General features: G+C 71.3%; 49 protein-coding genes and 2 pseudogenes (1 of these 51 running past the window's edge). 21 read left to right on the top strand and 30 right to left on the bottom strand.

Annotated features, from left to right (window positions below):
- Positions 1-1125, top strand: partial view of an alpha-amylase family protein gene (locus tag ACFV9T_RS10535; RefSeq protein ID WP_385438303.1) — the 3' portion only. It extends 273 nt beyond the left edge of the window; 1125 of the gene's 1398 nt are visible here — the last part of the coding sequence; its start codon lies off the left edge, out of view; its stop codon occupies positions 1123-1125.
- A gap of 7 nt (positions 1126-1132) precedes the next feature.
- Here ACFV9T_RS10535 and ACFV9T_RS10530 read toward each other — a convergent pair whose 3' ends face one another.
- The 4 genes from ACFV9T_RS10530 to ACFV9T_RS10515 form a co-directional block, all read right to left on the bottom strand.
- Entirely contained in the window at positions 1133-3100 is a 1968-nt protein-coding gene (locus tag ACFV9T_RS10530) for a hypothetical protein (protein WP_385438301.1), read from the bottom strand.
- Between the two features lie 113 nt (positions 3101-3213).
- The gene (locus ACFV9T_RS10525; protein WP_385438299.1) at positions 3214-6357 is read right to left on the bottom strand and encodes an alpha-N-acetylglucosaminidase TIM-barrel domain-containing protein; all 3144 of its coding nucleotides are present in this window, start codon (positions 6355-6357) and stop codon (positions 3214-3216) included.
- A 149-nt stretch (positions 6358-6506) separates the two neighbouring features.
- Complete coding sequence (locus ACFV9T_RS10520; RefSeq protein ID WP_385438296.1) at positions 6507-7175, bottom strand: LuxR C-terminal-related transcriptional regulator; 669 nt, start codon at positions 7173-7175, stop codon at positions 6507-6509.
- 85 nt (positions 7176-7260) lie between these two features.
- On the bottom strand, positions 7261-8535 hold the full coding sequence (locus ACFV9T_RS10515; RefSeq protein WP_385438294.1) for a sensor histidine kinase: 1275 nt from the start codon (positions 8533-8535) through the stop codon (positions 7261-7263).
- A gap of 241 nt (positions 8536-8776) precedes the next feature.
- On the opposite strand from ACFV9T_RS10515, the gene ACFV9T_RS10510 reads away from it, so the two are divergent.
- A complete protein-coding gene (locus ACFV9T_RS10510) occupies positions 8777-10975 on the top strand; it encodes an MMPL family transporter (protein ID WP_385438293.1) in 2199 nt (732 codons plus the stop codon).
- A gap of 67 nt (positions 10976-11042) precedes the next feature.
- Here ACFV9T_RS10510 and ACFV9T_RS10505 read toward each other — a convergent pair whose 3' ends face one another.
- A complete protein-coding gene (locus ACFV9T_RS10505; RefSeq protein ID WP_385438292.1) occupies positions 11043-11663 on the bottom strand; it encodes a winged helix-turn-helix domain-containing protein in 621 nt (206 codons plus the stop codon).
- A 364-nt stretch (positions 11664-12027) separates the two neighbouring features.
- Here ACFV9T_RS10505 and ACFV9T_RS10500 point away from each other — a divergent pair, with 364 nt between their 5' ends.
- Both ACFV9T_RS10500 and ACFV9T_RS10495 read left to right on the top strand, forming a co-directional pair.
- Positions 12028-12402 carry a 5-carboxymethyl-2-hydroxymuconate Delta-isomerase gene (locus ACFV9T_RS10500; RefSeq protein WP_385438290.1) on the top strand — a complete coding sequence of 125 codons (375 nt, stop codon included), beginning with the start codon at positions 12028-12030 and terminating at the stop codon, positions 12400-12402.
- Between the two features lie 141 nt (positions 12403-12543).
- Positions 12544-12987 carry an SPW repeat protein gene (locus tag ACFV9T_RS10495; RefSeq protein ID WP_385438288.1) on the top strand — a complete coding sequence of 148 codons (444 nt, stop codon included), beginning with the start codon at positions 12544-12546 and terminating at the stop codon, positions 12985-12987.
- Positions 12988-13077: 90 nt separating this feature from the next.
- On the opposite strand, the gene ACFV9T_RS10490 is transcribed toward ACFV9T_RS10495, so the two are convergent.
- A complete protein-coding gene (locus ACFV9T_RS10490) occupies positions 13078-13791 on the bottom strand; it encodes a DUF2848 domain-containing protein (protein ID WP_385438285.1) in 714 nt (237 codons plus the stop codon).
- A 182-nt stretch (positions 13792-13973) separates the two neighbouring features.
- Between ACFV9T_RS10490 and ACFV9T_RS10485 the strand changes: the two genes are divergently transcribed.
- The 3 genes from ACFV9T_RS10485 to ACFV9T_RS10475 all read left to right on the top strand — a co-directional run bounded on the left by ACFV9T_RS10485 (position 13974) and on the right by ACFV9T_RS10475 (position 16604).
- Complete coding sequence (locus ACFV9T_RS10485) at positions 13974-15329, top strand: MFS transporter (RefSeq protein WP_385438284.1); 1356 nt, start codon at positions 13974-13976, stop codon at positions 15327-15329.
- A gap of 94 nt (positions 15330-15423) precedes the next feature.
- Complete coding sequence (locus ACFV9T_RS10480) at positions 15424-16230, top strand: carbon-nitrogen hydrolase family protein (RefSeq protein ID WP_385438281.1); 807 nt, start codon at positions 15424-15426, stop codon at positions 16228-16230.
- On the top strand, positions 16227-16604 hold the full coding sequence (locus ACFV9T_RS10475; protein ID WP_385438278.1) for a cupin domain-containing protein: 378 nt from the start codon (positions 16227-16229) through the stop codon (positions 16602-16604). The genes ACFV9T_RS10480 and ACFV9T_RS10475 overlap by 4 nt, the downstream gene beginning before the upstream one ends.
- Before the next feature lie 46 nt (positions 16605-16650).
- On the opposite strand, the gene ACFV9T_RS10470 is transcribed toward ACFV9T_RS10475, so the two are convergent.
- Both ACFV9T_RS10470 and ACFV9T_RS10465 read right to left on the bottom strand, forming a co-directional pair.
- Entirely contained in the window at positions 16651-17277 is a 627-nt protein-coding gene (locus ACFV9T_RS10470; protein WP_385438564.1) for a GntR family transcriptional regulator, read from the bottom strand.
- A 72-nt stretch (positions 17278-17349) separates the two neighbouring features.
- The gene (locus ACFV9T_RS10465) at positions 17350-18399 is read right to left on the bottom strand and encodes a medium chain dehydrogenase/reductase family protein (protein WP_385438277.1); all 1050 of its coding nucleotides are present in this window, start codon (positions 18397-18399) and stop codon (positions 17350-17352) included.
- A 162-nt stretch (positions 18400-18561) separates the two neighbouring features.
- On the opposite strand from ACFV9T_RS10465, the gene ACFV9T_RS10460 reads away from it, so the two are divergent.
- Together ACFV9T_RS10460 and ACFV9T_RS10455 are read left to right on the top strand one after the other, a co-directional pair.
- A complete protein-coding gene (locus tag ACFV9T_RS10460; RefSeq protein ID WP_385438275.1) occupies positions 18562-19221 on the top strand; it encodes a TetR/AcrR family transcriptional regulator in 660 nt (219 codons plus the stop codon).
- 53 nt (positions 19222-19274) lie between these two features.
- Entirely contained in the window at positions 19275-19763 is a 489-nt protein-coding gene (locus ACFV9T_RS10455) for an inorganic diphosphatase (protein WP_385438272.1), read from the top strand.
- 19 nt (positions 19764-19782) lie between these two features.
- Here ACFV9T_RS10455 and ACFV9T_RS10450 read toward each other — a convergent pair whose 3' ends face one another.
- Positions 19783-21732 (bottom strand): ABC transporter ATP-binding protein, encoded by a 1950-nt coding sequence (locus ACFV9T_RS10450; RefSeq protein WP_385438270.1) that lies wholly within the window; start codon positions 21730-21732, stop codon positions 19783-19785.
- Between the two features lie 253 nt (positions 21733-21985).
- On the opposite strand from ACFV9T_RS10450, the pseudogene ACFV9T_RS10445 reads away from it, so the two are divergent.
- Positions 21986-22639, top strand: a pseudogene (locus ACFV9T_RS10445) (phosphatase PAP2 family protein); the annotation flags it as partial.
- 45 nt (positions 22640-22684) lie between these two features.
- On the opposite strand, the gene ACFV9T_RS10440 reads toward ACFV9T_RS10445, so the two are convergent.
- On the bottom strand, positions 22685-23410 hold the full coding sequence (locus tag ACFV9T_RS10440) for a response regulator (RefSeq protein ID WP_385438269.1): 726 nt from the start codon (positions 23408-23410) through the stop codon (positions 22685-22687).
- Positions 23394-24776, bottom strand: coding sequence for a sensor histidine kinase (locus ACFV9T_RS10435; protein WP_385438268.1), 1383 nt, complete (start codon positions 24774-24776; stop codon positions 23394-23396). The genes ACFV9T_RS10440 and ACFV9T_RS10435 overlap by 17 nt, the downstream gene beginning before the upstream one ends.
- 420 nt (positions 24777-25196) lie before the next feature.
- Here ACFV9T_RS10435 and ACFV9T_RS10430 point away from each other — a divergent pair, with 420 nt between their 5' ends.
- Positions 25197-25778 carry an Ig-like domain-containing protein gene (locus tag ACFV9T_RS10430; RefSeq protein ID WP_385438266.1) on the top strand — a complete coding sequence of 194 codons (582 nt, stop codon included), beginning with the start codon at positions 25197-25199 and terminating at the stop codon, positions 25776-25778.
- Between the two features lie 75 nt (positions 25779-25853).
- Here the strand turns inward: ACFV9T_RS10430 and ACFV9T_RS10425 are convergent, their stop codons facing one another.
- From ACFV9T_RS10425 to ACFV9T_RS10405, 5 genes are read right to left on the bottom strand one after another with little or no spacing between them, the layout of a single operon-like run.
- Positions 25854-26384 (bottom strand): AAA family ATPase, encoded by a 531-nt coding sequence (locus ACFV9T_RS10425; protein ID WP_385438264.1) that lies wholly within the window; start codon positions 26382-26384, stop codon positions 25854-25856.
- Positions 26385-26422: 38 nt separating this feature from the next.
- A complete protein-coding gene (locus ACFV9T_RS10420; protein WP_385438262.1) occupies positions 26423-27289 on the bottom strand; it encodes a glycosyltransferase family 2 protein in 867 nt (288 codons plus the stop codon).
- Between the two features lie 9 nt (positions 27290-27298).
- The gene (locus ACFV9T_RS10415) at positions 27299-28528 is read right to left on the bottom strand and encodes a hypothetical protein (RefSeq protein WP_385438260.1); all 1230 of its coding nucleotides are present in this window, start codon (positions 28526-28528) and stop codon (positions 27299-27301) included.
- Positions 28525-29229 carry a hypothetical protein gene (locus ACFV9T_RS10410; protein WP_385438259.1) on the bottom strand — a complete coding sequence of 235 codons (705 nt, stop codon included), beginning with the start codon at positions 29227-29229 and terminating at the stop codon, positions 28525-28527. The genes ACFV9T_RS10415 and ACFV9T_RS10410 overlap by 4 nt, the downstream gene beginning before the upstream one ends.
- Positions 29226-30383, bottom strand: coding sequence for a glycosyltransferase family 1 protein (locus ACFV9T_RS10405; protein WP_385438257.1), 1158 nt, complete (start codon positions 30381-30383; stop codon positions 29226-29228). The genes ACFV9T_RS10410 and ACFV9T_RS10405 overlap by 4 nt, the downstream gene beginning before the upstream one ends.
- Positions 30384-30511: 128 nt before the next feature.
- Here ACFV9T_RS10405 and ACFV9T_RS10400 point away from each other — a divergent pair, with 128 nt between their 5' ends.
- The 5 genes and pseudogenes from ACFV9T_RS10400 (at position 30512) to ACFV9T_RS10380 (ending at position 34250) form a co-directional block, all read left to right on the top strand.
- A complete protein-coding gene (locus tag ACFV9T_RS10400; RefSeq protein WP_385438255.1) occupies positions 30512-31498 on the top strand; it encodes a multiprotein-bridging factor 1 family protein in 987 nt (328 codons plus the stop codon).
- A complete protein-coding gene (locus tag ACFV9T_RS10395; protein ID WP_385438253.1) occupies positions 31498-32079 on the top strand; it encodes a peptide deformylase in 582 nt (193 codons plus the stop codon). Before ACFV9T_RS10400 ends, ACFV9T_RS10395 begins: the two co-directional genes overlap by 1 nt.
- Positions 32080-32421: 342 nt before the next feature.
- Positions 32422-33393 (top strand): hypothetical protein, encoded by a 972-nt coding sequence (locus ACFV9T_RS10390; RefSeq protein WP_385438252.1) that lies wholly within the window; start codon positions 32422-32424, stop codon positions 33391-33393.
- Positions 33372-33653 (top strand): annotated as a pseudogene (locus ACFV9T_RS10385) (TIR domain-containing protein); the annotation flags it as partial. The gene ACFV9T_RS10390 and the pseudogene ACFV9T_RS10385, both read left to right, overlap by 22 nt.
- Before the next feature lie 9 nt (positions 33654-33662).
- A complete protein-coding gene (locus ACFV9T_RS10380) occupies positions 33663-34250 on the top strand; it encodes a hypothetical protein (protein WP_385438250.1) in 588 nt (195 codons plus the stop codon).
- A gap of 14 nt (positions 34251-34264) precedes the next feature.
- Here the strand turns inward: ACFV9T_RS10380 and ACFV9T_RS10375 are convergent, their stop codons facing one another.
- Positions 34265-35137: a hypothetical protein gene (locus ACFV9T_RS10375; protein WP_385438247.1), complete on the bottom strand. Its 873-nt coding sequence runs from the start codon at positions 35135-35137 to the stop codon at positions 34265-34267.
- 546 nt (positions 35138-35683) lie between these two features.
- Here ACFV9T_RS10375 and ACFV9T_RS10370 point away from each other — a divergent pair.
- Complete coding sequence (locus ACFV9T_RS10370; protein ID WP_385438245.1) at positions 35684-36103, top strand: hypothetical protein; 420 nt, start codon at positions 35684-35686, stop codon at positions 36101-36103.
- A 729-nt stretch (positions 36104-36832) separates the two neighbouring features.
- Here ACFV9T_RS10370 and glnA read toward each other — a convergent pair.
- On the bottom strand, positions 36833-38242 hold the full coding sequence (glnA, locus tag ACFV9T_RS10365) for a type I glutamate--ammonia ligase (protein WP_385438243.1): 1410 nt from the start codon (positions 38240-38242) through the stop codon (positions 36833-36835).
- A gap of 188 nt (positions 38243-38430) precedes the next feature.
- Between glnA and ACFV9T_RS10360 the strand changes: the two genes are divergently transcribed.
- Entirely contained in the window at positions 38431-38898 is a 468-nt protein-coding gene (locus tag ACFV9T_RS10360) for an RDD family protein (RefSeq protein WP_385438241.1), read from the top strand.
- Between the two features lie 132 nt (positions 38899-39030).
- Here the strand turns inward: ACFV9T_RS10360 and ACFV9T_RS10355 are convergent, their stop codons facing one another.
- The 4 genes from ACFV9T_RS10355 to lipB all read right to left on the bottom strand — a co-directional run bounded on the left by ACFV9T_RS10355 (position 39031) and on the right by lipB (position 42168).
- Complete coding sequence (locus tag ACFV9T_RS10355; RefSeq protein WP_385438239.1) at positions 39031-39711, bottom strand: DUF4191 domain-containing protein; 681 nt, start codon at positions 39709-39711, stop codon at positions 39031-39033.
- Between the two features lie 10 nt (positions 39712-39721).
- Positions 39722-39919 (bottom strand): hypothetical protein, encoded by a 198-nt coding sequence (locus ACFV9T_RS10350; RefSeq protein ID WP_039939240.1) that lies wholly within the window; start codon positions 39917-39919, stop codon positions 39722-39724.
- Between the two features lie 291 nt (positions 39920-40210).
- Positions 40211-41155: a lipoyl synthase gene (lipA, locus tag ACFV9T_RS10345; protein ID WP_385438236.1), complete on the bottom strand. Its 945-nt coding sequence runs from the start codon at positions 41153-41155 to the stop codon at positions 40211-40213.
- Between the two features lie 194 nt (positions 41156-41349).
- A complete protein-coding gene (gene lipB, locus ACFV9T_RS10340; RefSeq protein ID WP_385438234.1) occupies positions 41350-42168 on the bottom strand; it encodes a lipoyl(octanoyl) transferase LipB in 819 nt (272 codons plus the stop codon).
- Between the two features lie 218 nt (positions 42169-42386).
- On the opposite strand from lipB, the gene ACFV9T_RS10335 reads away from it, so the two are divergent.
- Positions 42387-43916 (top strand): regulator, encoded by a 1530-nt coding sequence (locus tag ACFV9T_RS10335; RefSeq protein ID WP_385438232.1) that lies wholly within the window; start codon positions 42387-42389, stop codon positions 43914-43916.
- 323 nt (positions 43917-44239) lie between these two features.
- On the opposite strand, the gene ACFV9T_RS10330 is transcribed toward ACFV9T_RS10335, so the two are convergent.
- From ACFV9T_RS10330 to ACFV9T_RS10315, 4 genes are all read right to left on the bottom strand, one after another.
- Complete coding sequence (locus ACFV9T_RS10330; protein WP_385438230.1) at positions 44240-45004, bottom strand: ArsR/SmtB family transcription factor; 765 nt, start codon at positions 45002-45004, stop codon at positions 44240-44242.
- Positions 45005-45066: 62 nt separating this feature from the next.
- Positions 45067-45816 (bottom strand): nucleotidyltransferase domain-containing protein, encoded by a 750-nt coding sequence (locus ACFV9T_RS10325; RefSeq protein ID WP_385438228.1) that lies wholly within the window; start codon positions 45814-45816, stop codon positions 45067-45069.
- Positions 45817-46109: 293 nt separating this feature from the next.
- Entirely contained in the window at positions 46110-47453 is a 1344-nt protein-coding gene (locus ACFV9T_RS10320) for an FAD-dependent oxidoreductase (RefSeq protein ID WP_385438227.1), read from the bottom strand.
- 173 nt (positions 47454-47626) lie between these two features.
- On the bottom strand, positions 47627-48526 hold the full coding sequence (locus ACFV9T_RS10315) for a TIGR01777 family oxidoreductase (protein WP_385438225.1): 900 nt from the start codon (positions 48524-48526) through the stop codon (positions 47627-47629).
- A gap of 111 nt (positions 48527-48637) precedes the next feature.
- Here ACFV9T_RS10315 and ACFV9T_RS10310 point away from each other — a divergent pair, with 111 nt between their 5' ends.
- Positions 48638-49168 carry a GNAT family N-acetyltransferase gene (locus ACFV9T_RS10310; RefSeq protein WP_385438222.1) on the top strand — a complete coding sequence of 177 codons (531 nt, stop codon included), beginning with the start codon at positions 48638-48640 and terminating at the stop codon, positions 49166-49168.
- A gap of 4 nt (positions 49169-49172) precedes the next feature.
- Here ACFV9T_RS10310 and ACFV9T_RS10305 read toward each other — a convergent pair whose 3' ends face one another.
- A complete protein-coding gene (locus tag ACFV9T_RS10305) occupies positions 49173-49691 on the bottom strand; it encodes a DUF4240 domain-containing protein (RefSeq protein WP_385438221.1) in 519 nt (172 codons plus the stop codon).
- A gap of 317 nt (positions 49692-50008) precedes the next feature.
- Between ACFV9T_RS10305 and ACFV9T_RS10300 the strand changes: the two genes are divergently transcribed.
- Positions 50009-50938 (top strand): SDR family oxidoreductase, encoded by a 930-nt coding sequence (locus ACFV9T_RS10300; RefSeq protein ID WP_385438219.1) that lies wholly within the window; start codon positions 50009-50011, stop codon positions 50936-50938.
- Here ACFV9T_RS10300 and ACFV9T_RS10295 read toward each other — a convergent pair whose 3' ends face one another.
- The 3 genes from ACFV9T_RS10295 to ACFV9T_RS10285 all read right to left on the bottom strand — a co-directional run bounded on the left by ACFV9T_RS10295 (position 50939) and on the right by ACFV9T_RS10285 (position 55874).
- Entirely contained in the window at positions 50939-51919 is a 981-nt protein-coding gene (locus ACFV9T_RS10295; protein WP_385438217.1) for a helix-turn-helix transcriptional regulator, read from the bottom strand.
- 562 nt (positions 51920-52481) lie between these two features.
- Positions 52482-55157 carry a pyruvate dehydrogenase (acetyl-transferring), homodimeric type gene (gene aceE / locus ACFV9T_RS10290; RefSeq protein ID WP_385438216.1) on the bottom strand — a complete coding sequence of 892 codons (2676 nt, stop codon included), beginning with the start codon at positions 55155-55157 and terminating at the stop codon, positions 52482-52484.
- Between the two features lie 93 nt (positions 55158-55250).
- Positions 55251-55874, bottom strand: coding sequence for a GntR family transcriptional regulator (locus tag ACFV9T_RS10285; RefSeq protein WP_385438214.1), 624 nt, complete (start codon positions 55872-55874; stop codon positions 55251-55253).
- Positions 55875-56102 lie beyond the last annotated feature (228 nt).

Genomic DNA, 56102 nt, shown 5'->3' with positions numbered 1-56102 from the left:
CGGCTCGGTGACCGCGCCGCCTTCAAGAACATGATCGACACCTGTCACGCCGCGGGCGTCAAGGTCGTCGCCGACGCCGTCATCAACCACATGTCCGCCGGATCCGGAACCGGTACCGGCGGCTCCTCGTACACCAAGTACACCTACCCCGGGATCTACCAGTCCCAGGACATGGACGACTGCACCGCGCAGATCAGCGACTACCGGGACCGCTGGAACGTGCAGCACTGCGAGCTGGTGGGTCTCGCGGACCTGGACACCGGTGAGCCGTACGTCCGGACCCGGCTCGCGCGGTACCTGAACGACCTGCTCTCGCTCGGTGTCGACGGCTTCCGTATCGACGGCGCCAAGCACATACCGGCGGACGACCTGGCCGCCGTCAAGAGCCAGTTGAGCGACCCCGGCGTCTACTGGAAGCAGGAGGTCATCCACGGCGAGGGCGAGGCGGTCTCCCCGGCGGAATATCCGCGCAACGGCGATGTGCAGGAGTTCCGCTACGGCCGTGACCTCAAGCGGGTGTTCCGGGACGAGAAGCTGGCGTATCTGAAGAACTTCGGCGAGGGCTGGGGCCATATGGCGAGCGGCCAGTCCGGTGTCTTCGTCGACAACTGGGACACCGAGCGCAACGGCTCCACCCTCAGCTACAAGGACGGCGCCGACTACACCCTGGCGAACGTCTTCATGCTGGCCTGGCCCTATGGCTCCCCGGACGTCCACTCCGGCTACGAGTTCAGCGACAACGACGCCGGTCCGCCAAGCGGGGGCACGGTGGGCGCCTGCTACCAGGACGGCTGGAAGTGCCAGCACGCCTGGCCCGAGATCAAGAACATGGTCGCCCTCCGCAACACGGCCCGGGGCACGTCGGTGACCAACTGGTGGGACAACGGCGACGACACCATCGCCTTCGGACGGGGCGACAAGGCGTACGTGGCCATCAACCACGAAAGCGCCTCCCTGACCCGGACCTTCCAGACCTCCCTCCCGGCGGGCGGCTACTGCGACGTACAGAGCGGCAGGTCCGTCACGGTCGACTCCTCGGGCCGATTCACCGCCACGCTGGGCGCGGACACGGCGGTGGCGCTGCACGTGGGCGCCCGTGACTGCGGACCGGCCGAGGAGTCGTGAAGGTGAGCTAACGCAGGCCGTTCAGGTGGCCGCCGCCCGTCAGGCGGGCCTTGAGGGTGGCGCGGGCGCCGGGCTTGGCGGGGGTGGTCAGGGCGCGGCCGGCAGACCGGCCCCGGACGCCGCCGCTCGCCGCGATGGCGGTCACCTGGCGGCTGCCGGCGGCCAGCAGGAACCAGCGCCCGGACCGCGCCTTCCACAGCACGCCCGCCAGGACGCGCGGTGCGCGCTGCCCGCAGGCGGGGGAGGAGTCCGACGTGGCGGCGACCGCGCCCGCCGCGCCCCGGCGGGTGGTCCAGGGCTGGAACTGGGCCAGCACCCGGCTGCCCGGGCCCCGCCAGGTCTCGGCCCGGGTGCACAGCCACGCAGCACGGCCGCCCGCCTCGGGCAGCCGCTGGACGCCGAACCGCCAGATGTTCACCGAGCGCACCCCGCGCCCGGTCATCAGCGGCAGTCGGCACGCCGTCCGCGCCCAGCTCAGCAGGGCCGCCCGGCCCGCCACATCGCGCGGGGCGCCGCGCCCGGTGGTCCCGGGGTCGCCGTACGTCAGCCGGGCCGGGGCCAGCTCGCCGAGGTCCGCCACCAGGTGCGAGCCGAACCGCAGCGCGGGCCAGCCCCGGCACGGGCGCATCCGGGGCACGGTGCGCACCGGGTCGGTCACCCCGTCGGTGGTCAGCCGCACCGGGCGCGGCCGCCCGTCGGGCCGCAGCAGGTCCCGTACGGAGGCGCGGCGCACCCAGGGGGCGGTCAGATAGCGGACGTTGCCGTCGGTACGGCCCAGCGTGAGGGCGGTCGAGGCGGCCGCGTCCGCCGCGTCGAGACGGGCGAGGTCCAGCGCCACCGGGCCGCCTCCGTCGCCATTCCCCTCCGCGTACCGGGCGATCCGCAGCCCGTCGTACAGCAGCACCACCGCCGCCTGGTCCACCTCGCCCGCGTACAGCAGCTGCGGCGGCCCGGACGGCGGCCCCGACTGGGTGCCCGCCGTCGCCGACACCCGTACCGCGTCCCCCGGGCGGGCCCAGACGGCCAGCGCGCGGCGCAGCAGCGCGGAGTCGCCGAGCCGGTCGCCACGGGCGGGCCAGGACGAGAAGTCGGCGCGGGTCGCGGTGCGCCACGCGAAGGGCTCGGCGCGCGTCAACCGGTCCGGGTCCAGGGCTCGTTCGGAGGACGGGTTACGGGCGTACGAGGGCGCCGCCGCACCGGCGCGCCCCCAGCCCTCGCCCGGCATCCCCAGCAGCGACCCGCACACCACCAGCGCCACCACGGCCACCAGCAGCGCGCGCAGATGCTGGCGGCGGCGCATCAGATCGGTGGGGCGCGCCTGGAGCGAGCACGGATCGAACTCGGCCGACTCCAGCAGCGAGCCGTCGTCCCGGCTGCCCGCGGGCTCCGGGACCTCGTCCGCCTCGTCGAGCGCGTCCAGCGCGTCGTCCGAGTCCACGCCCGCGGCCTGCAGCAGGGCCTTGACCTCGCGGTCGTCCAGCCGCTCCAGCTCGCGCAGCACATACGCGGCCCGGCCGGGGCCGGACAGCTCGGACAGCGCCTTGTCCAGGGCGAGTTCATCGGCGCCGCCGGACCGGGGGAACAGCCGCAGCCCCCACACCACGGGGAGCGGCACGGCCAGCGCCCACGGGCGGCGCGGCCGCGCCGCCCGCAGCGCGGAGCGCAGCACGCGCAGCCGCACATAGGCGTACCCCGCGTCGCCCGCCGCGCCCTTGGTGCCGCGCTGCCACGGCAGCTCGACCTCCGGGGTGTCGGGCCTGCCCTGGTTGCGCGGCAGCGCCCGCTGCGCCAGCGCGTGCGCGGCCAGCACCCGCCGGGTGCGGCCCATGCCGGGCGGCAGGATGAGGTACGCGAGCCGCACCAGCCGCGGATAGTGCTCGACGATGGCGGCCTCGGCCTGCTCGACGTCGATGGGACCCGCGGTGTCGGCATCGGTGTCGTCGTCGGAATGGGCTGTCGCCTGCTGCTGCTCCACGTGGCGTAAACGAGCGGTGGTAGGAGGAGGTCACAAAGCGGGCGGCTCCGCCACCGGAGCGTGGGGTCCGGGGCGGAGCCGATGTTTCCGCGAAGGTCTTCAGGCCGCGGTCCTCAACGGACGCGCCAGTCGCTGAACTCGACCGTGCCGCGCGCCCCGCTGCCGCCGTTCGCCGCGCTCATGAACAGCCCGGCGTCCTGCGCGGCCGCCGCGCCCGGCACGGTCACCGTCGCGACCTTGCGCCAGTTCGCGCCGTCGTCGGTGGACAGCTCGCCGGTGTACGAGGTGGCGGACGCGCGGGTCAGCCGCAGCAGCACCGGCGCCTTGACGCCCGTGACCCGCTGGTAGGTGTCCAGGGTGCCGTCGCCATTGGAGTCGTACGACAGCACGACGCCGTTGGCGGGCGTGACGGACAGGTTGAGGAACCCGGGCGAGCCCGCCGTCCCCAGCGCGTTGCGGACGATGATCCCGGCGCGGGCCCAGGGCCCGGTGACGGCCTGCGCGGCCACCTTCACCGTCACCGCCGTACCGGTCCGCAGCGCGCCCTGCCGGTAGGCCGCGCCGAACTCGGCGGTGGCCTTCCACAGGTCCTGGCCCGCCCCGTCGATCGCGAACCGCTCGCCCAACTGCCCGAAGGCCGCGCCGTTGTTGGTGACCGTCTTCCAGCCCTCGGCCAGCGGACCCGCCACCCACAGGGTGCCGGTGCGCACCGCCCGCACCCGGTCCTCGCCGCGCGGTCCGTACCGGACGGCGAGTTCGTACGGATACGGCTTCAGCGGATCGTCCAGCGGGTCGTCGGGCGCGGTGGCCCGCCAGTGGACCTCGCCGCTGCCCGCCGCGGGCACCGACGGCAGCGAGGTGGGGCCCTGCGGGGCGGGGTCGAGGCCGGTCACGGTCAGGTCGAAGTCGACGCGGCCGGTGGCCCGCAGCCCGTTGACGTTGCGCAGGGCCGCGGTGATGACCGCGGCGCCGCCCGGCGGCAGTGTCCCGGGCTCGGTGTCGACGGACAGCGTGCCCTGGTACGGGGCCGTGGCCAGCGCGTCGTGCACCCGGCGCGCGGTGCGCCAGGCGTCGGCCACCGGCCGGACCGGATAGCTCTTCCGCTCCCGGGTCCACGGTTCCTCGATCGCGTACCAGTCGAAGGTGCGCGGCGCGCGGTCCTGGGCGAGGGCGTCCTCCAGCTCGTCCAGGTAGGCCTGCCACTGGGGCAGGTGGAAGTCGCCGATGAGGCCGTTCCAGTCGCGGTTGGCGTAGTTGGCGAGCTTGCCGCCGTCCGAGGCGCCCCGGTCCGCCCAGGTGGTGATGAGGGCGCGGGCGGCGAACTCCAGCTGCGCGGACTCCTCCGCGCCCGACGCCATCCGCTTGGCGTCCTCCAGCCAGGGGCCGAGGAGGAGCCGCTTGTGGGTGCCGGTCACGTCGTCGCTCAGCCGCATCAGCTTCAGCCACAGCCGGGACAGCGCCCGGAAGGTGTCCAGATCCTTGCGGGCGTAGGCGTCCGAGAGCTGCGGGGCGAGCTGCCAGGAGCGGTTGGCGAGCGCCTGCCGCGCGGTGTCGGCGAGGTCGTAGCGGTACGCGTCGCTGTCGCGCAGCCCGGCCCGCACCCCCAGCAGCCCGGCCAGGGCCGCGTCGAAGCGGGCGATGTCGAAGGCGGGGGTGTGGGTGGCGTAGTAGGTGCCGGAGCGCGCGGCGACCGAGGGCCGGGAGGCGAATATCGAGTCGTGGGGGCGGCCGTCCTTGCTGCTGATCTGGTACGCGGTGTCGCGCATCGCCGCGAACGCCTCGCGCGCGTGCCCGTCCCGCGCGCCGTAGCGGACGTCGGCGTAGGTACGGAACCACGCGTCCCGGTCCACCGCCTCGTCCCGCCAGGCCAGCTCGCTGAACAGCTCGAACGCGGCCGGGTCGCGTTCGACCGCCTCCGGCATGTACGCCGTGCCGACCAGCTTGCTGCCCGGCTTGTCCCGCCAGACGGTGAACCGGTCCGCCCAGATGTGGGTCTTGGCGCCGACCGTCGTACGGCCGCCGAAGTTGGGGATGGTGCCGAACGCGTACGGCACCGAACCCCAGTCCTTCTCCCGGTCGGTGATCGTGTCCAGGTCCGACAGACCGTCCACGACCAGCGTGTGGTCGTGGTCCACGGCGTCCAGCAGGTCGCGGCGGGGGTTGGCCTGCCAGCCCAGGATCACCCAGATCGCGCCGGGGCGGGCGGTTTGCAGCGCGGTCTCGACGGCGCGCGCGGCATCCGGGACTGAGACGTCACCGGCGTTGCCTCCCTCGTGCAGCAGGTCCATCTTGAACAGGTCGCACGCACCGAACAGGTCCTGCTGGTGGCGGTAGAAGGCCGCGGCCACCTCGCGGAACGCCTCGGTGCGCGGGTCGAGCCAGTCGGGCCGCCGCAACCCGTTCCAGTCGCCCTGCGGGACGGTGGTCGCCCCCGGGTTGCGGTCGGCGAAGCCGTCGGGGACGGTGCCGAAGTAGCCGGGGAAGACGGGCCGCATGCCCAGCTCCCGCAGCCGGTCGGCGATGCGCCGCCCCAGGTCGGTGCGCTTCTCCATGAGCGCGGTCGACACCGGGCCGCCGTACACGCTCATGTTCTGCATCATCCACCACGGCTGGTGGGCGGGGGTGGGCAGCCAGGCGCGCACCTCCGCCTCCGTATAGCCGAAGTCCTGGAGCAGCCGGTGGTAGACGGCCTCCTGGCCCGCGGTGACCAGCAGCTCGTTGCAGCCGTGCAGGGCCGCGACGTCGATCAGGTGCTCCCAGCGGGCCCAGTCGGCGAAGGGCGCGGTGTAGCCGTCGTGGGTGTCGTTGAACGCGAAGCGGTGCGGCAGCGCGGTCGAGCGCTCGACGGTGCCGTGCGGCGCGGGCAGTTTCTCCGGCAGCCCCAGCTGATCGCCCGCCCAGGTGATCTGGGCGTGGCAGGTGTACTTGAGGTACCAGTGGACGCCGGTGAGCAGCACCGCGGGGCTCGTCCCGGCCACGGTGACACGCCCGGCCGAACCGGTGACCTCGAACCGTTCGGTCTTCCCTTCGGCGCCTTTGGGGAGCGCCACCAGCCGGAACTGATCGGCGTGCCCGGGCAGCAGCCGTCGCAGCGCGGCGCGCGCGGGAGCGGTGGAGAAGGCGGTCACGGCGGTGTCCTGTGGCTGCTGCGGCGGGTGCGGTGTGTCGGCCAGTGCGGGGGAGTGGGCCCCTAACGCGGCCCCGGCCCCGAGTGCTCCGGCGGTTCCGATCAGCGTGCGTCTGCTCAGGTCGCTCATGCGCCCCCCAACGGACAACGGCCAAAGGTTGTGGTGCGCAGCGCACTTAACCAGCGATGCGGGGCGGGAGCAATGGGGCACGCGCGCCGGGGGGCGATGCGGGACGCGCGCCGGGGGCGATGCGGGACGCGCGCCGGGGGAAGCGCCCGTCAGCTCCCGTTCGCCTCCGTACGCCCCCGGTCCAGGTACGCCAGCACGGCCAGCACCCGGCGGTTGTCGTCGTCGGACTGCGGCAGCCCGAGCTTCCCGAAGATGTTCGAGGTGTGCTTGGCGACGGCCCGCTCGGTCACCACCAGCTGCGCCGCGATCGCCGTGTTCGACCGCCCCTGCGCCATCAGCTCCATCACCTCGCGCTCGCGCGGCGTCAGATGGCCCATCGGCTGGTCCTGCGAGCGCCGGGACAGCAGCTGCGAGATCACCTGCGGATCCATCGCCGTACCGCCCTCGGCGACCCGCCGCACCGCGTCGATGAACTGGTCCGCGTCGAAGACCCGGTCCTTGAGCAGATAGCCGATGCCGCCGCTCCCGTCGGCCAGCAGCTCCCGCGCGTACAACTGCTCCACGTGCTGCGACAGCACCAGCACCGGCAGCCCCGGCCGCTCCCGGCGGGCCGCCAGCGCGCACTGCAGGCCTTCGTCGGTGAACGACGGGGGCAGCCGTACGTCCACCACGGCCACGTCCGGCTTCAGCTCCGCCAGCGCCCGGGTCAGCTCGGGGCCGCTCTCGACGGCGGCCGCGATCTCGAAATCGTAGGCCTCCAGCATCCGCGTCAACCCGTCCCTGAGCAGGAACAGATCCTCGGCAACGACTACGCGCACGGCGGGCTCCATGACGTCATCGGGCCCGGTACTGACTGCCGGGCCGAATGCGTCGAATGTACCGTCGCGGGGGCGCTGTTGGTGCTCAGACCGCCGGTCGTGGGGCGGTGGGGGCGCAGGGGATCTCCATCGTCACCATGGTGGGGCCGCCGGGCGGGCTGCTGACGGCGAGGACGCCGTCGAAGGTGCCCAGCCGCCGCTCGATGCCACTGAGCCCGCCGCCGTGGTTGACGCGCGCGCCGCCGCCGCCGTTGTCGGTGACCGCGATGCGCAGCATGCCCGCCTCGTGGTGGATGTCGAGCCACATGCGCTCGGCGCCGGAGTGCTTGGCCGCGTTGGTCAGGATCTCACTGACGGCGAAGTACGCGGCCGACTCGACCGGTTCCTCGAACCGGCCCGGAAGCTCCACCTCCGTCTCCACCGGGAGGGGCATCCGCAGGGCGAGGGCGCGCACCGCGTCACCGAGGCCCCGTTCGGCCAGGACCGGGGGGTGGATGCCCCGGACCAGGTCGCGCAGTTCGGCCAGCGCCTCGGCGGAGTTGGTACGGGCCGCGGCGAGGAGTTCCTTCGCCTTCGCCGGGTCCTTCTCGATCAGCGCCTCGATGGTGCCCAGGCTCATGCCCATGGCCACGAGCCGGGCCTGTGCGCCGTCGTGCAGATCGCGCTCGATGCGGCGCAGCTCGGCGGCCGAGGTGTCCACGGCGTCGTGCCGGGTCGCGGTCAGCCGCTCGACGCGCTCGGCGAGGGCCATCTGCGGGGTGGGGGCGAGGAAGGCGCGGGACAGCAGGAAGTGGGCGCGCAGCAGCGCCGGGGAGACGAACAGCCCGAGGGCGATGAGGCCGAGGCCGGTCAGGGCGGCGAGGTTCGCGGTCCCCTGCGAGGTCACCGGGATGAACGCGTACCAGTAGGTGCCGCCCGCGTCGACGATCGGCTCCCAGACCCCGGCGGCCAGGACGGAACCCTCGACCCCGTACGGCGGGAAGACGAACGCCAGCAGGGCGATCACGTACCCGGCGGTCATGTCCACCTGGAGCCAGAGCAGGTCGCGCCAGGTCGCCGGGTCCTTCAGCAGGAAGGTGCACAGCTCCACCTGGCCGGTCACACCGGAGCGCCGGTCGTGGGGGAGCGGGCGGTACGGCATCCGGATCTGCACGCCGGACCACTGGGCGGCCAGCAACCGGCGCCGATTGGCGTGGGCGCGCACCGCGCTGATCATCACCGGGGTGGTGAAGACTCCCAGGCCCAGCGGGATGAAGGTGATGGACAGGATCGTCAGCACCGACAGGATGATCGACACCAGCGCGAGAACGGATGCGCCGAGCCCCCGTAAACAGGCCAACAGTCTGCTGCGGACCTTCATCCGACGCCCTCCATGGTGTATCTGCCGCTGATCCGATGTCCTCAGTCTGCTGGACGCCGCATGATCGGTCACGGGGGCCGCGCTGCCTTCGGGGGTACACCTAACACCACCCCCGGGTCTCTCCATATGTCCCGGCGATTCGGGGGTTGCCCGGCTGGGGCCGGAACGCGGCTTTTTCTAGCGTTGTGGACGTGACCGATCCGGTCCGTATTCAGTCCGCATCCCCAGTGGGAGAGACGCCATGAGCGCAACGAGGCAGGGCCTCGCCGTGCGGCTCGGTGGGTGGAGCACCCGCCACCGCAAGTCCGCGATCATCGGATGGCTGCTGTTCGTCGTCGTTGTCGCCGTCGTCGGTGGCATGTCCGGGTCGCGGCAGATGACCAATTCCGAGAACGGCGCGGGCGACTCCGCCCGCGCCATGAAGATCCTTGAGGACGCCGGGGTCACCACACCGGCCGGTGAGATGGTGATGCTGCGCAGCGACGGCCCGGACGGCTGGCGGGCCGCGGCCGGTGATCTCACCGCACGCTTGGAGAAGACCGGCGAGACGGCGCGGATCCAGCCGCCGGTGCGCTCGGCCAGCGGCCGGGAGGGGCTGGTCACCTTCGAGCTGAAGGGCGATCCGGACACCGCGGGGGAGCGGGTGAAGCCCGTGCTGGACGCGGTGGCGGCGACCGAGTCCGCGCACCGGGGGATCACCGCCCATGAGTTCGGCGACGCGACCGCGCAGCACGAGCTGGACGGCATGCTGGCGGACGACTTCAAGAAGGCCGAACTCACCGCCGTGCCCCTGGCGCTGGGCATCCTGCTGGTGGTCTTCGGGGCGCTGGTCGCGGCCCTGCTGCCGGTGCTGCTCGGGCTGACCGCCTGCATCGGCACGTTCGGGCTGCTGGCCCTGGTCAGCCACAAGCTGCCGCTGTACGACTCCACCAACTCCGTGATGTTCCTGGTCGGGCTGGCCGTGGGCGTCGACTACTGCCTGTTCTACCTGCGGCGCGAGCGGGACGAGCGGGCCGCGGGCCGGGATCCGCAGACCGCGCTGCGCATCGCGGCGGAGACCAGCGGCCGGGCGGTGCTGATCTCGGGGGTCACGGTCATGCTGGCGATGTCGGGCATGTTCCTGTCCGGGCTGATGCTCTTCCAGGGCTTCGCGGTCGCCACCCTGCTGGTCGTCCTGATGGCCATGCTGGGGTCGGTGACGGTCCTGCCCGCCACGCTGTCCTGGCTCGGCGACCGGATCGACAAGGGCCGGGTGCCGCTGCTGAACCGGCGTCGTCGGAAGGGCGTTCACCAGGCGAGCGGCGGGGTCACCGGCAAGCTCATGAAGCCCGTGCTGGCCAGGCCGAAGCTGTTCGCCGCGATCTCGGGCGCCCTGCTGCTGGTGCTGTGCGCCCCCGCGCTCGGGATGAAGACCGAGAACCTCGGCATGGAGAAGCAGTTCGGCTCGGACGCCCCGCTGACCGTGGCGTACAAGGAGATCACCGGGGCGTTCCCGGGCGGCCCGGCCCCGGCCGAGGTGGTGCTGCGGGCCGACGACGTCTCCTCGCCCCGCTTCGGCGCGGCCGTCACCGACTTCAAGCAGCGGCTGGCCGACTCCGGCCGGTTCGGCAAGGCCGTCGAGGTCGAGCTGCACGCCAAGCAGGGGGTGGCCCGTATCGAGGTGCCGCTGGCGGGGAACGGCGCGAACGCGGAGTCGGAGCGGGCGCTGGACACCCTGCGCGACGACCTGGTGCCGGACATCCTCGGCCCGGTCTCCGACAAGGCCTACGTGGGCGGTGAGCTGGCCAACAACCGCGACTTCACCGACCAGCTGAGCAGCGACATCGCACCGGTCTTCGTCTTCATCGCCGCCGTGACGTTCCTGCTGATGCTGGTGTGCTTCCGCTCGCTGCCGATCGCGATCGTGTCGATCCTGCTCAACCTGCTGTCGGTGGGCGCCGCGTACGGCACCATGACCGCCGTCTTCCAGCACGGCTGGGGCGCGGAACTGCTGGGCATGGAACCGGCCGGGGCGATCGAGTCGTGGATGCCGCTGTTCGTCCTCGTCATCCTCTTCGGACTGTCGATGGACTACCACGTCTTCGTGGTCTCGCGGATCCGTGAGGCGCACGACCGGGGCCTGTCGGCGCGCGAGGCGATCCGCGAGGGCATCCGCTCGACGGCGGGCTCCGTCACCGGCGCGGCCGCCATCATGGTCGCGGTGTTCTCGGTCCTGGCGCTGCTGCGGATGCAGGACATGCAGCAGATGGGCGTCGGGCTCGCGGTCGCGGTGCTGGTGGACGCCACGCTCGTACGGATGCTGCTGCTGCCGTCGCTGATGGCGCTGCTCGGCGAGCGCAACTGGTACCTGCCGCGCGCCCTGCGGTGGCTGCCGAACGTCAGCCATGGCGAGGCTCCGGCCCCCGCGGAGTCCCGCCCGCTGGTGGGCGCCGAACGCTGAGAAGCGGCGCCCGCCGAGGAGCGCCGTACGGGCCGAGTCGCGGTCCGTACGGCGCTTCTCGCCGTGCTTATGCGTTCGGCACGTACTTGTAGCCCACGCGCCGCACGGTCACGATCGACCCGCGGTGCTCCGCGCCCAACTTGCGGCGCAGCCGGGCGACATGGACGTCCACGGTGCGGCCGTCGCCGACGTGTCCGTACCCCCAGACCGTCGTCACCAGCTGGTCGCGGGTGTGCACCCGGTGCGGGTGGGCGACGAGATGGGCCAGCAGCTCGAACTCCAGATAGGTGAGATCGAGCGGACGCCCCCCGACCCGCACGGACCGCTGCTCGGGGTCGATCCGCACCGGGCCGTCGTCGGTGGGGAGGGGCGCGGCGGACGACGGCGGGGCGGTGGGCGTGACAGGCGCGGTGGGTGCGGCGGTGGCGGTGGTGGCCGTCTGGCGCTCCCGCTGGTCGGCCGGGACCAGCACCAGGTAGCCGATCATCGGCGGCTGTCCGGGGAGGGCGGGGACGGTGTGCGGGGGAGCGGGCAGCCAGGTGGCGCCGGGGTGCAGCAAGTCGTCGACGGGGGGCACCTCGTCCCGGGCGACGGCTCGTAGCCGCTGACGGCCGCTGATCGGGCTACGGCCGGGTACGGCGGCGGGCGCGGTGGACGAGGAGGCGGAGAGGGTACGGACGTTCGTCATGGGAGTCAGCTCTTTCGCGCTAAGGGGCGTCGGTGGACGTCAAGCGCGCGGGCTGGGCTGGGGAACCCGGGGCCGGGAGAGGAAAGCCCCCGGAGCCGGGCGGATGGCTGAGCGGCCGGGTGGGGCGGCGTCAGCAGCCGAGCGAGCGGGCCCGCGCAACGGATGCGCGGCAACACTCGCGGTCGAAGTGGTGCGCCTGCCGGGACGGCCAGAACGGCTCGAGGTCGAGACGACCCGTCGCGGCGTTGATGAGGCTGACCATGCCCCCTATTGAAGCAGAAGAACGGGCCGGGGCGCTCGGGTCCCGGGCAGGGTGCGACGATGCCCACTCCACTCTCGCAGAGCTGATGAGGAGTGCCCGCCCATGCCGCACATCGTCGTCGAATACTCCGACACCCTGACCGACGCCTTCGACCGCCAGGGCTTCGGCACCGCCCTGCACCCGGTGGTCGCCAAGACCATCGACACCGGGGTGGCCGGGTGCAAGACCCGGTTCCGCCGGATCGAAGAGGCCGTCATCGCCGACGGGGCACCCCATCTCGCCATGATCCACATCGAGGTGGCGATCCTGTCCGGCCGGGACGCCGAGACCAAGGCGGAGCTGTCCCGCGCGGTGCTGGACGTCGCCCGCGCGTATGTGGCGCCGGTGCCGGGGCTGACCGTGCAGACCACCGTGAACATCAGCGACCTGGACCGCGCCTGGTACGCGAAGCACGAGGAGGCCACCCCGTCCTCTTAGGCCTCGCGGACACCTCGGGCATCTCGGGTAGCGGAGCCAATCCGACATCTACCTATAAAGCTAGGCGAGGCGCACAATGGTGGTGCGGCGGTATTACCGCACTGCGCGGTCAGACTTGCATGAACGAAGGAGGCGAGTCGTATGGCCGACGTCTCACGTACCCGAGGTGATCTCAAGGGCCACCCCGACGTGTCCGAGATGCGTGAGCGCTTCGCTCGCATGATGGACGCGCGGGACGTTGTCTTCCTCGACGGACCGGTGCTGCTTGCCGGTCTGTACTTCGCCATCTCTCCCTGGGTGGTGCACTTTTCGAGCACCAGCCCCGACCTCATGGTCAACAACCTCGTCCTCGGCCTGGCCATCGCCCTGCTGGGCATCGGCCTCACATCGGCGCCGAGGAGGATGTACAGCCTGTGCTGGGCCATGTCCGCGATCGGTATATGGATGATCATTTCTCCCTGGGTCGTTGCCATGGACCCGGATGCCGGGATGATCTGGAACAACGTGCTCATCGGCGCCCTCACCTGCCTGTTCGGACTGATCGCCGCAGGCGTGGTGATGCGGAAGGGACGGGAGACCACCTGACCGAGAGCTGAACGACACGGAATCAGACGCTAACGAGCCACAGCGGACCAGGCCCACCGCCTGGTCCGCTGTGGCTCGCTGTGTGCCGCGTCAGCCGATCGGCTCCGGCATGGGAACCACGTCATACGAGCACTCGATGGTGTCGCCGGTGGCGGGATCGCCCAGCTCCACCCGCCAGCGGTCGGCGAACTGGTCGACGCCCTCCGCCATCGGGATCGTCCCGGAGATCAGCACCGTGCCCGGCACCAGACCGCCGCGCTCGCGCAGCACCTCGACCCAGTACGCGGGCGGCAGCAGCTCGGCCAGGGTGCCGCTCTGCACCTCGGTCTCCTCGCCGCCATGGGTGACCCAGGCCCGCAGGGTCAGCCCGTCCAGCCGCTCGGACACGTCCGCGAGGGGCCAGGCGCGGGCGCCGAGCACATCGGGGCTCGCGTTCTTGCTCCAGGCCACGCCGTGCACCTCCAGCTCCCGGTCGGTGTGGTCGCAGGCGGCGGTGAGCAGCAGCTCCCCGCCGTCGGCGACGATCAGAGCCCACTCCGCCTCGCCCGAGGTGCGGCCGTGCTGCACGCTGACCCGGCCGGTCTGCTGGGCGAGGTACGGGGAGACGGGGTAGAGGGCGGGCGTCACGCTGGGGGCGGGAACGCCCAGCTCGGCGAGTTCGGCGACATGGGCGGCCACGTCCTCCTGGCTGCGCCCGGCGTAGCCCGCGTTGAGCACCTGGACGACCTCCACATGCCGGGTGGAGCCGTCGGGGAGCGTGAAGGTCAGGGCGGGGCGGGGGGACTGCGGGGGCTGCGTCGTCATGGGGCGTGCTCTCCAAATCGCGAGGAACTTCCCTCAAGGGGGTTGCGCATACGCTTGGTATACAACAAGTATGCCGGAAGCCCCGCATCACGCAACCACCCATCAAGCACCCACCCACCGGGCACCCGCTCACTGGGCACCCGCTCACCCAGCACCCACCCCGCACCACCCCGAGGACGGACATGAAGCGCACCTCCCCGAGCGCACCAGAGCCCCGGGCGGACGGACCCGCGGTCCGCCGCGCCTTCGTCGCCAGCCTGACCGGAACCGCCCTGGAGTGGTACGACTTCGCCGTCTACTCCGCCGCCGCGGCGCTGGTCTTCGGCGACCTCTTCTTCCCCTCCAAGGACCCGTTCACCGGCACCCTCCTGGCGTTCTCCACCTACGCCGTCGGCTATGTCTCCCGCCCGCTGGGCGGCTTCGTCTTCGGCCGTCTCGGAGACGTCATCGGCCGGAAGAAAGTGCTCATCGCGACCCTGGTGCTCATCGGCGCCGCGACCTTCCTGATCGGACTGCTGCCCACCTACGCCACCGTCGGCGTCGCGGCCCCCGCCGCCCTGGTGCTGCTGCGCTTCGCCCAGGGCGTCGGCGTGGGCGGCGAGTGGGGCGGCGCGGTGCTGCTGTCCAGCGAGTACGGCGATCCGCGGCGGCGCGGCTTCTTCGCCTCGGCCGCCCAGGTCGGACCGCCCGCGGGCAATCTGCTCGCCAACGGGGTGCTCGCGGCACTGGGCGCCGCGCTGACGGAGGAGCAGTTCCTGTCCTGGGGCTGGCGGGTGGCGTTCCTCCTCTCCGGTGTGCTGGTGGTGTTCGGGCTGTGGATCCGCGCCAAGCTGGAGGAGACCCCGGTCTTCCGGGCCATGGAGGCCGCGCAGGACCGCCCCGAGGCGCCGGTGCGCGAGGTGTTCACCTCCCAGCCCCGGGCGCTGACCGCGGCGATCCTCTGCCGCATCGCCCCCGATGTGCTGTACGCGATGTTCACCGTCTTCGTGCTCACCTACGCGACCGGCGAGCTGGGCATGTCGCGCGGCTCCGCGCTGGCCGCCGTCCTCATCGGCTCCTCCCTCCAGATCTTCCTGATCCCGCTGGCCGGGGCGCTCTCCGACCGCGTCAACCGGCGGTGGCTGTACGGTCTCTCCGCCGTCGCCGCGGGTGTCTGGCCCTTCGTCTTCTTCCCCCTGGTCGCGGGCGGCAGCTGGCCGCTGCTCACCCTGGGTGTGATCGTGGCGCTGGTGATCCATTCGCTGATGTACGGACCGCAGGCGGCCTTCATCGCCGAGCAGTTCTCACCGAGGCTGCGCTACACGGGCTCCTCTCTCGCGTACACCCTGGCCGGAGTCGTCGGCGGGGCGATCGCGCCGCTGCTGTTCACGACGCTGCTCGGTACGTACCGCGCCTGGCAGCCGCTGGCGCTCTACATCGCGCTCACGGCGGTGGTCACGGTCGCCGGGCTGTGGCTGGGCCGGGACGCGGCGCCCGCGGAGGACGAGGAGCCGGACGCCGTGGCCGAACGCCACCACTCGTCCGCCGCGACCGGCTGACGCGCCCCGCGCGATGGGCAGCCCCGCTCCTCCCGGGGCATCATCGCCAGATCACCACTCACCACCGCGCCGATCAGGGAAGGCAACACACCCCATGCGCATCGCACTGAGCCAGATCACCACCGGTCCGGATCCGAAGGCGAACCTCGACACGCTGCGCGAGCAGGCCCAGCGCGCGGCGGCCGAGGGCGCCCGGCTCGTGGTCTTCCCGGAGGCCGCCATGGCGTGCTTCGGCACCCGGCTGGGCCCGCTCGCCGAACCGCTGGACGGCCCCTGGGCCACCGAGGTCCGGCGGATCGCGCAGGACGCCGGGCTGGTGGTCGTGGCGGGCATGTTCACCCCGGCCCCCGACGGGCGGGTCACGAACACCCTGCTGGCCACCGGCCCCGGGGTCGAGGCCGCGTACGACAAGATCCATCTGTATGACGCCTTCGGTTTCGCGGAGTCCAAGACCGTGGCCCCGGGCTCCCAGGTGGTCACCTTCGAGCTGGACGATGTCCGGATCGGCCTCGCCACCTGCTACGACGTGCGGTTCCCGGAGCTGTTCCGGGCGCACGCCGACGCGGGCGCGGTGCTCTCGCTGCTTCCGGCCTCCTGGGGCGCGGGCCCCGGCAAGCGTGAGCAGTGGGAGCTGCTGACCCGGGCGCGGGCGCTGGACGCCACCGTCTGGCTGGCCGCCGTGGGCCAGGCCGACCCGGCGGCGAGCGGCGCCGGGGCCCCCTCGACGAGCGCCCCCACCGGCATCGGCTACAGCGCCCTCGTCGGCCCCGACGGAACCGTGCGCGAGCGGCTGGAGGCGGCGCCCGGACTGCTGGTGGCGGACGTCGACACCGAGGAGGTCACGGCGGTGCGGCGCACGGTGTCCGTCCTGGCCAACCGCAAGCTGGGCACCGACGCATGAGCGGGCGGGCCAAGCCTGAGCTGGAGTTCCACCGTCCTTCGGGCGCCTGGCAGGTGCCCGAGGGGGCGGCCCCGGGGGTCCGGGAGCAGACCCTCGCCGCGGACGGGAGCGGTGCGCGCCGCACGGCGCTCGTCCGGTGGGAGCCGGGCACGGACACCTCGGCGTCCGGAGTCGTCCGCCATGACTTCTGGGAAGAGGTCTACCTGCTGGAGGGCGACATGCACGACCTGACGCTGGGGCGGACCTTCTCGCGGGGGTACTACGCGTGCCGCCCGCCGGGCATGCCCCATGGCCCGTGGACCTCCGAGGACGGGGTGACGATGCTGGTGATCACCTACCCGGGGGCCGATCCCGAGACCCCGGCCGAGGCCTGAGCAGCCCGAGGCGTGCGGTGGCCCGAGGCCTGAGGCGGCCCGCGGCTCACCCCGCGAGCAGCACCTTGAGCGTCGACTCCAGGTGATCGCTGATCGCGGTGCGCGCCGCCTCCGGGTCGCCGGAGGCCACCGCGTCCAGGATCGCCTGGTGCTCGGCGAGCACCGCCTGCTGGCGGCCGGTCCGGTTGTACAGCGCCACCACCCCGGCCCGGATCTGACGGCTGCGCAGCCCGTCGTAGTGCCGGTTGAGGAGCGCGTTGCCCACCGAGGCGACCATGGTCGCGTGGAAGAGGTGGTCCACGGCGATGAATTCCTTGGCGTGCTCGGGCCCGCTGAGCCCGCGCTGCCGCTCCAGCAGCTCCGTCAGCTCCTCGACCGGCACCTTCCGCTGCTCGATGGCCTGCTCCGCGGCATAGCGCTCGACGATCCCGCGCAGCTCCATCAGCTCGGTGATCTCCCGGCCGGACAGCGGCGCGATCTGCGCACCCCGCTTGGGCACCAACTGGACCAGATCCTCGGCCGCGAGCAGCAGCAGCGCCTCGCGGATGGGGGTGCGGGAGATGCCGATACGATCGGCGATCTCCTGCTCGGTGAGGAACCGGCCCTGCATGTCGGGATCGGTCAGCACGGTTTCCTTGAGGAACGCGTACGCCTTTTCTCGTCCGGACTGCACTGGGCCCATGCCTCCTCGCATACCACTCGTATACGAAAATTATCACGGCGAAGAGCGCCAGGAGGGCGGAGTTCATGAGCCCTCACCGGTCACGAGGACGACTTTGCCGGTGACCGTGCCGGACTCCGCCAGCCGCATCGCCCGCGCGGCCTCGGCGAGCGGGATCCGCGCGGCCACCTGGGCGGTGAACTCACCGCTCGCGAGCAGCGCGAAGACCTGGCCCAGATCCTCCCGCACCCGCGCCTGGTAGGCGGCGCGCCGCCGCCTGCCCGCCCACAGGTTGTAGAAGTGCGCCTTCCGGCCGTTGGGCAGCAGATTCCACAGCATGAGCCGGGCGAGCAGCTTGAGGACCGGCGCCCGGGACGAACCGGGCACGTCCCGGGTGGCCGCCGTGCCGTACGAGACGAGGGTGCCGCCGCGGGCCAGCAGCCGGAACGACTCCACGATGCCCTCGCCGCCGACGTGGTCGAAGACCGCGTCCACCCCGCCGGGCGCCAGCTCGCGCACGCGCGCGGCCAGATCGGGGTCGCGGTAGTCGACGGGGGTGGCGCCCAGCGCCCGCACCGCGTCGTGGTGGCGGGGCGACGCGGTGCCGATGACCGCGATTCCGGCCCGGCGGGCGAGCTGGACCAGGGTGGAGCCCACTCCGCCGTTGGCCCCGTGGACCAGCACGGTCATCCCGGCGCGGGCCCCGGTCACCCGGTGCAGCATCTGCCACGCCGTGATCCCGTTGACCACCACCGTCTCGGCCTCGGCCGCGCCCACGCCGTCCGGCACGGCGACCAGATCGCCCACGTCGGCCAGGACATGGCTGGCCCATCCGCCGACCTTCGTCAGCACGGCGAACCGCCCGCCCCGCAGCCCCGGATCAACTCCCGCGCCCGTCGCGGCGACCGTGCCCACCAGGTCGTATCCGGGCACGAAGGGGAACGGCGGCTGGTCGTAGTACTTGCCGCGGCGCATCTGCTGCTCGGCGAAGGAGACCCCGGACGCCTCGACGGCCACCAGGGCCTGGCCGGGGCCGGGTTCGGGCACCGCGCGGGAGCGGAGCCGGAGCCCCTCCGGATCCACCGGGCCGGGCAGGACGACTTCGGTGAGAATGTCGGCGTCGGTCAGCGGCATGGCAGGGCCCCATTTCTTGTGAGGTCGGGGGTTCGTGAGGTTGTAAGGTCTTCTATCGACTGTGAGAACTTCTAACGAAACAATGAACCTGTTACCCTCGATGTGTCAAGCCCCGATTTTCGGGTCGGCACGAGGTCCGTACGAGAAGGGATGGGCGCGCCCATGGCCACAGCACGGCGAGAGCGCTACCGGCAGCAGACGCGGGACGAGGCCAAGGCAGTGGCCCTGACCCAGCTCGCCGAGTCGGGCACGGCGGGAATCTCGGTGAACGCGATCGCGAAGGCGATGGGCATGACCGGCCCCGCGCTCTACCGCTACTTCGCGGGCCGGGACGAGCTGCTGACCGAGCTGATCACCGACGCCTACCGCGATCTGGCCGCGGTGGCCTCCGCCGCCGTCGAGGCCGCCGCCCCCGCCGACCGCTTCCGCGCCCTCGCCCACGCCCTGCGCGACTGGGCCAAGCAGCAGCCCGACCGCTATCTGCTCATCTACGGCACCCCGGTGCCCGGTTACCAGGCGCCCGCCGAGACCACCGAGATCGCGGGCTCCCTGATGCGCACCATCCTCGACGCCTGCGCCACGCTCGACCGCGCCACCGCCCCGACCCCCCTCGAAGCCGAGCTTTCGCGGCAGCTGGAGGGCGTGGGCCCCTGGGCCCCCGGCCCGGAGCCGGACGGTGAGCTGAAGTGCCGCGCCCTGGCCACCTGGACCCGGCTGCACGGGGTGATCAGCCTTGAAGTGCAGGGCCAGTTCAGCGGGATGGGCTTCGATCCGGGGGCGCTCTTCGAGGCCGAGGTGGGCGCCCTCGTACGCGGTGCGTGAGCGGCGCACACGGCGCACACTGGAAGGACGCCCACCGGTGACCGGAGGTCGCGATGGAGTCCGCCGCCGAATTCGACGTCGTCGTGGAGATCCCCGAGGGGTCCCGCAACAAGTACGAGATGGACCACGAGGCCGGGCGCATCCGGCTGGACCGGATGCTGTTCACGGCCACGAAGTACCCGGCCGACTACGGCTATATCGACCACACCCTCGGCCGCGACGGTGACCCGCTGGACGCCCTGGTCACCGTCGGCGAGCCCACCTTCCCCGGCTGCGTCATCCTGTGCCGGGCCATCGGCATGTACTGCATGCGCGACGAGAAGGGGCCGGACGAGAAGATCCTGTGCGTGCCCGCCCACGATCCGCGCTACGTCGACGTCCAGGACATCGAGGACGTGCCCGAGTTCGACCGTATGGAGATCACCCACTTCTTCGACGTCTACAAGGACCTCGAACCCGGCAAGTCCGTCGAGGGATCGCACTGGGAGGGCCGCGACGCGGCGTACGCCGAGATCGCCGCGTCCCGCGCCCGCGTGGCCTGAGGGCGCGTCGTAAGCCGTTTCAGGACGTCCCGCCACGACGCGGGGCGGGCACCCCGCGGTCGTTCTGCAGCTCCCACAACTCCCGGAAGAGGCCCGGCGATCGGGTCAGCTCCTCGAACGTGCCCTGCTGGATCACCCGGCCCCGGTCCAGCACCACGATCCGGTCGGCCACCGCGACGTTCGCCAGCCGGTGCGTGACCAGCACGACCGCGCGGTCCCGCGCCATCCGCCGCAGCCCGGCGAAGATCCGGTGCTCGGCGCGCGCGTCCAGGGCGCTGGTCGGCTCGTCCATCACCAGCAGCCCGGCGGGCCGGTGGAACGCGCGGGCCAGCGCGATCCGCTGCCACTGCCCGCCGGACAGCTCCACCCCGCCCCACCACTGCCGGGCCAGCAGCGTGTCCAGACCGCTGCGCAGCCCGTCGACCACCTCGTGCGCCCCGGAGTGGACCGCCGCCGCCCGGACCGCCTCGTCCCCGCCGTGCGGCTGCCCGAGCGTGATGTTGTCGCGCGCGGTCAGCGGCCAGTGCGCGTAGTCCTGCGGTACGACGGCGGTGTGCCGCCACATCGCCTGCGGCTCCAGCTCCGCGGTGCTCGTACCGTCCCAGGTCACCGCGCCCCCGGTGGGCAGATACAGCCCGGTCAGCAGCTTGCTCAGGGTGGTCTTGCCGGAACCGTTCTCCCCGACCAGCGCCAGCACTTCGCCGCGCCGCACCTCCAGGCTCACCTCGGCGAGCGCCGGAGCGCCGGGCCCCGAGCACTCCGATTCCGAAGGCACCGCCCCCGAGGACTCCGGATAGGCGTACGTCAGCCCCTCGGCGCGGATCACCCGCGGTACGTCCGGCACCCGGCTGCCGCGCCGCATCCGGTGCCCGCCCGCCTCCTCGATGAACTCCGCCCAGTCGTCCAGGTACAGCCCCGTACGGAACAGCCGCGTCCCGTACCCGACCATCCCCTGCAGCGACGCGCCCACCGTCCGCAGCGCGAACACCGCGGTCCCCGCCGAGGCCACCGACATCTGCCCCGAGCCCAGCAGCAGCGCAAGCGACGCCCACACAAGACCCGACGCGAACCCCCCGGCCAGCGCCCCCGCCACCGCGTACCGGGCGCCCCGGTGCACGGCCTTGTCGGTCGCGGTGTCCACCCGCGCGCCGATCGCCCGGTACCGCTCCAGGAGGAACGACGCCATGGTGCCCGAGCGCAGCTGATCGGCGATGTCCTTGTCCACCATGTACCAGCGCAGCAGCCCGAGCGTGCGCCGGTCCGCGCTCATCGCCCGGCTCGTCTCGTACTGCACCCGCGCGCCCTTCATCCCCGCGATCCCCTGCGGCAGCGCGGCCAGCATCAACAGCGGCAGCAGCGCCGGGTGCAGCACGGTCACCACCCCGGCCGCCGCGATCAGCGAGGACAGACACGCCATCAGCTGCTGCGACTCGACGATCAGATCCTGCGCGACCTCGGCACCCCGGTCCGCCGCGTCCCACTTGTCGTTGAACCCGGGGTTGTCGTACGCCGCCAGCTCCGCGTTGATCGCCGCGTCCAGCATCTGGGTCTCGGCCTCCCGCGAGATCCGCGGCGACAGCCTGCTGGAGATGTTCGACACCGCGATACCGAGCAGCGCCCGCAGCCCCGCCGCCCCGGCCAGCACCGCGATCGACGGCAGCGCCTCCCGCAGCCGCTCGCCGATGTGCCCGGACGAGATGAGCGCCGTGATGGTGCCGGTCGTCGCCAGCAGCCCGAACGCCTCGAAGAACCCCGCGAGCGCCTGGCACACCAGCAGCGTCACCACCGCCCTGCGGTCCACCCGCCACGCCAACCCGAGTGCGCGGCGCACCAGTTGCGGAAGGCGGCGGGCCATGGCCCGGGTGGTGATCGTCTCCAGCGCCACCGGCGTGGGCGGCCGGAACCGTAACTCCTCACCGGGCTCTACTGGTTGTCCTGCCGGTTTTCCGGTGCTCTGTGACGCTGCCACGGATCTGGTCCCCCTGACGGTGCGGTGACGATGCGGTCCAGCACGGCGGTGCCGGTCACCTTGCCGTAAAGCGGTGGGCGTCGCAGGGCGTACGACGGAGGTCCACACGATCGTGGAACCGCTCCGGCGCGTGCCGCCCCGCCCCGCCAACCCCGCCCCGTCAACCCCGCCCTGTCAACCCTGACCATCGTCCAGGTCCCGCCCTGCCGTTCGGCCCGGGTTCGCGGACCGCGCCGCTCCTACGTTCGGGGCCATGCGAACCCACTCTCACTCCACCTCCCGCCTCCTGTGGGCCGCGGCGCTGCTCGCCGCGGGCGCGGGGGCGGTCGTCGGGCTTTCCCCGGGCGGCGGGCTCTCCCCGACCGGCGGGCTCTCCCCGGGCGGACTGGGGGACCCCGGCCCCGTCGAGGTCAGATACGGAGCCTCGGCATCCGCGTACCGCGCGCTGACCGGAGCGGTGGCCGACGTCCCGGCGGCGCTCCTGGAGGCGGCGAGCGAGGGCACCGTGGCCGTCCTCGGGCTGCTGCTGGCCGTATGGGGGTGGACCGCGCTGCGCAGCGGGGACGCGCGCGGAATCGCCGGTACCGTTCTGGTCGGCCTCGGCACCGTGGCCGCCTACGCGCTCAGCGAGGCCCTGAAGCTGGTGGTGGACGAGGAACGGCCCTGCCGTGCGGTGCGCGGAGCCGCCGCGCTCGCCCACTGCCCCGAGCCGGGGGACTGGTCGTTCCCCAGCAACCACGCCACCCTGGCCGCCGCCCTCGCGACCGGCATAGCCGTCCTGCGGCCGCGCTGGGCCGCCCTGGCCCTGCCGACGGCAGTGGCGGCGGCGCTGCTGCGTGTCCTGGCCGGGGTGCACTATCCGCACGACGTACTCGCCGGGGCGATCCTGGGCGGATGCGTCGTGGCGGCCGCGCTGCTCGCGCTGGAGCCGTTCGCCGTACGCGTCACATCGCTATGCCTCTCGCTTTGGCTCGGGCGGCGGCGGGGTGACGACACCGGCCTCATGCGCCACGACGGCGGCCGCGGCCCGGTTGTCCACCCCCAGCCGGGCCAGGATGGAGCTGACGTGCGCCTTGACCGTGCCCTCCACCACATGGAGCCGACGCGCGATCTGCCCGTTCGACAGCCCGCCGCCGAGGAACGCCAGCACCTCGCGCTCCCGGGCGGTGAGCGCCGCGACCCGCTCCCGGGCCGCGCCGCGCCGACCGGCGGCGGCACCGGCGCCACCGGCCGCGAGGTGCGCGACCACCCGGGCGGCGACCTTCGGTGACAGATAGGCGGCGCCCTCGGCCACCGCGCGGACCCCCGCGATCAGTTCCTCGGGCTCGCCCGACTTGATCAGGAAACCGGCCGCGCCGCCGCCGAGCGCCCGCAGGATGTAGTCGTCCTCCCCGAACGTCGTCAGCATGACCACCCCGGTCTCCGGCACCGTCCTGCGGATCTCCTCCGCCGCCTCGATCCCGCCCATCACCGGCATCCGGACGTCGAGGACGGCCACCTGCGGGCGGTGCCGCCGCACCAGCTCCACGGCGTCCCGGCCGTCGGCCGCCTCGGCGACGACGTCGATCGCCGGATCGGTGGCCAGTACGGCGCGTACGCCCGCGCGGATCATCGCCTCGTCGTCGGCGACCAGCACCCGGATCACCGGCAGCTCAGCGGGTTCACGGCGCGAGGGCATCGCGCGCCACCAGAACGTCCCCGCGGAAGCACAGCCGGTACGCGTCTCCGGAACGGTCGTCGAGACGATCCGCCGTCATCGCGTAGTACTCGCATGTGATGCCCCGTCCCTCCGGTTCTGCGGCAGAGGGGTGATGGGCCAGCTGACGGTCCGGCAGCACCCGTTCCACCTCGGAGCGATCCTGCCCCACCCGCAGCCGGGCGAAGTCATCCGGGTCCAGCACCGCGCGCGACGCCGTCACCCAGTCCCACCCCAACAGCGCGGCGCTCAGCCCCGCGCCGGTCACCAGCGGCACCATGACCGCCGCGATCAGCACCCGACGTATGCGGTGGCGGGCCTGACGGTGTTCCTGGCGGGCTGCTGGAACGGTCCGTTCCGGGGGCGTATGCGGAAGCCGGGCCTCGACGGCGAAGCGGTTGGCCTGAGGGCCGTACGCGAACGACCCTCCGGCCAGCCGTACGCGCTCGTCGAGCCCCCTGAGCCCATGCCCACCGCCGCGCACCCGCGAACCCGCGCCACCCGCCTCGGCGTCGCTCTCCACCCGGACGACCGTCTCCGCCGCCCCGCACACCACCCGGACGGTCACGGCCGCACCGGGGGCGTGCTTGGCGGCGTTGGTCAGCCCCTCCTGGACGACGTGGTACGCGGCCCGCTCCACCAGCGGCGGCAGCCCCGTATCCGCCCCCTCGGCCCCCTCCGCCCCCTCGCTGCGGAGTTCGACGGCGAGCCCGGCGGCGGCAGCCTCGTCGACCAGCCGCGCGACGGAGGCGGTGGGCGCCTCCTCGCGCAGCACCCCGATCACCTCCCCGAGCCGGTCCACCGCGACCTCCGCCCGCGCCCTGATGTCCCGCGCGGTACGCCGGTGGCCCTCCTCCAGCCCGGGCGCCAGCTTCAGCGCGCCCGCCGACAGCGCGATCAGGCTGAGGTCGTGCCCGAGGACGTCATGCATGTCCCGCGCGATCCGGGCCCGCTCCCGCAGCCTGGCCCGCTCGGCGACCAACCACCGCTCGCGCTCCGCCTGTTCGGCCCGCTCCCAGCCCGCCCGCACCAGCTCCTGGTACTGCCGCCAGAAACGTCCCGCGAACCACGGCACCATCACGCCGCACACCACCACCCCCACGAACCGGCTCCCCAGCCCGAGCAGGCTCGGCACCACCGCCGCCGCGACGACCCCCGCCGAGACCACCCCCGTGAACGCCAGCACCGCGGGCCCCGTCCGCCCGCGCCCCCCGCCCGCCCGGAACGCGGCCGCCGCCGTGGGCACCACCCACCACAGGCTCACCACACTCAACCCGGCCCCCACGGCCGCCCCCGCCACCGGCAGTCGGCCCCGCCCCACGACCCGCGCAATCCTCTTCACCTTCACCCGGCTGACGCTACGGAACCCGAACCCGCCCGGACACTGCCGAAAGTCCACCCTCCGCCCCTCCTGTACGCGCCCCGACGCACCCACTCACCACGCCCCCACAGCGCCCGCGCGGTGCGCACCGGTCAGCGAACCCGCGCATCGACGGTACGCGCGGCGCACCCGGCGCGAGCCGCTGAGCGCTGCGCCATTCAGGGCAATTCACCCCCGTGTACCTGGCGTTCTGCCACCAACCGCGCGCCTACTGGTGCTACAGACCGGTGGGTTCCACATCCGCCGGGGGACGGTGACGCGGGCAGGCCCCGGAGTCGATCGCCGTAAGTGCGCACCCCCTGGTACCCGATGCGCCGCCGCGCCCTGATCAAGGCGTCGGCCCGGCGACCAACGGCCCACCACTCCACCTCACTTGGAGGGCCCATCATGGCTTCCCCCACCATCACCCTGGTGACGGCAACGCCGAACCCGGCGACGTTCGGCCAGTCCGTCACGCTCACCGCCACCGTCATCCCGCTCGGCGCCGGAACCCCCACCGGCACCGTCACCTTCACCATCACCGGTGGCCCCACCCTGACGGGGACGCTGTCGGGCGGCACGACCTCGGTCACCGCCCCCGGGCTGAGCGTCGGCATCCACCCCGTCGTCGCCGTCTACAGCGGCGACACCAACTTCCTCTCCTCCACCGGCACCACCCTCATCGCGGTCATCCAGGCCGCGACGACGACCTCGGTGGTGTCCAGCCCGGACCCGTCGACCCTCGGCCAGTCGGTGACGTTCACGGCCACCGTGACCCCGGTCGCCCCCGGTGCGGGCGCCCCGACCGGGGTGATGACCTTCGTCATCGGCGGCTCGGGCGGCGGCGTCTTCACCCAGCCCGTGACGGCGGGTGTGGCGACCCTGACGCTCACCACCCTGGGCGTCGGCACCCACCCCGTGATCGCCATCTACGGCGGCGACACCAGCTTCCTGCCGTCCTCCGGCACCGACACCCACACCGTGACCTGACCGGCCACCCAGCACTGAGCCCCGCCCCTGCCCCAGAGGCAGCGGCGGGGCTCAGTCACCCGTCGTGGAACGTGTTCAGCCCTTCCGGTCCCTGGCCGTATCCAGGTCTGCCACGAGTACGTCGACTTCTCCGCTGTAGGTGATCACTTCCTCGCCCTCGGCCGGGGGATCAAAGCGGGCGAAGAAGTCATCGAGGGCTTCGGGAGTGACGGTGAGGGCGTTGGCGTCCTGGCGCTGGTTGCGCTCGGCCAGCCGCCGCAGCAGTTCGTCGCGGTCGGTGGGGAGGTAGACCACAAGGGGGTGTGCGCCCGCGTCGCGAGCGGCGCGCTGCCAGTCGTCGCGCTCGGCTCGGCGCCACAGCCCGTGGTCCAGGACGACGTCGTTCCCCGTCCGGAGTTCCTTGACGAGCAGTTCCCGGATCGTCGCTACGACGGGCCGTTGACGCTCGAAGTAGGTGTGCTCGGGGTAGTCCACGCCGTAGCGGCCGTGGAGCCGGTGGACCTCTTCGTCGACGGACAGCCGGGTGAAGCCGTGGCCGGTCAGGGCCTGGGCGACGGTGGTCTTCCCGGAGCCGGTCAGACCGGCCAGGAGAACGGCGAGGGGCACGTGGCCATCCCTTTCACGACGGGCGGGCGTGAGCGTGGTCATTGTCGCGGATCCTGGGCGGTGTGCCGGTACGGCCGCCAGGTGGTGAAGATGCCGCGAGCCTCGGCAGGCCAGTTGAAGGGCATCCGGTCCAGGCTGACTCGGCGGAAGGCCATCCGTGGGTCGCTGATGTTGATCACACCGCTGTGCCGGTCGACGTGGGCCAGCAGGCGGCTGGCCTCGTCGCGGACGGCCGGGGTGCGCTCCTGCCAGGCGCCGGAGGAGAAGCGCTGGACCCTGCGGCGCAGGTCGTCCAGGATGCCCGAGCGCCACTTGAAGTGGTGGACCGCGCAGATGCGGTTCGTATCCGGCCGGTGCGTGGGGGCCCGGTGGTTGCCGGAGGACACGGCCACGTTGTGGCGGGCGAGGACGATCTTGCGGGGGTCGCCGTGCAGGAGCCGGTGGGTGAGGTGGCCGCCGAGGGGATAGGCCAGGTCGAGGCCGTCTTCGGGCCGCCAGCCTGTCAGACGTCCGCTCGCGGCGACGCGGTCGAGCATCAGCCCGCCGACTACACAGTGCCCGGACCTGTCGGCCTGGGCGATCACCTCAGCGAGCGGGGCGGGGTACTGCTGAAACTCGTCGGCGTCGGCGAGCAGGTGCCAGCCGGGTCCCGCCCGGAGCCGCAGAGCGTCTCTGAGCTGGGTGTTGGTGTGCTCGTGCCATGGTCCGGTGCTGGTGCCGGTGGGGATGATGCCCAGCTCTCGGGCGGCGGCTTGGAGCTCGTGTCGTCGCACGTCGGGGACGTGATCGGGGAAGTGGAAGGCGATCAGGAATCGCTCGACACCCAGCGACCGGTAGTGGTGGACCCAGGCAGTCAGCAAGGGAGGCTCGACGGGGCCGACGACGGCGATCAGAGGGGGAGGCATGGTCAGCATTCAGGGCCCCTTTGCGCGCAGACCGGCGTAGGTGTGGGTCAGGAAGTCGGCTTGCGCGGCGGCTGATCGCATCCCCAGTTGGCCGGGGGCGTTGGATCCGGGGTACGAGGGTGGCTGACGGATGACCGCATGCAGGACTTCGGCGAGGGCGACTGGATCACCGGAGGGAAACGTGAGGGACCAGGACTGGCCGCGAAGGCGGGCGCTAAGAGCCGGGTCGTGGTCGGAGACGATCAGGGGGACGCCGAGGCGGGCGGCGTCCATCACCAGCCCGGATTCCTTACTGGTCCCGGGGTGTCGGCTGACGAGGGTGGCGTCGGCGGCGGCATAGACGAGCCGCAGTACGGCTTCGCTTACGGGACCGGGAACGGTGTGCACGCGCAGGCCGGGCAGGGACCGCCACCGCTGGAGGACGGCTTCGTCGAGCGGGGAGCCGGTGATCAGCAGGTGCAGGGGTTCCTTCAGCCGGGCGAGGGCGGCGTCGACGGTGGCGATGTCCTTGTAGGGCCACCAGCCGCCGACCAGGCACACCACGGCCTCGGCAGCGGGAATGTCGAACGCGGCCCTGCCGCCGTCGCGTTCAGCAGCGGTCAAACGGCGGCCGTCGTCGACCGCGAAGGCGCCCACTACCGCGGGCAGGTGGGGGAAGGCAGTGGTGAACTCATCGCCGACAGCCAGTGTCGGATACACCGCGATCACCTGTTGCTCGCCCCGGCAGGCGAGCCGACCGAGCAGCCGCACGATGGCGTCCTCCGTGGTGACCGCCTCGTGGACGAACCGCAGGTGCGGCTGGCCGCCCAAGAGGACTGCGGCCCCGTGCAGGGCCTCGCTCGCAGTGAGGATCACCACCGCGTCGGCGCCGGACTCCAGTCGGCGAGCGGTCCGCAGCGCGGACGCCTCGGTTAGGCAATCGGAGATGAGGGTGATCTGGTGCGGCAACCTGCGCAGGTGGTGGGGCCAGCGGCGCGACCGGAACACGCGCAGTCCAGTGGTGGAGAGCCCGGCCGTCAGTCGGGAGGCAGCCAGCAGGCAGGCGGCCGGGAGCCCGGCCGGTGCCGTCACCAGCCGGGCACCCGCCGCGCGCAGAGCACCTACCGCCTCAGGGGCAATCCCGTGCGGGGCGATGACCAGGCTGCCGGGGCGGGCCTGGGCGAGGGCCACCAGCGTGTGCTGGTGATGCCCGCCCAGCCGGTTCGCGTACGGCTCGATGAGCACGAGCGGGCCGATCATCCTGCCACCGCCTGGTCCCCGTGGGCGGCGGTGAACCTTGCCCGCAGCCAGGCAGGGTCGTTGAGGTGGTCGAACCGCTGCGGGAAACGGGCGGCCTGGCGGGCGAAGGCAACGCCGTCGCGGGACCCGGCGGCAGCATAGGCGGCGAACTCACCGCTGTGGCTGTTCGTCCATGCGTGAACCCTCTGGCGGGCGTCGCCGTCCGCCATGCCGTACTCGCTTCCGCGTTCCAGCATCGCGCACTCGCGGAATCCGGCCTTCCAGGCGTGGAAGGGGCTCTGGTTGAACCGCGTGACCCCGGCGGTTTCACGGGCGAACTCGACGCGGCCGGGCAAGGCCGCGAGCACGTCCACAGCCTGTCCCATCCCGCGCAGTGCGCTGCGGCGGATCAGCTTCAGCCCGCCGTAGCCGTAGGTCAGGCCGTTGACCGGGTTGGTAGCCCGCCACACCCGCATGGACACATCCTCATCGATCGGTTCGACGGCGGCCGGGTCGAAGCTCGTGTCGATGGCGAAGTCGCCGTCGGCGAGGAAGAACTGCTCGCGGTCGACGATCTCGGCGCACAGCCGGTAGGCCCGGCGCATCCCGTGCACCCCGTGCAGGCGCTTCACGGTGCCGCCGAGCGTCCGGTGAAGGCGGGAGTGCAGGGCGTCGGCCATCGGTTCGTCGTACGACAGGAAGACCGCGTCGTATTCGCTCACGACAGGGCCTCCAGGTAGCGGGCGGCGACCAGGGCAGGAGCGAAGTCGGCGGTGGAGGCGTGAGCGCGCTTGGCGTGCACGGCGTGGAACTCGTCGTCCGAGACGAGCCGTTCGGCCAGGGCGACGGCCTCGGCCGGGGTGGTGAAGCACAGCTCGGGGTCGATGTGCTCGGCGAGCCAGCCCAGGCGCGGTGAGATGACCGGCAGGCCCATGCCCTGGCAGTCGATCACGCTCATCGACCAGGGGCAGCCGGGACGGAACGGGGCGATGCCGAAGCGGGCACCGGCCAGCAGGGCCTTGTAGCGAACGCGGTCGCCCCGATCGGAGACGATCTGGACGTGCGGCAGCGCGGCGAGCTTTTCGCGCATCTTCTCGGGGCTGTCGTTCAGGCCCGTGCGCTCGACCCGCCGCTTGCCGAACAGGTCCATCACCCGTAGCCGGACGAGACCGGAGGAGGTCAGGTCGCGGGCCAGGTCCACGAACTGCTCGGTGCCGTAGTGCGCGTACAGCCGGTGGTTGTAGACACCGATCGCCTCCGCGCCGGAGGTGGGTTCGATGGTGGCGGGGTCACGGACCAGGCGCTCGTCCCGTGGAGCGGGTACGACCCGCAGCTTCTCGCCGAGGTCGACCGTCATACGGGCGGCTGCGGCCGAGGCCCAGGAGGCGGCCGTCGAGGAGTGGACCATCACCCGGTCGCATGCGGCCAGCCCGGCGGCGAACGCCAGCAGGACCGGCCGCCCGAGCCCCGCGTCGTTCATGGAGGGGTCGAGGAGTAGCTGGCTGCCGCTGGCGAAGGAGAACGGCAGGTAGTGGCAGTACCCGGCCAGCAGCGCGTCCGATCCCGCCTCCAGCAGAGCCGTGCGGATCGCTGGGGCTTCCTCGATCTGGTTGGCCACCACGACGTCCGGGTTCTCTGCCCGGATCAACGCCACCAGCTCGTCGATGTCCGCCGAGAAACGGGCCCGGTACTTGGTCCCCGGCGCCTTCGTCCGATGAAAGCCGCAGCGGACATCTCCCACCGGGGCTGGGGATGCCACGGTCACTTCCGCCCCGGCGTCCGCCAGTGCCGGGGTGAGCAGGTCCGCGAAAATCCACCCCGAGTCGGCGGACAGCCGGTCCGGGTTGGAGATGTTCAACAGGTACAGCACGCGCATCACGCGTCGCCTCCTCACATCTGCCCCGGACGGGTCGATCCAGGGCGGTAAAGGAAGGAAAACGGCGACGCGCACCGTGACGGGATGATGAACTGGGATCACTCACGGTTCATTCATGTTCACTGACCATGACGCGGGGCTGCCCATCGATGGACGCGCACGGCAAAGAGATCACCGTTGACCAGGCGGCCGAGGACTTCGCGGCCGAGCTGGCGCGCTGGCGCGACGTCCGGGGCATGTCCAAGCGGGCATTGGCCCAGGCCATGGGATTCGACCCGTCCTACGTCAGCCACATGGAGTCCGGCCGCCACAAGCCCAGCGAAGAATTCGCCCGTCTCGCCGACGAGGTCCTGAACGCAGGCAAGTCGATCTGGCGCCGCTGGGGCGACTACGAGCGGGCCCGAACGCGAACCATGCGGCCTCCTGCGGCTCCACATCTGCCAGAACAGCCATACGCGACCGGCTCCGCCCTCGTCGTCGAACATGACGCGGCCCACCTCCGGTACGACGGCCGCGCCTACCGGCTCACCATGCGCAGGCTGCTGCGGAACACCGGCACCGACCCGGTGACCCGCTACCTGATCCGCATCTCCGTCGACCGCTACCCCGGCGACCCCGAGCGGTCCAATGCCCACTACCGGGCCCACCCGCTGACATGGGGCGACCTCGATCTCACCGCCACCTGTCGAGGCGAGGAGATGCGCTGGCAAGCCAAGCACGACCGTGACGCCTTCAAGGAAGTCTGGCTGCTGTTCGACAACGAGCACGGCCGCTTCCCGCTCTACCCGGGCGAGTCCGTATGGATCGAGTACGCCTACACCGTCGGCGACGACAAGTGGGGCGACTGGTTCCAGCGAGCCGTCCGCCTGCCCACCGAGCGACTCGAAGTCCAGCTCACCTTCCCGGCTACCCTCGACCCGGTCATCTGGGGCACCGAGACCTCCATGACCGCCGAAGCCGCCCCGCTGCGCACCCCTCCCGTCCGCAGCGACGACGGCGAGCTTCGGCAATTCACGTGGATCACGACCACCCCAGCCTTGCACGCTCGATACCGTCTGGAATGGCGGTTCCGGGCACGGCCCGAACACGACACAGACCAAGGGGAGTTCCGCTGATGGACGTCCGGCCCAGCCAGCAGATGCGAGACCTCGGCGTCGTCCAACAGGGCGCTGGCATCCTCGCCGAACCGGCCCGCCCCTTCGATCTGCCACCCGAGCGCGATGAGGCCGAGCGCATCGTGGACGAGCTGTTCGCAGCCATGGAGCGCATCGGCCAGGTCCACCCCTTCGCCAAGGGAATGGGCATCGCAGCCCCACAAATCGGCATCGCCCGCGCCGCCGCCGTCGTCCAACCACCCGGCGACACCCCCGCCATCATCCTGCGCAACCCCCGGATCACCTCCCGCTCCGAGGAGACGGACGAGCAGTACGAAGGCTGCCTGAGCTTCTTCGACGTCCGCGGCCTCGTCCCCCGCCCCCTGCAGATCACCGTCGAAGCCACGACCCTGACCGGCGAGACCGCGACAACCACGTACGAACACGGCCTCGCCCGCCTCATCCACCACGAGATCGACCACCTGGACGGCCTGCTGTACACCGCCCGCATGAGGGCGAGGGTCGAACCGATTCCGGTCGAGCAGTACCGTCAGACCGGTCGGGCATGGGCTTACGACAGCAGCGCTCGGCCGGAAGTGTGATGGCAGGCAGGAAGTTGCGTTACCACTCGGTGAAGGGGCACCCCGTGAATTCTCCGGAAGCGAATTCCAGCAGGATTCGCTTCCTGGCCTGTCAGAGCTCATAACACGATCTTGAGATGCGGTGGTGTTCAGCCGTAACTGGTGTGGCGATGGAGCCGTTCACGGGGGTGTGAGAGTGAAGCCGTGGATCGTGGACGACGAGTTGTGGACGGTGGTCAAGCCGGCGCTGCCGTCGTGGCCGGAGCGGTCGCTCGGGCCACGGCTGGGGCCGAACCGTCTGTGCCTGCGGGGAGTGCTGATCGTGCCCCACACCGCGATCGGCTCCGGCCAGACCTGTCGGCGATGCCTGGAGCGTTGGCAGGACGCGGGCGTCGACCGCTGCAAGACCGGCAGCAAGCACCACCTGATCAGCGATGGCAACGGCGTCTTGTTGAAGGCCGTCACCACTGCAGCGAACATCAACGACGCCACCCAGACTATGGCCCTGGTCTCGATGGTTTCCCCTGGGGCGCCGACCGTATTGGCCACCCGCGAAGGCGCTTCGAGGCCCTCCTCGACGATAAGGGCTACGACAGCGAACCGGTCCGCCGCAGGTTGCGGCACCGCGGCATCCTGCCCGTCATCTCCCGACGCGGTGCACTCGGCATCCACGGCTTGGGCAAGCTCCACTACGTCAGCGCCATGGAGATTCCGATGATCGCAGCAATGGTAACGGCCTGTGCTGGCATCCTGATTTCCGTCATGGCCTACTGGCTGAACCATCAAGGAGAGACTCGCAGATCTCTGAGGAAAGCGCGAATCGACTGGGTGAGCAGTCAATTAAAAGACCTATACGGCCCACTTCTCGTTCTCACGGAAACGAACGAGAAGGCGTGGATCGAGTATTGTAGACGCTACATTCTACCCAACAGCGCAGGCGCGGCCGAGATTCCGCTGCCGGAACTGGAGGAGGCGCGGTGGCGCCTGTGGGTAGAAGCGGTGTTCGCCCCGACGGCCCAGAAGATGCGGGACATCATCACCGCCCGGGGTGACCTGATCATCGGGGGAGAAATGCCGCCCGTAGTCCTGGAGTTTTGCGCGCACGCAGCGTCCTATGACGCCCTTCTGGCGAACTGGGACGGAGTGGGTCCAAGCAAATCCACCCTGATTCGCCATCCAGGGAACAGGTTCCTGTCCTATGTACGTGAGTCGTACGGATCGCTGAAGGCGGAACAGGCACTCCTGCTCAATGCCGCGCGTGAGATCGGGCACCCTAATTCGGTCAATCAGCACACTGACCAAAATGGAAGGAGATCGCTATCAAGGTATTTCTGAGCTGGTCTGGAGAACGCTCTAAGGAGACCGCTAAAGCCCTGTGGTCTTGGCTGCCGGACGTCCTCCAATACATCAACCCCTGGTTCTCCAGTCTGGACATTTCTGCAGGGAGGAGAGGGGTTCGAGAGATCACCGACGAGCTTTCCGGAACAAATTTTGGGATCATCTGCATAACTCCGGAGAATCAATCCTCTACTTGGATCAACTTTGAGGCCGGGGCCCTTTCCAAGCAAGTCGAGGGCGGCTATGTCGTCCCGTTTCTGGTCGGAATGAAAACTGCCGACCTCATCAGTCCCCTCAGTCAGTTCCAGGCCATCATCGGGGATAGCAAAGACGACGCGCAGAAGCTTCTTTTTGACATCAATGATGCCTCGGGTGACCTGGCAATCCCGCGCGAAAGATTGGAACGCGCCTTCCAGAGGAGTTGGTCGGATTTCGAGAAAAATATGAGGACTATCAGCGCCATTTCATCGAAGGATAACAACTCGAACGCGGTGCAGCGATCCGAAGCCGACATGACGGAGGAGATTCTCCTCATTGCCCGACATCTCGATCACCGCATTGCGGAGATCGAAAGATGCGAGCTGCGGGCGGACGGGACACCGAGGCGGGCGCCTCGGGGAATTCGCCGGATCAGCGAAGAGAAGTTCATTGCGTCCTCATTTGCAAAGATCGGCTGGGAGGCTGTCCGCTCCTTTTGGGAGGGTGGGAGCGTAGTAATCGTAGCGCAGGGTCCAGGTGGGCCCTCGCGGGCGATTTCGCGGGACTTTGTCGAGCGGCTCGCCAAGTCCCTGAGTCGGGAAGTAGTGGTGCTGGGGGAGGCCGGGAAGGTGATTGTCCGCAGCAGCCTTCCCTGACCCGCAACGCGTTCCTAGCGCTCGAATGTCACCTCGACCGGCTTCGGCATCTTCTCCCCCTTCCTCAAACGCCGAAGGCGCAATTCCCCGGCCTTCTCCGGTACAACCCAGGCGTTCCATGCATTGATGTAGATCGCCACTTGGTCCCGCATGTCCATCCTGCGCCGGGAACCCCGCTTCTGTGTGTCCCTTGGAACTTCTCGCAGAGCGAGCCTCGCATCGCCAGGGTCCAGACTCGCACCCGACTTGAGACCCGAGATCCAATCGTCAATATCAGCGGCAGGCGCCGCCTCAGTGGTCAAGAAGAACCCCACTGCTGCCGCCGTCTGGCTCGCGAACAGGTGTTTGGAAAGCTCACGGCCGATGGTCACCGCCTCCCCGTACTTGTATTTATCACCGTTATATGCGGCCAGAATTCTGTCGTTCGATACGCGAGCCCGGGCACCGCTCCAGGGGGCATTGGGCATCGTATTGAAGAGAATCACGTGGCGGATGGTGGAGGAGAGTAGGTGCAGATATTTTGCGCCGGTCGACGAAAGCGTATCCGCTGCACTTCGACGCTTTCCGGTGTCGAGAACCGGGAAAACGTCTCTTGATAACCCATCGAAAACGAGCATCTGTACGGAAGTGTCAGCCTCGATAATTGCACGGAGACGATGCTGGCCGTCGAGAAGCGCGCCGTCCTTGTCGAAGGCGATTCCCTGATGAGTCAACTTCCATTCGCCACGGAGAATGGCTTGCGACAGGGCTCTCACCTGCCCCATGTCCAGGCGTCTATTGACCGAAGCCCGGGACAGATAAGTTTCGGCAATTTTGGGCGTTACCTTGACGGTTCGCGAGACGAAGTTTTCTTCCGGCTGCTCCGGCTCTGCCGTGGCGATAGTCATTCTCTGATGCTAAGGTCGCCGACACGTGGATTCCCCACTTTTGACCGCAAGTAATCTTTTCTGTTCGATAAGATGCCTTCTGGATACCCCAGATGCCCTGATTTGGCAAAGCAAGGCCTGCTTGGAACCCGTAACACCATTGCGGTGTCTGTCGGTTGAGGCGTCGTCAGTATATGAGTCGCAGTCGGGGGAAGCTGGTGGAGTCGGGCTCTACCAGTATCCGGGGCGCAAGGGGATCGGTGACCGCAAGACGCTGCAGGGTGTGTTGTTCGTGCTCTATACCGAAGCCACGACAGCGACACCCGCTTTTGTCCCTCGGCCGCCTTACATTGGCTCGCCGCGAAGCACCGCACGCGGGGGCGGGAGGTAGCGCCATCGCAATGCCTGCAGTGCCTAGAGACGGTGGACACCGCCACCAAGTGGGTCGCCGGACTTGCCCGGAACCGGTCGGATTTCCTCAACCCTTACCCCGCCCTCTGTCAGCCCGCGCTCGTGCCAAGACTCGATGTGCCAGGATTATTGTGAGAGAGGAAGGGGCACGGCCTGGTGAGTTCTCTGCAGGTAGACGTGCTGGCGTACGAGGCGCCGTGTGAGCGGTGTTTCTTCTCCTTGTGGTGGGTGTTCGGGCTGCTGCCGTCGTACCGGCCGCGCGGCGAGGAGTTCACCACCACGGATTTCCCTGAAGCCGTCGACATGGCGCGCCGCATTTTGGCGGCACCGGACGGTGACACGGCGGACGTCGCGGCACAGCTGCATGACCGGCCCCCATGGCAGCGGGGTCGCAGCTTCAACCCGAACCGATGCGGCGCTTGCGGGCATCACGCCGAATGGTACGTCCTCGATGCGATCCTCACGCGCGTCTACCACTACAAGGGTTGGATCTATGCCGCCGCCGGCCGGGTCCCCGTCCCTGAGTGGCGTGCGATCAGAGGCGGCGGACAAGGAATCCACTGGCCGTACTACTGATCACCGCTGCTCCAGCTTCAATGTTTCCTGCCGTGCTCCTTGAGGACCACCCAAGTCACCGACCCCAGATCGACGGTTCGCTCGCTCTGAACGCCGGACCCTGCGCCGATCATTAGGCGAGCCGGCACCTGAAGAACCCGAGGTCGCGGCAGACACAGCGTCTCCGCCTTCGGCACGGGCAAGCCCTGTCCACCCGTGAGGACGGCCGCCGCGAGCCACTGATGGCTGTCTCCCGGCCCTGGCGAACCGGTCTGCCACCTCGTCGGCCTCGCGGTAGGAGAGCCTATACGCCTGGCCACGGTGCGAACACCGCGTGAGTCGACTCGAATCCCGGGAACCGCACCAGGGAGTCCGCGACGGCCAGCTTGGGGCGACGGCGCACTGCGACCGACATCTGGTGCCGAGCCCCGTTGCTCGCGTGGCCGATAGCCAAGTAATCGTCCACGGCGGTCACGGCGCGGGCCTGAAAGCGGACCTCGACAGATGTCACCTCGTCGCCCAGTCCGGGCACCGGTGTGCGGGTGAGTAGATGTGAGAGCCGCGCGAGTGCTGCTCGCCGCGTCTTTCATGCTGCTTGAGGCGGGTACGAACCCCAACGCCCGAAAGTGTGCGTGCCGTCCCGCTGCACCATTCTGTGAGTGGGGAAGGGGCCGCACGCGAATGAGGGTTGCTATCCCGGTTAGGGGATAGCAACCCTCATTTATGTTGCTGACGGCAGGTCAGTGACCTTTAGACGTCGAAGTACAGCTCGAACTCGTGCGGGTGCGGGCGGAGCTGGAGGGGGGCGATCTCGTTCGTGCGCTTGTAGTCGATCCACGTCTCGATCAGGTCGGAGGTGAAGACACCGCCCTGGAGGAGGAACTCGTGGTCGGCCTCGAGCGCGTCGAGGACGGCCGGGAGGGAGGTCGGGACCTGGGGGACGCCCGCGTGCTCCTCGGGGGCCAGCTCGTAGAGGTCCTTGTCGATCGGCTCGGCCGGCTCGATCTTGTTCTTGATGCCGTCCAGGCCCGCGAGCAGGAGCGCGGCAAAGGCCAGGTACGGGTTGCCGGAGGAGTCCGGGGCGCGGAACTCGACGCGCTTGGCCTTCGGGTTGGAGCCCGTGATCGGGATACGCATCGCGGCCGAGCGGTTACGCTGCGAGTACACCATGTTGACCGGCGCCTCGAAGCCCGGGACCAGGCGGTGGTAGGAGTTCACCGTCGGGTTGGTGAAGGCCAGCAGCGACGGGGCGTGCTTGAGGATGCCGCCGATGTAGTAGCGGGCGGTGTCCGAGAGGCCCGCGTAGCCCTGCTCGTCGTAGAAGAGCGGGACGCCGCCCTGCCACAGCGACGAGTGGACGTGCATGCCCGAGCCGTTGTCGCCGAAGATCGGCTTCGGCATGAAGGTCGCGGTCTTGCCGTTGCGCCAGGCGACGTTCTTCACGATGTACTTGAAGAGCTGGAGGTCGTCGGCGGCGGCGAGCAGCGTGTTGAACTTGTAGTTGATCTCGGCCTGGCCGGCGGTGCCCACCTCGTGGTGCTGGCGCTCGACCTGGAGGCCCGCCTTGTCCAGCTCGAGGCTGATCTCGGCGCGCAGGTCGGCGAAGTGGTCGACCGGCGGGGTCGGGAAGTAGCCGCCCTTGTAGCGGACCTTGTAGCCGCGGTTGCCCTCGATCGCACCGGTGTTCCAGGCGCCGGCCTCGGAGTCGATGTGGTAGAAGGCCTCGTTCGCCTTGGTCTCGAAGCGCACGCTGTCGAAGACGTAGAACTCGGCCTCCGGGCCGAAGTACGCGGTGTCCGCGATGCCGGTGGAGGCGAGGTAGGCCTCGGCCTTCTTGGCGATGTTGCGCGGGTCGCGGCTGTACTGCTCGCCCGTGATCGGGTCGTGGATAAAGAAGTTGATGTTGAGCGTCTTGTCGCGGCGGAAGGGGTCGACACGGGCCGTCGACAGGTCCGCACGCAGCGCCATGTCCGACTCGTGGATCGCCTGGAAGCCGCGGATCGACGAGCCGTCGAAGGCCAGCTCCTCGTTCGGGTCGAACGCCTCCGCCGGTACGGTGAAGTGCTGCATGACGCCGGGAAGGTCACAGAAGCGGACGTCGACGAACTTGACGTCCTCGTCCGAGATGAACTTCCGAGCGTCGTCGGCGTTCTGGAACATCCAACTCCTCCTAGCCCGGCCGCAGGGGGACGGGGATTTGTTCGGTCGCGCGGTCGCACGTGGGTGGCGCGCTGTCGCCGACGATAAGCAGGCGGGATTTCCCGGGCATGACCCATTTGTTTCACCCAGGTTAACCGGGTCAGGGGGCGTTACGGGCGTATGCGGGGGGCCGCAGTAACGTATGGAGCGTGGACAAGAGGCAAGCAATCGGATCCTGGCTTTCCGGCCCCCGCGCGGCCGCCGAGGAGATGGGCGTCGACCTGGGCTACCGCGGCCAGGGGCTGGGGCTGCCCGAGAGCGGACCGGGCGCGATCGCGCCGCTCGGGCGCCGCTTCGGGGCGATTTTCATCGACTGGGGCCTGTGCGTGCTCGTCTCGTACGCGCTGCTGGCCGGGCGCAATGTGCAGGCCGCCGGGAACTGGGCGCTGCTCGTGTTCCTCGTGCTCAGCCTGTTGACCGTGGGCACCGTCGGCACGACCCCCGGCAAGCTGCTGCTCAAGCTGCGGGTGGTCGGCGAGGGCGGGGCGCGGCTCAGCCTGCCGCGGGCCGTGCTGCGCAGCGTGCTGCTGCTGCTCGTCATCCCCGCGGTCGTCTTCGACCGTGACACCCGCGGGCTGCACGACCGGTTGTCGCGGGCCGTGCAGATCCGCGTCTGAGCCGCTGGTCGCATAACGGCAATCGCATACGAACGGCTGATTGCATACGAACGACTGATTGCATACGAAAGGCGGCCCGGGACGGAGAGTCCCGGGCCGCCTTCGTTACGTGGAGTCTCGGCGTACGGCCGCTCAGCGGCCCTTCGGCATGCGCATGCCCTTGGGCATCGGGCCCTTCGGGATCGGCATGTTGCTCATGAGGTCGCCCAGCGCGCGCAGCCGCTCGTTCACGACCGTCACCTGCGCGCCCGGCAGCACCCTCGGCAGCTTCAGCAGCGTGGTGCGGAGCTTCTTGATCTCCACCTGGCCCTCGCCGGAGCCGACGATCACGTCGTGCACCGGGACGTCCGACACGATGCGGCCCATCCGCTTCTTCTCGGCGGCCAGCATGCCCTTGAGCCGGTTCGGGTTGCCCTCGCCGACGAGCACGATGCCCGCCTTGCCGATGGCCCGGTGGATGACGTCCTGGTTGCGGTTCATCGCGACCGCCGGGGTCACCGACCAGCCGCGGCCCACGTTCTCCAGAACGGCGGCGGCCGCGCCCGGCTGGCCCTCCATCTGCCCGAAGGCCGCCCGCTCGGCGCGGCGGCCGAAAATGATCGCCATCGCGAGGAACGCCAGGACGAAGCCCAGGATGCCCAGGAAGATGGGGTGGCCGATGAGGAAGCCGATGGCGAGGAGGACACCGAAGGTGATGATCCCCACGCCGGCGACCACAAGGCCGACCTTCGAGTCGACCCGCTTGGTCATCTTGTAGGTCAGGGCGATCTGCTTCAGTCGCCCGGGGTTCTCGGATGTTTCCTTCCGCGCCATAAGGCGAAGTTTACGTGGCCTGGGAAGCCTCGGTGGACACGGCCTCCAGTACGTGCTGGGCTTCGGTCCGGTCCTTGGCGCGGCGGCGGTCCTCCAGGACCGCGGTCCAGGCGTTGCGCCGGGCTGTGCGCTGCCCGCCGCGCAGCAGCAGTCCCTCCAGGGCGAGCAGCGCGTCGGTCACGGACGGGCGTACGGGCGCAGCCGGCATGGGTACCCCTCGGGAGCGGCGGATTATCACGAAGCACGCGACCATGAGCGGTGCGTGGTTTCATCGTTACCCAATGGTGTTACCAGTGTGTGACCGGTCGGTCAAACACCGATGAAGCCTTGGGGAAGCCGCCGATTACGGCTGTGACCTGCGGTTTTGTCAGGGACGCGGAGAGCGTGGTGTGCCCGTACTCACACAGCGTGTTGCTCACACCGACCGGATATGCCCGCTTGCGAGCCAACGGCGGTGCGAACCCGCCCGGGTTCGTACCGCCGTTGGGCGTTTCGGCTTTCAGACGGCCTGCGCCGCGTTCTCCCGCTGGTCGATGGCCTGCTGGTACAGCCGACCCGCGCGGTACGACGAACGGACGAGGGGGCCGGACATGACACCGGCGTAGCCGATCTCGTCAGCCTCCTCCTTCAGCTCCACGAACTCGTGCGGCTTGACCCAGCGCTCCACGGGGTGGTGCCGGGCGGAGGGGCGCAGGTACTGGGTGATCGTGATCAGCTCGCAGCCCGCGTCGTACAGGTCCTGCAGCGCCTCGCTGACCTCCTCGCGGGTCTCGCCCATGCCCAGGATCAGGTTGGACTTGGTGACCAGCCCCGCCTCGCGGGCCTTGGTGATGACCTCGAGCGAGCGCTCGTAGCGGAAGCCGGGGCGGATGCGCTTGAAGATCCGCGGCACCGTCTCGACGTTGTGCGCGAGCACCTCGGGGCGGGACGAGAAGACCTCGGCGAGCTGGTCGGGGTCCGCGTTGAAGTCCGGGATCAGCAGCTCGACGCCGGTGTCCGGCATGAGCGAGTGGATCTGCCGCACGGTCTCGGCGTAGAGCCAGGCACCGCCGTCGTCCAGGTCGTCGCGGGCGACGCCGGTGATCGTCGCGTACCGCAGCTCCATCGTCCGCACGGATTCGGCCACCCGGCGCGGCTCGTCGCGGTCCAGCGGCTGCGGCTTGCCGGTGTCGATCTGGCAGAAGTCACAGCGCCGGGTGCACTGGTCGCCGCCGATGAGGAACGTGGCCTCGCGGTCCTCCCAGCATTCGAAGATGTTGGGACAGCCCGCCTCCTGGCACACCGTGTGCAGGCCTTCCCGCTTCACCAGGCCGTGCAGCTCGGTGTACTCGGGGCCCATCTTCGCCCGCGTTTTGATCCATTCGGGCTTGCGCTCGATGGGGGTCTGGCTGTTCCGGACCTCCAGACGCAGCATCTTGCGTCCGTCGGGTGCGACTGCGGACACGTCCGGCACTCCTCTTTGCTTGGCGAGTCTGGGTGGCGCGGCTTTCGAATCGTCGGCGGTCACCAGGGTACGCCCGTCATTCGTACGGATTTACGTCCAGGGCAACCGGTGAGGTCGGGGGCCGCATTCCCCAAGGGCCGCCTTCCCCGGGGCCCTGGGCCCATGCCCGGGCCTACAGGGCCGCTGCCCGGGCCCTATACGGCGCGCGGCAGCGGAACGGCGGACTCCACGACCGCCCGCAGATGTTTCTCGACCACCGGGATCACCTCGGCGACCGTCACGTCCCGGCCCAGCTCCGCCGAGAGCGACGTCACTCCGGCGTCCCGGATGCCGCACGGCACGATCCGGTCGTACGAGGTGTTGTCCGGATCGCAGTTGAACGAGAAGCCGTGCATGGTCACGCCCTTGGCGACCCGCACGCCGATCGCGCCGAGCTTGCGGTCCTCGCGGCGCTGTCCGGCGTTGGACGGGGCGTACTCCGGGCCGTTCAGCCGCGGGTCGAACTCCTCGTCCTCCACCCGCGGGTCGAAGTCCAGCGTCAGCCCGCCGAGCGCGGGCCGCTGGTCCACCGGGTCACCCAGCACCCACACCCCGCTGCGGCCCTCCACGCGGGTGGCCGCCACGCCGAAATCGCCGCAGGTCAGCAGCATGGCCTCCTCCAGCCGCCGGACGTGGGCGACGACGTCGACCGGGCGCGGCAGCTTGAGGATCGGATAGCCGACCAGCTGGCCGGGGCCATGCCAGGTGATCTTGCCGCCGCGGTCCACGTCCACCACCGGGGTGCCGTCGAGAGGGCGCTCGTTGTCGGCCGTGCGCCGCCCCGCCGTGTAGACGGCCTGGTGTTCCAGCAGCAGACAGGTGTCCGGGATCTCGTCCGCGAAGCGGGCGGCGTGCACCCGGCGCTGCTCCTGCCACGCCTCCTGGTAGTCGACGGCGTCCGCCCCGAACCCCAGATGGACGTAGCGCAGTCGCGTCTGCGAAGCGGGGGGCGTCTCCGGGGACGTTGCGGTCACGGCAAGCTCCTTTTCGGACCTCGTAACGGTGGGCGGTGCCTCCGCCACTGTACGACCGCTGTACGACAGCGCACTTTCGGACCCCTATCCGGCTCGTTCTCACACGATCGGATGAAAGGAGTCCGACCAGCGCGATCAGCCCGCTACAGGCAGTTAAATTCACGCCGTTCCACAGAGCGAATCGTTCCACAGAGCGAATCAGGGAGACCGGCAGGCTGATGACGGAACGACCCCCCCAGCGCATCCCCAATCGTCAGCTCGCCGCGCTGATTTCCGAGGCAGGGTTCTCCAACGCCGGGCTGGCCCGGCGGGTGGACCAGCTCGGCATCGAGCACGGCCTCGACCTGCGGTACGACAAGACATCGGTCACCCGCTGGCTGCGTGGCCAGCAGCCGCGCGGCACCACCCCCGCGCTGATCGCGGAGGTCTTCACCCGTCGGCTGGGCCGCCGGCTGTCCGCCCAGGATCTGGGTCTGGACGCCTGTGCGCCGGTGTACGCGGGTCTGGAGTTCGCGGCCACCCCGCAGGAGGCGGTGGACATCGTCAGCGGGCTGTGGCGGAAGGACTCGGGCAGCCACGCGGAGCTGCGGAAGATCGCGTTCACCCCGGCCGGGCTGGTGGTCCCCAGTCGCGACTGGCTGATCGGCAGACCCGACGACCGGGTCGCCCGCGGTGAGCCTCCGGCTGCCGGTGGTGCGACCGTTCCGGCCCAGGGCGGCCGGGCGGCGGCCGCGGGCCGGGCGGTTCCGGCAGGCCGTACGACCGCCACTGCCGGGGCCGCCTCCGCCGAACGGGTCCCCGTGCCCCGGCAGCGGCAGGCGGACCGGGTCCAGCGCGGGCCCGGCCACCGGGTGACCCCGGGCGACATCGCGGCGCTGCGCTCGGTCAGCGAGCTGTTCCGGACGCTGGACCAGACGTACGGCGGCGGCCACGCCCGGCAGGCCCTGGTGCGCTATCTGGAGCACGAGGGCGAGCCGATGCTGCGCGGCACCTACGGCGAGACGACGGGGCGGCGGCTGTTCGGCGCCGTCGCCGACCTGACCCGGCTGGCCGGGTGGACGTCGTACGACATCGCCGCGCACGGCCTGGCCCAGCGGTATTTCGTCCAGGCGCTGCGGCTCGCGCAGGCTGCCGGGGACCGGCCGTACGGCAGCTATGTGCTGGTGACGATGAGCCGCCAGGCCGTCTACCTGGGCCACGGCCGGGAGGCCGTCCAGCTCGCCAGGGTGGCCCAGCAGGGCGTGGGCGGCGGCGCCCCGCCGGTGCTCCAGTCCCTGCTGCACGCCGTCGAGGCGCGCGGGCACGCGGTGCTCGGCGAGGTACGGGCCTCCACCGCCTCCCTCGCCCGCGCCGAGCGGGCGCTGGAGACGTCGCGGCCGGGCGACGACGTGCCGTACTGGGCGCGGACCTTCGACGAGGCGCAGCTGGCCGACGAGTTCGGCCACTGCCACCGGGACCTCCAGCAGTACCGGGCCGCGGCCCAGCACGCGGAGCGCTCGCTGCGGCTGCGCGGCGCCGGGTTCGCCCGCAGCCGCCTCTTCAGCCGGGTGGTGCTGGCGACCGCCCGGCTGGGCCTCGGCGAACTGGAGCAGGCCTGCACGCTGGGCGCGGAGGCGGCGCAGCAGGCCTCCGAGATGCGGTCGGCACGGGCGCTGGACTACGTACGCGACTTCGAACGCCGCCTGGAGCCATACCGAGACGCGGCCCCGGTCCGCGGCTACCGGGAGCGGGTCGCGGCGCTGGGGTAGGGGATGCCTCGCCGACCCGGCGGCAGCCGGGGGAACGGGCGGTCGTGAGTCGGGGGGCGCCCCGGCGGGGCGCCTCCCCGGCGGCGGCCGGATCGGGCGGCTCCGGCGACGCGGCGTGCGGCGGCGCCCCCGGCGGTGGCTGGGGAGCCGGTCGTGAGTCGGGGGCGCCCTCTTGGCGGTGGCCGGGGCGGGTGGCCTCGGCGACGTGGCGTGCGGCGGCATCCCGGCGGTTGGTGGGGGAGCGGGCGGTCGTGAGTCGGTGGGCGCCTTCGTGGGGTGCCTTCCGGCGGTGGCCGGGGAGTGGGCCAGGCGTCGCGGGGCCGTTAGCCGGCGCCGATGCCGAAGGTGCGGGCCAGGCCTGCCGCGCCCGTTTCTGTCACGTCGATCACTCGGCGCCGCGTGCCCCGGCGGATCCAGTCCAGTTCGAAGAGCCGGTCGGTGAGGGCGGCGCCGAGGGCGCCTGCCAGGTGGTGGCGCTGTTCGGTCCAGTCCACGCAGTAGCGGATCAGGGGGCGGCGGCGGGCGCGGAGCTGGTCGGTGTCCACGCCGAACGCGGCCAGCTCGGCCCGCCCCCGGTCGGTCAGCCGGTACGGGGTGTCGTTGCCGGGGGCGGACAGCCGGTCGTGTTCGGCCGTCTCGGGGTGGTGGCGTCCGTCGCCGCCGGTCAGTACGGAGCGTTCCAGCAGGGCGGCCATCAGGGCCACGCCCAGGCCGCCCGCGACATGGTCGTAGCAGGTGCGGGCCCGGCGCAGGGCGTGGGCATGGCCAGCGGCGCGCAGCGAGGTGACGGGCAGCGGCGGCGCGATCCTGGCCAGCGCCTCGATGGCCTCGCCGACGGCGGGCCCAGCCAGCCGGTAGTAGCGGTGCCGCCCCTGCTGTTCGACGCGTACGACACCGGCCTCCAGCAGCTTCGCCAGATGACCGCTCACCGTGGACGCGCTCACCCCCGCCTCGGTGGCCAGCACGCTCGCGGGCAGCGCCCGCCCCTCCGCCAGCGCCAGCAGGATCCGGGCGCGGGAGGCGTCGGCGAGGGCGGTGGCGGCGCGGGCGATGTCCGCGTCGCGGGCGGGGGAGACGGGGGAGGCCATGAGGTCAGCGTAGGACGAGGGCGCTTCGGCACCCGGCGAAGTGTGGATGCCGGGAGGGGCGCTCAGCGCGCCGCCCCGAATGCCCGCTCCGCCTCGGCGATCGCCCGGGTCAGGGTCTCGGGTTCCGGCCGCAGCCCGGCGGTGATCGTGTCGAGGTCGCGCAGGCCCGCCCGCCGCAGCAGCCGCTTCTCGTTGGTGACCCACTCGCCGCGCGCCGCCAGCACCGCGTGCGCGGTCTGCATGGCGGCGGTGGCGAGCGCGCCCGCGACCTCCGTGGCCTGGCCGTGCCGGGCGTACGAGCCGCCTGCGTACGCGAGCGTCAGGGCGGCCCGTTCGCGCCAGAACGGGGGAGCCGCCGCGCGCAGCGGCTCCGGGTACGCGGGGCGGGGCAGGGTGCCCCGGAGCACCTGGTTGTCGCCGAGTTCGGCGGCGAGCAGATAGCTGGGGACGCCCGCGAGGTGGAAGAGGAGCGGTTCCACGTGGAAGCGGCCCTGCCGGGCCTCGGCGAGTTCGTGTTCGACGGCGTCGAGGTCGCGGTAGTGGACGTCGACGTGGCGGCCGTCGATGGTCAGCCAGGCGCCGCCGTTGAAGACGCCACCGCCCCAGCCGCCGATCTCGGAGACCTCGCCCTCCCAGCCGACCGCCCGCAGCTCGGCCGGGTCGAAGCCGCCCCGGTAGTAGAGGGCCAGGTCCCAGTCGCTGTCCGGGGTGTGGGTGCGCTGGGCGCGCGAGCCGCCGAGGGCGACAGCGTGCACGGCGGGCAGCGCGGCGAGCCGGTCGGCGACCTGGTCGAGGAAGGTTTCGTCGGTCATGGTGATGTGATGGTGCGCGGTGTCCGCCGGGCGCTCAAGCGGTTTTCGGCCGGCAACCGGATGAGGACGCGGGGCAGTTGGGTCCTGTCCGGTGGATCTTCGTGGATCAGGCCGCGGCGTCTGGTGCGGGGGCACCTCCCGGCGGTAGCTGGGGGAGCATCGCAAGGCGGCGTACTCGGACGACTCCGACAACGCGGCGAGGTGCGGCCCGCCGCGGCAGCGGCTGATGACACAGCGGCGTCGCGGCCCGCGAAGATCGGCCGGACAGGGCCTTGAGCCCCCGGGCGACGCCGTCAGGCGGCCGCCGCCGGGAGCGCGGGGGTGGTGTCGGAGCCGGGGGTGGCGCCGAAGTCCTGGAGGACCGCCCGGGCGGCGCGGCGGCCGGAGACGAGGGCGCCCTGCACATTGCTGGCGTCGCGGTGGTCTCCGCATACGTACAGCCCGGACAGCAGCCGCACCGGGCGCCGCAGGTCGTGCGGCGCGGGCATGGCGGGCACCGCGTGCGGGTCGTGGTGGGCGGCCAGCAGCTCCCAGTCGGCGGTGGAGGTGCCGTAGACCGCGGCGAGCTGGGCCCTGGCCTGCCGGTCGAGTTCGGCGGCCGGAAGGCCCGCGGCGGCGCCCAGCACGGTGGAGGTGATCAGCACCCGGCCGCCCGGCGCGCGCGAGGGGTCGACCTCGCTGGCGACCGTGGTGTGCGCGACCGGGCCCTGGCCGCCCGCGGCGAGGATCAGCGCGGGTTCGCGCAGCGGCGGCTGGTCGGCGGTGTGGTGCAGCACGGTGACCGGGTGGAAGGCGGGCAGCCGCAGCCCGGGGAGGAGTTCGGCGGCGTCGTGCGCCCCGGTGGCCACCAGCACCGCGCGGCAGCCGATCTCGCCGTGCGCGGCGGTGGTCACGGCGGTGGTGGCGGCCGAGGTGGCGCGTACGCCGGTACGGACGGTCCCCGGCGGCAGGGTGGCGGCCAGCAGTTCGGGGACGGTGGCGGCGCCGCCCGCCGGGAGGCACAGCCGCCCGCGGGCGTAGCCGCGCAGCACCAGGTCGGCGCAGCGGCTGGACGTGTTCAGGCCCGGGTCGCTCAGCAGCGAGACGAGAAGCGGGCGCAGCACGCTCTCGACGGTACGAGCGGGTAGGCCCCGCCCCGCCAGGGTCTCGTGGACCGGCCGGTCGGGGCGGGCGAGGAGGCGGTCCGCGGGCAGGGCGGCGAGCCTGCCGAGCGCGGCACCGAGTCGGGCCTGATCGAGTCCGCCGCCCAAGGGCGCGCGGGCGGCGCTTGCGAGAGCGCGCGCGGTGGTGAGTGCGCCCCTTGTGCCCCGGGAGCCGGTCCGGGAGCCGCGGAGCGCGCCGATCCGCTGCGTACGGCCGTCGCTGTGCACCAGCACCCCCTGCGAGAAGGGGCGCAGGGCGAGCGCGTCGAGCCCCGGGGTGTGCCGCAGTTCGGGGAAGGATGTGTTCACCAGCTGCCCGGTGCGGTCCAGCCGGAAGCCGTCGACCGTATCGGTCGTCATGCGGCCGCCGACCCGGGGCGCGGCCTCCAGGACGGTGACCTCCATGCCCGCGCCGGTCAGCAACTGGGCGGCGGCCAGCCCCGCGAGTCCGGCTCCCACGATGACGACGTCCGTGCGGTGCGCGCTGGTGAGCACGTTCCCTCCCCGGGGTCGGGATGGAGCGGATCGGAACGGTCACGACGGTAAGGGCAAAAACGGTCGATGACAGACGCGCATCGACCGAGCACGGGCGCACAACGGTCGCACGCCGATCGAGTACGGCCGTTCAGGAAGCTCGGTTTCGCCACATCCCGTTCCCTCGCGGACCGTCAGCGCCCTCCGCCCACCGCCGCCTTGAGGGCCTCGTCGACATGCGGGTAGGTGAAGGAGAAGCCGGAGTCCAGGAGCTTGCGGGGGAGGGCCCGGACACTGCCGAGGATGTCCGTGGACATCTCGCCCAGCGCGATCCGCAGGGCCGGGGCGGGTACGTGGAGGAGCGTCGGGCGGCGCAGCACCCGGCCCATGGCCTCGGTCATCTCACGGTTGGTCACGGGGGAGGGGCTGGTGAGGTTCACGGGGCCGCTGAGGTCCGCCGTGTCCAGGATGTGGCGCAGCGCGGCGATGTGGTCGTGCAGCGCGATGAAGCTCCAGTACTGCCGACCGCTGCCCATCCGCCCGCCGAGCCCCGCCTTGAACAGCGGGAAGAGACGGCCCCACGCCCCGCCCTCGGGCGCGATCACCAGCCCGCTGCGGACGAACACCGTGCGGATGTCCGCCTCCTGTGCCGCGGCGGTCGCCTCCTCCCAGTCCTGGCACAGATCCGGGAGGAAACCGTGCCCAGGGGGCGCGCTCTCATCCACCGCGCGCTCCCCCGTGTTCCCGTAGAACCCCACCGCGCTTCCACTCACCAGCACCCGGGGCGGGGTATCCAGAGCGGCCACGGCCTCGGCGATGGCGGCCGTGCCCAGCACCCGGCTGTCCCGCAGCTCCTTCTTGTACGCGTCGGTCCAGCGGTGCTCGCCGATGCCCGCGCCCGCGAGGTGGACGACGGCCTCACACCCCGTCAGCCCGGCGGTGTCGACCCACTGCCGGTGCGGATCCCACTCGACCTCCGCCTCCTCGCGGGGAGTTCGCCGCACCAGCCGCACGATCTGGTGGCCGTCCCGGCGCAAGGAGTGGACGAGGGCCGTGCCGATGAGCCCGGTGGAACCGGTGACCGCGATGCGCATGGCCCCATCCTGCCCCTGATCTTCCGGGGGATGTCGGACGTGCTATCGGTGATGTCGGACGTGCTACGGGGGGATGTCGGGCGTGGGGGAGTGCGTGGCAGAGTGACCCGCATGTCCGAGCCCTCCGCCCCGCCCCAGCCGTCCGCCGTACCCGCGCCGTTCATCCGGCGCGCCGTGCTCGACGACGAGCACGCACTGGTCGCGCTGGAGCGCCGCATCTGGTCCACGCTGCACTCCGTACTACCGGCCCCGGAGCCGCCGTACGACGCCTTCTTCACCCACCGCAACCGCCCCGTCCACGTCCAGGTGGCCGAGCTGGACGGGCGCCCCGTCGGCTTCGTACGGCTGGTCCCGTCGACGCAGCTGGCCTGCAACGCGCACGTCCGCCAGATACAGGGGCTCGCCGTGGACCCGGTGGCGCGCGGCCGGGGCGTCGCGCGGGCGCTGCTGAACGCGGCGTACGAGGAGGCGGTGCGGCAGGGCGCGAGCCGGATCACCCTGCGGGTGCTCGGCCACAACCTTCCGGCGCGGCGGCTCTACGAGTCGGAGGGGTTCGTGGTGGAGGGCGTCCTGCCGGGGGAGTTCCTGCTGGACGGCGCGTATGTGGACGATGTGCTGATGGGACGCCCCCTGACCGGCTGACCCGTCAGCTCCGGAAGCGTTCCCAGAGCCGGGGGTACCGCTCCGCCAGCGCCGCGTCGTTCTCCAGGTCGACCGTCGCGCCGACCGGCTCGTCCGGCCGCTCCGGAAGCCCCAGCTCCGGCAGGACCAGGCCGGTGAGCTGCTCGTACGCCTCGTCCGCCGCGAAGCCCAGGTCCTCGCAGTCGCCGTCCACCTGCTCGTCGAAGTCGTCGAGCAGCTCGGCCAGGGCGTCCGGATCGTGCAGCGCGCCCTCGAAGACCTCCCGGCCCTGGCCGATCAGCCAGTAGCGGAACGCCTCGAAGGCGTCGTCGCTGACGCCGCCCAGCAGCACCCAGGCGGCCCCCCACAGATCCCAGCGGTACGCGCGGTTGGCGCGGGCCTCGAAGTGCCGGGCGAAGTCCAGGACGGAGTCGGGGTCGAGCTGTGACAGCTGCTCGACGAGCAGGTCGGACTGGTCCTCGGGGTCGCCCTCGGCGGTCTCCCGGGCGTGGTCGACCAGCCCCCAGAACTCCGTCTCGTCCATCCGCCCTCCTTTGCTGGGGAACCACAGCCGCGATTATCGCTCAGTGCCATGCATGCGCTACATTCCGTATTGCACCTTCTGTGCCGGTCAGGGCTTGCGTCATGAGGTCGCCTCGGCGGCCAAGTGAGAAGCCCCCTCCCCCGGGAGGGGGAGGAGTCACCATCACGGGACCAGCATGAGTCCCCATGTGCCCAGGCGCACGCGGAGCGGCCCCTCGGGGCCGCTCCAAAGCCGCTTCCCAAACACGACAGAAGATGGCGGGTTTCGCTGTCAGGGTCGATGTGTCCAGCCGAAGGACGCATCGAGAGGACACGTACGTGAGCACACAGGACGCACAGGGGCCACTGGCGGGCAAGGTCGCACTCGTCGCGGGCGCGACACGCGGCGCGGGGCGGGCCATGGCCGTCGAGCTGGGCGCGGCGGGCGCCACCGTCTACGCGACGGGGCGCACCACCCGGGACCGGATCAGCGAGGTCGGGCGGGCGACGGAGACCATCGAGGAGACCGCGGAACTGATCACGGCGGCGGGCGGGACGGGCGTCGCGGTGCCCGTCGATCACCTGGAGCCCGAGCAGGTACGGGCCCTCGTCGAGCGCGTCGACCGCGAGCAGGGGCGGCTGGACGTCCTGGTCAACGACGTCTGGGGCGGCGAGCACCTGATCGCCTTCGGCAAGAAGACCTGGGAGAACGACCTGGCCGGGGGGCTGCGGATGCTCCGGCTCGGCGTCGAGACCCACCTGATCACCAGCTACTACGCGCTGCCGCTGCTGATCCGGAACCCGGGCGGCCTGGTGATCGAGGTGACCGACGGGAACGAGGAGTTCAACAAGACCTACCGGGAGAACCTCTTCTTCGACCTCACCAAGAACGCCCCCATCCGCACCGCCTTCGGGCTGGCGGAGGAGCTGAAGGAGTACGACGGCACGGCGGTGTGCATCTCCCCGGGCTTCCTGCGCTCCGAACAGATGCTGGACCACTTCGGGGTGACCGAGGAGAACTGGCGGGACGCGGTCGAGCGGGAGCCGCACTTCGCCATCGCCGAGACGCCGTACTTCGTCGGGCGCGCGGTCGCGGCGCTCGCCGCCGACCCGGAGCGGGCGCGGTGGAGCGGACAGTCCGTCTTCAGCGGGGACCTGGCCAAGGTCTACGGCTTCACCGACCTCGACGGATCGCGGCCGGACGTCTTCGGGTACTTCCGTGACGTCGTCTTCGGCGGCCAGGAGGGTACGGCTGACGACTACCGGTAGCTACGCGTAGAGGTCTGCCATCCGCCGTGCCGCCTCGGCGAACCGTTCCCGCAGCTCCGGCGGGGCCAGTACCTCCGCCTCCGGGCCGAGCGCGAGCAGCTGGCCGTACGCCACCTCGGCCGACTCCACGGCCAGGGTCACGGTGATCCGCCCCTGCTCGTCCGGCTCCCCGGCCGACCGTACGGCCTCCTCGCCCGCCGTGCGGTCCGTGACGTACGGCAGGCTGCGGGCGGCCCCGGGGGTGAGGCGCAGGGTGACCTCCTCGCGGAGGATCGAGCGCGCGAACTGGGCCGCCCGCTCCTCCCAGAAGGCGGGCAGGTCGAACGTCTCGTCGCGCCGGAAGCGGCCCTCGCCGGGCGCGGGATCGACCGCGGCGAGGCGGTCCACCCGGTAGACCCGGAAGTCGCCCTGAGGGCCGTCCGCGCGGGCCGCCAGGTACCAGACGCCCGCCTTGAGGACGAGCCCGTACGGCTCCAGCTCGCGCCCCACCTCGGTGTCCCGGCGGCGGTAGCGCACCGCGAGCCGCCGGTCGTCCCATACGGCGTCGGCGACGTCCGGCAGCAGCGACGGCGTCTGCGGCTCCTGCCACCAGCCCGGGGCGTCGAGGTGGAAGCGCTGGGCGACCGTGTGGGAGGCGTCGCGCAGCTCGGGGAGGAGCGCGGCGGAGACCTTGAGGCGGGCGGCGGAGGCAGCGTCCGCGAGCCCCATCTCGCGCAGCGCGGACGGCACCCCGGAGAGGAACAGCGCCTCGGCCTCGGTGCGGCCGAGGCCGGTCAGCCGGGTGCGGTAGCCGCCGATGAGGCGGTAGCCACCGGCCCGGCCGCGGTCCGCGTAGACCGGGACCCCGGCCTCGGAGAGCGCGGCGGCGTCGCGCGTCACCGTGCGCTCCGAAACCTCCAGCTCACGCGCCAGCTCGGCCCCCGTCATCGAGGGCCGAGCCTGGAGCAGAAGGACCATCTTGATCAGCCGCGCCGCACGCACCGCCCCATCATGCCGTGCCGCACCGTGTCACCGGAGGTTTTGCCCCCACCCCGCCCCTCCCCGAAACCGGGGCAAGCCCCGGACCCCACATCCGGGGCAAGCCCGGGGTCTCGCGGTTGGGGCAAGCCCCGGGGCCCGTGGCCGGGGTGAGCCCTGGGCCTCGCATCCGGGGTGAGCGCTGGGTCTCGCGGTTGGGGCAAGCCCCGGGCCCCGCATCCGGAGTGAGCCCTGGGTCTCGCGGTTGGGGCAGGCTCCGGGGCCCGTGGCCGGGGCTTGCCCCGGACCGCGCATCCGGGGTGAGCCCTGGGTCTCGCGGTTGGGGCAGGCTCCGGGGCCCGTGGCCGGGGCAAGCCCCGGATCTCGCATCCGGGGTGAGCCCTGGGCCCCGCATCCGGGGCAGGCCCCGGGCTCCGCATCCGGGGTGAGCGCTGGGTCTCGCGGTTGAAGCAAGCCCCGGGGCCCGTGGCCGGGGTGAGCGCTGGGCCCCGCATCCGGGGCAGGCCTCGGACGCCAGGAACCCGGCTCCCATGTGGGGAGCCGGGTTCCGGTGGGGGGCTGGGCCTCAGAGGCCGTAGCGTTCGGCGGCTTCCTTGGGGGCCGTGCTCTTGACCGCGCCCTGCTTGGCGAGCCGGGCCAGGGCGGCGACCACGATCGACGGGACGTCCACCCCGAAGTGGCGGCGGGCCGCCTCGCGGGTGTCGGACAGACCGAAGCCGTCGGTGCCGAGCGAGTACCAGTCCTGCTCGACCCACTGGCTGATCTGATCCGGTACCGCACGCATCCAGTCGCTGACCGCGAGGACCGGGCCCGGTGCGCCTGCCAGGGCACGGGTGACGTACGGGACCCGGTCTTCGCCGTTGAGCTGCGCCGCGTCACAGGACAGGGCATCGCGGCGCAGCTCGCTCCAGGAGGTGGCGGACCACACGTCGGCGGCCACGCCCCAGTCGTCGGCGAGCAGTTTCTGGGCCTCCAGCACCCAGTGGATGGCGGTGCCGGAGGCGAGGAGCTGGATACGGGGGGCGTCGGCGGCGGGCGCCTCGGCCTCGTTGAAGCGGTAGAGACCCTTGACGATGCCTTCCTCGATACCGTCGCGCTGCGGCATCGGCGGCTGCACCTTGGTCTCGTTGTAGACCGTCAGGTAGTAGAAGACGTCCTCGGCCTGCGGGCCGTACATCCGCCGCAGCCCGTCCCGCACGATCACGCCGACCTCGTACGCGAACGCCGGGTCGTAGGCGAGCGCCGCCGGGTTGGTGGAGGCGATCAGGTGCGAGTGGCCGTCGGCGTGCTGCAGGCCTTCACCGGTCATGGTGGTGCGGCCCGCGGTGGCGCCGATCAGGAAGCCGCGGCCGAGCTGGTCGGCGAACGCCCACATCTGGTCGGCGGTGCGCTGCCAGCCGAACATCGAGTAGAAGATGTAGAAGGGGATCATCGGCTCGCCGTGCGTCGCGTACGACGTGGCGGCGGCGGTGAAGTCGGCCATCGAACCGGCCTCGGTGATCCCCTCGTTGAGGATCTGACCGTTCTTGGCTTCCTTGTAGTACAGGAGCTGATCGCGGTCGACCGGGTCGTAGGTCTGGCCGAGCGGGGAGTAGATCCCGGCGGTCGGGAAGAGCGACTCCATGCCGAACGTACGGGCCTCGTCGGGCACGATCGGCACCCAGCGGTGGCCGGTCTCCTTGTCCCGCATCAGGTCCTTGACCAGGCGCACGAAGGCCATGGTCGTGGCGATCTCCTGGCTGCCGGAGCCCTTGGCCAGGGCCTCGAAGGGCTTGGCGGCGGGCTCGGGCAGGGCCACCGCGTGGACCTTGCGGGCCGGGGCGGGGCCGCCCAGCTCGGCGCGGCGCTCCTGGAGGTAGCGGACCTCGGGGGAGTCCTCGCCGGGGTGGGCGTACGGGACGAGGCTGTCGTCCAGCTTGCTGTCCGGGATGGGCAGCTCCAGGAGGTCGCGCATGGCGCGGAACTCCTTGCCGGTCAGCTTCTTCATCTGGTGGTTCGCGTTGCGCGACTCGAAGGTCGGGCCGAGCGTGTACCCCTTGACGGTCTGGGCGAGAACGACCGTCGGGGCGCCCTTGTGCTCGATCGCCGCACGGTAGGCCGCGTACACCTTGCGCGGCTCGTGGCCCGCGCGGGAGGTGTGGAAACACTCGGCCAGCTTGGCGTCGGACAGCGTCTTCGCCAGCTCCGCGAGGGCCGGGTCGGCACCGAAGAAGTTCTCGCGGATGTACGCGGCGTCGCGGGTCGCGTACGTCTGGAACTGGCCGTCGGGGACCTCGCGCAGCCGCCGCGCCAGCGCACCGGAGGTGTCCCGGGCGAACAGCTCGTCCCAGGCGGAGCCCCACAGCGACTTGACGACGTTCCACCCGGCGGCGCGGAACTGGGCCTCCAGCTCCTGCACGATCTTGAAGTTGGCGCGCACCGGGCCGTCGAGGCGCTGCAGGTTGCAGTTGATGACGAAGGTGAGGTTGTCCAGGCCCTCGCGCCCGGCCAGCGCCAGTGCGGCGGTCGACTCCGGCTCGTCCATCTCGCCGTCGCCGAGGAAGGCCCATACGTGGGAGTTGGCCGTGTCCTTGATGCCACGGGCGGCCAGGTAGCGGTTGAAGCGGGCCTGGTAGATCGCGGATATCGGGCCGAGGCCCATCGAGACGGTGGGGAACTCCCACAGCCACGGCATCCGGCGCGGGTGCGGATAGGAGGGCAGGCCCTCGCCGCCCGCCTCGCGGCGGAAGTGGTCGAGGTGCTGCTCGGTCAGCCGGCCGTCGAGGAAGGCGCGGGCGTAGATGCCGGGGGAGGCGTGGCCCTGGATGTAGAGCTGGTCGCCGCTGCCGTCGGCCTCTTTGCCGTGGAAGAAGTGCTGGAAGCCCGTCTCGTAGAGCCAGGCGGCGGAGGCGAAGGTGGCGATGTGGCCGCCGAGGCCGTCCGTGCTGCCACGGGTGACCATCGCGGCCGCGTTCCACCGGTTCCAGGCGGTGATCCGGCGCTCCATGGCCTCGTCACCGGGGAACGCGGGCTCCGCGGCGGTGGGGATGGTGTTGACGTAGTCCGACTCCAGCAGCGGCGGCAGCGCCAGTCCAGTGCCCTCGGCGCGCTCCAGGGTGCGGCGCATCAGGTACGAGGCGCGGTGCGGGCCGGCGGCCTGGGTGACGGCAGCGAGCGAGGCGCCCCACTCGGCGGTCTCCTCGGGGTCCCGGTCGGGGAACTGGTCGAGCGCACTCGGCTGCGTGCTTGCGAGATCGGTCATGCGGTCGACTGTAAGTTCTGATCGATGATCGATCAAAGTAGATGAAGGGAAAAACTTGTCCGTACGGCGAAATTGGCATTCCGTGCCTCGAAATCAGGCACGCGGTGCACAGCCGAGCACATGGGCCTTGACCAGTTCGCCGACCCGGGGATCCCGGCGCCGGAACGCGTCCACCACGGCCTCGTGCTCCTCCGCGTACGACTGCTGAACGGTGCCCAGCCAGCGGATCGACAGCGTCGTCCAGATCTCGATGCCCAGCGACTCCCAGGTGTGCAGCAGCACGCTGTTCCCCGATGCCCGCACCAGCTCCCGGTGGAAGGCCACGGTGTGCCGCACCTGCGCCTCGCCGTCGGCCCTGCGGTCGGCCTCGTACAGCGCCCGCACCTCGGGCTCCAGCGCCGAGGTGTCCTCGGCCAGCCGGTCCGCCGCCAGCTCGGCGGCGATCTGCTCCAGACCGGCCCGCACCGGATAGATCTCCTCCAGGTCGGCTGCGGTCAGATTCCGCACCCGGACGCCCTTGTTGGGCGCCGACTCGATCAGCCGCAGCGTCTCCAGCTCGCGCAGCGCCTCCCGTACGGGCGTCTGGCTGACCTCCAGCTCGGTGGCGATGCGCCGCTCCACGATCCGCTCGCCCGGCTTCCACCGCCCGCTGACGATGCCCTCCACGATGTGCTCGCGGATCTGCTCGCGCAGCGAGTGGATGACGGGCGGGATCATAACGAGCGCTCCTTCGGAACCAGCGGTGAACGGAAGTCATTATCCAGGTGGCACGCATACCAGGTGGCACGGAAGCCAGGTGTACGCAAAAGGGCCGCGCCCCCCCCCGAAGCCCCGGCGGGGGGGGGGCCGAAGGCCGTGGTACGGTACACGAACCCCCACCCCCTCGCACACCGCGCGCGCCAGGTACAACAAGAGCGCGGGGACGTAACCGGCCGCGGCGGCGCC

This window comes from Streptomyces sp. NPDC059850 (assembly GCF_042731515.1).
In the GTDB taxonomy this organism is placed as follows: domain Bacteria; phylum Actinomycetota; class Actinomycetes; order Streptomycetales; family Streptomycetaceae; genus Streptomyces.
This window is presented reverse-complemented; position numbering and strand designations above follow the sequence as displayed.

Excerpts from the sequence above, each read along its gene's own strand:
- ACFV9T_RS10525 (WP_385438299.1), bottom strand. The coding sequence starts at position 6,357 with ATGAGCGACCTGAGCAGACGCACGCTGATCGGAACCGCCGGAGCACTC.
- ACFV9T_RS10515 (WP_385438294.1), bottom strand. The coding sequence starts at position 8,535 with ATGAAGGTCCGCAGCAGACTGTTGGCCTGTTTACGGGGGCTCGGCGCA.
- ACFV9T_RS10510 (WP_385438293.1), top strand. The coding sequence starts at position 8,777 with ATGAGCGCAACGAGGCAGGGCCTCGCCGTGCGGCTCGGTGGGTGGAGC.
- ACFV9T_RS10505 (WP_385438292.1), bottom strand. The coding sequence starts at position 11,663 with ATGACGAACGTCCGTACCCTCTCCGCCTCCTCGTCCACCGCGCCCGCC.
- ACFV9T_RS10500 (WP_385438290.1), top strand. The coding sequence starts at position 12,028 with ATGCCGCACATCGTCGTCGAATACTCCGACACCCTGACCGACGCCTTC.
- ACFV9T_RS10495 (WP_385438288.1), top strand. The coding sequence starts at position 12,544 with ATGGCCGACGTCTCACGTACCCGAGGTGATCTCAAGGGCCACCCCGAC.
- ACFV9T_RS10490 (WP_385438285.1), bottom strand. The coding sequence starts at position 13,791 with ATGACGACGCAGCCCCCGCAGTCCCCCCGCCCCGCCCTGACCTTCACG.
- ACFV9T_RS10485 (WP_385438284.1), top strand. The coding sequence starts at position 13,974 with ATGAAGCGCACCTCCCCGAGCGCACCAGAGCCCCGGGCGGACGGACCC.
- ACFV9T_RS10480 (WP_385438281.1), top strand. The coding sequence starts at position 15,424 with ATGCGCATCGCACTGAGCCAGATCACCACCGGTCCGGATCCGAAGGCG.
- ACFV9T_RS10475 (WP_385438278.1), top strand. The coding sequence starts at position 16,227 with ATGAGCGGGCGGGCCAAGCCTGAGCTGGAGTTCCACCGTCCTTCGGGC.
- ACFV9T_RS10465 (WP_385438277.1), bottom strand. The coding sequence starts at position 18,399 with ATGCCGCTGACCGACGCCGACATTCTCACCGAAGTCGTCCTGCCCGGC.
- ACFV9T_RS10460 (WP_385438275.1), top strand. The coding sequence starts at position 18,562 with ATGGCCACAGCACGGCGAGAGCGCTACCGGCAGCAGACGCGGGACGAG.
- ACFV9T_RS10455 (WP_385438272.1), top strand. The coding sequence starts at position 19,275 with ATGGAGTCCGCCGCCGAATTCGACGTCGTCGTGGAGATCCCCGAGGGG.
- ACFV9T_RS10440 (WP_385438269.1), bottom strand. The coding sequence starts at position 23,410 with ATGCCCTCGCGCCGTGAACCCGCTGAGCTGCCGGTGATCCGGGTGCTG.
- ACFV9T_RS10430 (WP_385438266.1), top strand. The coding sequence starts at position 25,197 with ATGGCTTCCCCCACCATCACCCTGGTGACGGCAACGCCGAACCCGGCG.
- ACFV9T_RS10420 (WP_385438262.1), bottom strand. The coding sequence starts at position 27,289 with ATGCCTCCCCCTCTGATCGCCGTCGTCGGCCCCGTCGAGCCTCCCTTG.
- ACFV9T_RS10415 (WP_385438260.1), bottom strand. The coding sequence starts at position 28,528 with ATGATCGGCCCGCTCGTGCTCATCGAGCCGTACGCGAACCGGCTGGGC.
- ACFV9T_RS10405 (WP_385438257.1), bottom strand. The coding sequence starts at position 30,383 with ATGCGCGTGCTGTACCTGTTGAACATCTCCAACCCGGACCGGCTGTCC.
- ACFV9T_RS10400 (WP_385438255.1), top strand. The coding sequence starts at position 30,512 with ATGACGCGGGGCTGCCCATCGATGGACGCGCACGGCAAAGAGATCACC.
- ACFV9T_RS10395 (WP_385438253.1), top strand. The coding sequence starts at position 31,498 with ATGGACGTCCGGCCCAGCCAGCAGATGCGAGACCTCGGCGTCGTCCAA.
- ACFV9T_RS10390 (WP_385438252.1), top strand. The coding sequence starts at position 32,422 with ATGCCTGGAGCGTTGGCAGGACGCGGGCGTCGACCGCTGCAAGACCGG.
- ACFV9T_RS10380 (WP_385438250.1), top strand. The coding sequence starts at position 33,663 with ATGAAAACTGCCGACCTCATCAGTCCCCTCAGTCAGTTCCAGGCCATC.
- ACFV9T_RS10375 (WP_385438247.1), bottom strand. The coding sequence starts at position 35,137 with ATGACTATCGCCACGGCAGAGCCGGAGCAGCCGGAAGAAAACTTCGTC.
- glnA (WP_385438243.1), bottom strand. The coding sequence starts at position 38,242 with ATGTTCCAGAACGCCGACGACGCTCGGAAGTTCATCTCGGACGAGGAC.
- ACFV9T_RS10355 (WP_385438239.1), bottom strand. The coding sequence starts at position 39,711 with ATGGCGCGGAAGGAAACATCCGAGAACCCCGGGCGACTGAAGCAGATC.
- ACFV9T_RS10350 (WP_039939240.1), bottom strand. The coding sequence starts at position 39,919 with ATGCCGGCTGCGCCCGTACGCCCGTCCGTGACCGACGCGCTGCTCGCC.
- ACFV9T_RS10335 (WP_385438232.1), top strand. The coding sequence starts at position 42,387 with ATGACGGAACGACCCCCCCAGCGCATCCCCAATCGTCAGCTCGCCGCG.
- ACFV9T_RS10330 (WP_385438230.1), bottom strand. The coding sequence starts at position 45,004 with ATGGCCTCCCCCGTCTCCCCCGCCCGCGACGCGGACATCGCCCGCGCC.
- ACFV9T_RS10325 (WP_385438228.1), bottom strand. The coding sequence starts at position 45,816 with ATGACCGACGAAACCTTCCTCGACCAGGTCGCCGACCGGCTCGCCGCG.
- ACFV9T_RS10315 (WP_385438225.1), bottom strand. The coding sequence starts at position 48,526 with ATGCGCATCGCGGTCACCGGTTCCACCGGGCTCATCGGCACGGCCCTC.
- ACFV9T_RS10310 (WP_385438222.1), top strand. The coding sequence starts at position 48,638 with ATGTCCGAGCCCTCCGCCCCGCCCCAGCCGTCCGCCGTACCCGCGCCG.
- ACFV9T_RS10305 (WP_385438221.1), bottom strand. The coding sequence starts at position 49,691 with ATGGACGAGACGGAGTTCTGGGGGCTGGTCGACCACGCCCGGGAGACC.
- aceE (WP_385438216.1), bottom strand. The coding sequence starts at position 55,157 with ATGACCGATCTCGCAAGCACGCAGCCGAGTGCGCTCGACCAGTTCCCC.
- ACFV9T_RS10285 (WP_385438214.1), bottom strand. The coding sequence starts at position 55,874 with ATGATCCCGCCCGTCATCCACTCGCTGCGCGAGCAGATCCGCGAGCAC.